The 45,178-nt window shown below is 67.2% G+C and carries 40 protein-coding genes and 2 other RNA genes; 21 read left to right on the plus strand and 21 right to left on the minus strand.

Translation table 11 applies throughout. From position 1 onward, the window contains the following. Nucleotides 1–183: 183 nt before the first annotated feature. Nucleotides 184–1,020, minus strand: coding sequence for a restriction endonuclease (locus tag QRM89_RS02800; protein WP_285447234.1), 837 nt, complete (start codon nucleotides 1,018–1,020; stop codon nucleotides 184–186). Between the two features lie 363 nt (nucleotides 1,021–1,383). Between QRM89_RS02800 and QRM89_RS02805 the strand changes: the two genes are divergently transcribed. The 3 genes from QRM89_RS02805 to QRM89_RS02815 all read left to right on the plus strand — a co-directional run bounded on the left by QRM89_RS02805 (nucleotide 1,384) and on the right by QRM89_RS02815 (nucleotide 3,521). Further along, on the plus strand, nucleotides 1,384–2,280 hold the full coding sequence (locus tag QRM89_RS02805; protein WP_285447235.1) for an RluA family pseudouridine synthase: 897 nt from the start codon (nucleotides 1,384–1,386) through the stop codon (nucleotides 2,278–2,280). A gap of 139 nt (nucleotides 2,281–2,419) precedes the next feature. Beyond that, nucleotides 2,420–2,728, plus strand: coding sequence for a hypothetical protein (locus tag QRM89_RS02810; RefSeq protein WP_285447236.1), 309 nt, complete (start codon nucleotides 2,420–2,422; stop codon nucleotides 2,726–2,728). 118 nt (nucleotides 2,729–2,846) lie between these two features. Continuing rightward, complete coding sequence (locus QRM89_RS02815) at nucleotides 2,847–3,521, plus strand: DUF2306 domain-containing protein (RefSeq protein WP_285447255.1); 675 nt, start codon at nucleotides 2,847–2,849, stop codon at nucleotides 3,519–3,521. A gap of 91 nt (nucleotides 3,522–3,612) precedes the next feature. Here the strand turns inward: QRM89_RS02815 and QRM89_RS02820 are convergent, their stop codons facing one another. The 4 genes from QRM89_RS02820 to QRM89_RS02835 form a co-directional block, all read right to left on the minus strand. Further along, complete coding sequence (locus tag QRM89_RS02820) at nucleotides 3,613–3,885, minus strand: hypothetical protein (protein ID WP_285447237.1); 273 nt, start codon at nucleotides 3,883–3,885, stop codon at nucleotides 3,613–3,615. 41 nt (nucleotides 3,886–3,926) lie between these two features. Beyond that, entirely contained in the window at nucleotides 3,927–5,252 is a 1,326-nt protein-coding gene (locus tag QRM89_RS02825) for an XVIPCD domain-containing protein (RefSeq protein WP_285447238.1), read from the minus strand. Nucleotides 5,253–5,280: 28 nt separating this feature from the next. Further along, nucleotides 5,281–6,132: a hypothetical protein gene (locus QRM89_RS02830; RefSeq protein WP_285447239.1), complete on the minus strand. Its 852-nt coding sequence runs from the start codon at nucleotides 6,130–6,132 to the stop codon at nucleotides 5,281–5,283. Nucleotides 6,133–6,240: 108 nt separating this feature from the next. Continuing rightward, the gene (locus tag QRM89_RS02835) at nucleotides 6,241–6,696 is read right to left on the minus strand and encodes a hypothetical protein (RefSeq protein WP_228945386.1); all 456 of its coding nucleotides are present in this window, start codon (nucleotides 6,694–6,696) and stop codon (nucleotides 6,241–6,243) included. A 315-nt stretch (nucleotides 6,697–7,011) separates the two neighbouring features. Between QRM89_RS02835 and QRM89_RS02840 the strand changes: the two genes are divergently transcribed. Next, complete coding sequence (locus tag QRM89_RS02840; RefSeq protein ID WP_161962890.1) at nucleotides 7,012–7,413, plus strand: antitoxin Xre/MbcA/ParS toxin-binding domain-containing protein; 402 nt, start codon at nucleotides 7,012–7,014, stop codon at nucleotides 7,411–7,413. Between the two features lie 555 nt (nucleotides 7,414–7,968). Here QRM89_RS02840 and QRM89_RS02845 read toward each other — a convergent pair. The 5 genes from QRM89_RS02845 to QRM89_RS02865 all read right to left on the minus strand — a co-directional run bounded on the left by QRM89_RS02845 (nucleotide 7,969) and on the right by QRM89_RS02865 (nucleotide 11,608). Then, nucleotides 7,969–9,588, minus strand: a complete 1,620-nt coding sequence (locus QRM89_RS02845) for an alpha/beta hydrolase-fold protein (protein WP_285447240.1) — start codon at nucleotides 9,586–9,588, stop codon at nucleotides 7,969–7,971. Nucleotides 9,589–9,661: 73 nt separating this feature from the next. Continuing rightward, entirely contained in the window at nucleotides 9,662–9,913 is a 252-nt protein-coding gene (locus QRM89_RS02850; RefSeq protein ID WP_285447241.1) for a PIN domain-containing protein, read from the minus strand. A gap of 38 nt (nucleotides 9,914–9,951) precedes the next feature. Further along, complete coding sequence (locus tag QRM89_RS02855) at nucleotides 9,952–10,164, minus strand: Arc family DNA-binding protein (RefSeq protein WP_228425617.1); 213 nt, start codon at nucleotides 10,162–10,164, stop codon at nucleotides 9,952–9,954. A 135-nt stretch (nucleotides 10,165–10,299) separates the two neighbouring features. After that, nucleotides 10,300–11,415 carry a type II toxin-antitoxin system RelE/ParE family toxin gene (locus QRM89_RS02860; RefSeq protein WP_285447242.1) on the minus strand — a complete coding sequence of 372 codons (1,116 nt, stop codon included), beginning with the start codon at nucleotides 11,413–11,415 and terminating at the stop codon, nucleotides 10,300–10,302. Beyond that, nucleotides 11,402–11,608: a hypothetical protein gene (locus QRM89_RS02865; protein ID WP_070694021.1), complete on the minus strand. Its 207-nt coding sequence runs from the start codon at nucleotides 11,606–11,608 to the stop codon at nucleotides 11,402–11,404. Before QRM89_RS02865 ends, QRM89_RS02860 begins: the two co-directional genes overlap by 14 nt. Before the next feature lie 257 nt (nucleotides 11,609–11,865). On the opposite strand from QRM89_RS02865, the gene QRM89_RS02870 reads away from it, so the two are divergent. After that, the gene (locus QRM89_RS02870; RefSeq protein WP_115576298.1) at nucleotides 11,866–12,381 is read left to right on the plus strand and encodes a hypothetical protein; all 516 of its coding nucleotides are present in this window, start codon (nucleotides 11,866–11,868) and stop codon (nucleotides 12,379–12,381) included. A gap of 31 nt (nucleotides 12,382–12,412) precedes the next feature. Here the strand turns inward: QRM89_RS02870 and QRM89_RS02875 are convergent, their stop codons facing one another. Together QRM89_RS02875 and QRM89_RS02880 are read right to left on the minus strand one after the other, a co-directional pair. Further along, nucleotides 12,413–13,678: a phospholipase D-like domain-containing protein gene (locus QRM89_RS02875; protein ID WP_186829424.1), complete on the minus strand. Its 1,266-nt coding sequence runs from the start codon at nucleotides 13,676–13,678 to the stop codon at nucleotides 12,413–12,415. 143 nt (nucleotides 13,679–13,821) lie between these two features. After that, nucleotides 13,822–14,661, minus strand: coding sequence for an SDR family oxidoreductase (locus QRM89_RS02880; protein WP_285447243.1), 840 nt, complete (start codon nucleotides 14,659–14,661; stop codon nucleotides 13,822–13,824). A 100-nt stretch (nucleotides 14,662–14,761) separates the two neighbouring features. On the opposite strand from QRM89_RS02880, the gene QRM89_RS02885 reads away from it, so the two are divergent. From QRM89_RS02885 to QRM89_RS02895, 3 genes are all read left to right on the plus strand, one after another. Next, the gene (locus QRM89_RS02885; protein WP_285447244.1) at nucleotides 14,762–15,664 is read left to right on the plus strand and encodes a LysR family transcriptional regulator; all 903 of its coding nucleotides are present in this window, start codon (nucleotides 14,762–14,764) and stop codon (nucleotides 15,662–15,664) included. A 110-nt stretch (nucleotides 15,665–15,774) separates the two neighbouring features. Next, nucleotides 15,775–16,320, plus strand: a complete 546-nt coding sequence (locus QRM89_RS02890) for a YdeI/OmpD-associated family protein (protein ID WP_228437192.1) — start codon at nucleotides 15,775–15,777, stop codon at nucleotides 16,318–16,320. Between the two features lie 193 nt (nucleotides 16,321–16,513). Then, nucleotides 16,514–17,875, plus strand: a complete 1,362-nt coding sequence (locus QRM89_RS02895) for an MFS transporter (protein ID WP_011039236.1) — start codon at nucleotides 16,514–16,516, stop codon at nucleotides 17,873–17,875. A 351-nt stretch (nucleotides 17,876–18,226) separates the two neighbouring features. Here the strand turns inward: QRM89_RS02895 and QRM89_RS02900 are convergent, their stop codons facing one another. The 5 genes from QRM89_RS02900 to QRM89_RS02920 all read right to left on the minus strand — a co-directional run bounded on the left by QRM89_RS02900 (nucleotide 18,227) and on the right by QRM89_RS02920 (nucleotide 23,627). Continuing rightward, nucleotides 18,227–20,527 (minus strand): FUSC family protein, encoded by a 2,301-nt coding sequence (locus tag QRM89_RS02900; protein ID WP_285447245.1) that lies wholly within the window; start codon nucleotides 20,525–20,527, stop codon nucleotides 18,227–18,229. Further along, nucleotides 20,524–21,975 (minus strand): efflux transporter outer membrane subunit, encoded by a 1,452-nt coding sequence (locus QRM89_RS02905; RefSeq protein WP_285447246.1) that lies wholly within the window; start codon nucleotides 21,973–21,975, stop codon nucleotides 20,524–20,526. Before QRM89_RS02905 ends, QRM89_RS02900 begins: the two co-directional genes overlap by 4 nt. Beyond that, nucleotides 21,972–22,895: an efflux RND transporter periplasmic adaptor subunit gene (locus QRM89_RS02910; protein ID WP_285447247.1), complete on the minus strand. Its 924-nt coding sequence runs from the start codon at nucleotides 22,893–22,895 to the stop codon at nucleotides 21,972–21,974. Before QRM89_RS02910 ends, QRM89_RS02905 begins: the two co-directional genes overlap by 4 nt. Beyond that, complete coding sequence (locus tag QRM89_RS02915; RefSeq protein WP_011039232.1) at nucleotides 22,892–23,110, minus strand: DUF1656 domain-containing protein; 219 nt, start codon at nucleotides 23,108–23,110, stop codon at nucleotides 22,892–22,894. Before QRM89_RS02915 ends, QRM89_RS02910 begins: the two co-directional genes overlap by 4 nt. A gap of 73 nt (nucleotides 23,111–23,183) precedes the next feature. Then, the gene (locus tag QRM89_RS02920; RefSeq protein WP_011039231.1) at nucleotides 23,184–23,627 is read right to left on the minus strand and encodes a MarR family transcriptional regulator; all 444 of its coding nucleotides are present in this window, start codon (nucleotides 23,625–23,627) and stop codon (nucleotides 23,184–23,186) included. 133 nt (nucleotides 23,628–23,760) lie between these two features. On the opposite strand from QRM89_RS02920, the gene folE reads away from it, so the two are divergent. The 6 genes from folE to QRM89_RS02950 all read left to right on the plus strand — a co-directional run bounded on the left by folE (nucleotide 23,761) and on the right by QRM89_RS02950 (nucleotide 34,019). Further along, entirely contained in the window at nucleotides 23,761–24,363 is a 603-nt protein-coding gene (gene folE / locus QRM89_RS02925) for a GTP cyclohydrolase I FolE (RefSeq protein ID WP_016945065.1), read from the plus strand. 19 nt (nucleotides 24,364–24,382) lie between these two features. After that, nucleotides 24,383–25,852 (plus strand): DUF3375 domain-containing protein, encoded by a 1,470-nt coding sequence (locus QRM89_RS02930; RefSeq protein ID WP_285447248.1) that lies wholly within the window; start codon nucleotides 24,383–24,385, stop codon nucleotides 25,850–25,852. Then, nucleotides 25,839–26,546, plus strand: coding sequence for a DUF4194 domain-containing protein (locus QRM89_RS02935; RefSeq protein ID WP_285447249.1), 708 nt, complete (start codon nucleotides 25,839–25,841; stop codon nucleotides 26,544–26,546). Before QRM89_RS02930 ends, QRM89_RS02935 begins: the two co-directional genes overlap by 14 nt. Before the next feature lie 367 nt (nucleotides 26,547–26,913). Continuing rightward, nucleotides 26,914–27,099, plus strand: a complete 186-nt coding sequence (locus QRM89_RS02940; RefSeq protein WP_285447256.1) for a hypothetical protein — start codon at nucleotides 26,914–26,916, stop codon at nucleotides 27,097–27,099. Nucleotides 27,100–27,495: 396 nt separating this feature from the next. After that, entirely contained in the window at nucleotides 27,496–31,509 is a 4,014-nt protein-coding gene (locus QRM89_RS02945; RefSeq protein WP_285447250.1) for an SbcC/MukB-like Walker B domain-containing protein, read from the plus strand. A 449-nt stretch (nucleotides 31,510–31,958) separates the two neighbouring features. Further along, on the plus strand, nucleotides 31,959–34,019 hold the full coding sequence (locus QRM89_RS02950; protein ID WP_285447251.1) for a TonB-dependent siderophore receptor: 2,061 nt from the start codon (nucleotides 31,959–31,961) through the stop codon (nucleotides 34,017–34,019). Nucleotides 34,020–34,062: 43 nt separating this feature from the next. On the opposite strand, the gene QRM89_RS02955 is transcribed toward QRM89_RS02950, so the two are convergent. The 3 genes from QRM89_RS02955 to QRM89_RS02965 all read right to left on the minus strand — a co-directional run bounded on the left by QRM89_RS02955 (nucleotide 34,063) and on the right by QRM89_RS02965 (nucleotide 35,486). Then, a complete protein-coding gene (locus QRM89_RS02955) occupies nucleotides 34,063–34,836 on the minus strand; it encodes a TSUP family transporter (protein ID WP_285447252.1) in 774 nt (257 codons plus the stop codon). 305 nt (nucleotides 34,837–35,141) lie between these two features. Further along, nucleotides 35,142–35,216: non-coding RNA, sX9 sRNA (locus QRM89_RS02960), on the minus strand. 99 nt (nucleotides 35,217–35,315) lie between these two features. Next, nucleotides 35,316–35,486 (minus strand): hypothetical protein, encoded by a 171-nt coding sequence (locus QRM89_RS02965; RefSeq protein ID WP_161960199.1) that lies wholly within the window; start codon nucleotides 35,484–35,486, stop codon nucleotides 35,316–35,318. Nucleotides 35,487–35,876: 390 nt separating this feature from the next. On the opposite strand from QRM89_RS02965, the gene QRM89_RS02970 reads away from it, so the two are divergent. From QRM89_RS02970 to QRM89_RS03000, 7 genes are all read left to right on the plus strand, one after another. Beyond that, nucleotides 35,877–36,266 (plus strand): YchJ family protein, encoded by a 390-nt coding sequence (locus QRM89_RS02970; protein WP_011039223.1) that lies wholly within the window; start codon nucleotides 35,877–35,879, stop codon nucleotides 36,264–36,266. 242 nt (nucleotides 36,267–36,508) lie between these two features. Further along, nucleotides 36,509–36,718, plus strand: coding sequence for a hypothetical protein (locus QRM89_RS02975; RefSeq protein ID WP_014509592.1), 210 nt, complete (start codon nucleotides 36,509–36,511; stop codon nucleotides 36,716–36,718). Nucleotides 36,719–36,904: 186 nt separating this feature from the next. Further along, a complete protein-coding gene (locus tag QRM89_RS02980; protein ID WP_285447253.1) occupies nucleotides 36,905–39,064 on the plus strand; it encodes a lytic murein transglycosylase in 2,160 nt (719 codons plus the stop codon). Nucleotides 39,065–39,445: 381 nt separating this feature from the next. Continuing rightward, nucleotides 39,446–40,708, plus strand: a complete 1,263-nt coding sequence (locus QRM89_RS02985; RefSeq protein ID WP_114996463.1) for a TCR/Tet family MFS transporter — start codon at nucleotides 39,446–39,448, stop codon at nucleotides 40,706–40,708. Nucleotides 40,709–40,803: 95 nt separating this feature from the next. After that, nucleotides 40,804–41,397 carry a biliverdin-producing heme oxygenase gene (locus QRM89_RS02990; protein ID WP_019238149.1) on the plus strand — a complete coding sequence of 198 codons (594 nt, stop codon included), beginning with the start codon at nucleotides 40,804–40,806 and terminating at the stop codon, nucleotides 41,395–41,397. Then, the gene (gene bphP / locus QRM89_RS02995) at nucleotides 41,394–43,298 is read left to right on the plus strand and encodes a bacteriophytochrome BphP (RefSeq protein ID WP_285447254.1); all 1,905 of its coding nucleotides are present in this window, start codon (nucleotides 41,394–41,396) and stop codon (nucleotides 43,296–43,298) included. Before QRM89_RS02990 ends, bphP begins: the two co-directional genes overlap by 4 nt. Before the next feature lie 61 nt (nucleotides 43,299–43,359). Then, nucleotides 43,360–43,423: non-coding RNA, sX9 sRNA (locus tag QRM89_RS03000), on the plus strand. 185 nt (nucleotides 43,424–43,608) lie between these two features. On the opposite strand, the gene QRM89_RS03005 is transcribed toward QRM89_RS03000, so the two are convergent. After that, nucleotides 43,609–44,793 (minus strand): benzoate/H(+) symporter BenE family transporter, encoded by a 1,185-nt coding sequence (locus QRM89_RS03005; RefSeq protein ID WP_103700487.1) that lies wholly within the window; start codon nucleotides 44,791–44,793, stop codon nucleotides 43,609–43,611. Nucleotides 44,794–45,178: the final 385 nt, after the last annotated feature.

Below are 45,178 nucleotides of genomic sequence, written 5' to 3' on the forward strand. Positions count from 1 at the left end.
CATCAACCGCAGACCTCTAGTTTTGGCTGGCACTGAATTACGGGGAGTCGACACCACCCCTTCGCTTCCGCCGTGCAATGGGATCCGAAAAGCGTCCCCAACGCGGAGATTGCGCCATGTCATTCTCTTCACGATGCCCGTCACCTAAATTTTTTCACGATCTGGAGGGGTTGATCAGGTTGATCAAATAATCTTCCTGCACTTCGGGAACTGGCTGCAACCTAGGAAGTTCTCGCTGGTGCGCCGATTTATTCTTTGCACAAGCGCGCTGCCGCAGCGGGGGCAGCTGGGGGCGATAATGGTCTCAGAGACAACGGATCCAGTCGAAGCAAAGACAGGTTCGACGCGTGTTGTTGGTGACGTCGGCTGCGCTGTCCCTTGTTGCTGCACCGTTCGTATCATTTCTAGCAGCTTTTCACCGCCAATCAGTTCAATTGACTTGCCTTGAGCGAAGCGCTCTGCGTCTTTTGTATAACTGCCGATACAGACAATCTTCACCGAGTGGGCTTGGTGATGGGTGAGTAGGCCAAACATTTCTCGCACGACGCTGACGCCGACCTGCTGGCGCTTCCATTGCTTGCATTGCACCAGCGTGCGGCGACCGTCCTTGCGCAGGATCAGGTCGATGCCGCCGTCGGCGCCGCCCAGGCCGGTTTCTTCGACGCTGTAGCCCTGGCGGCGAAACGCTTCGCCCACCAATAGTTCGAACTGGCGCCAGCCGCCGGCGGCCAGGCTCTCCAGGCTTGTGCGTGTTTTCAGAAAGCGCCGCCGGCTGCGTGTGCCCAGATAAGAGAACAGCGCAGCAAGCCAGCAGACGCCGAGCAGCGTCCACGCCAATGGCGCGAACATTCCACTCGATTGCTGGGCAATTCCCTGCAACAGCATTCCGCCGTGGTGCGAGAACCACCAGCCAAGGCCGTAGCGCACGCCAAGATACGCAACGATTCCCGCAACAACGCCCACCGGCCACGGCAACGTAGCCAACGCTTCAAACCCGCTCTGTTTCTTTCTGCGTCCCATGCAAGAACCCCCGTTCCAGCTTTGACCATAGCCGCTGCAACGGGTTTTGTCAGCAGACCATCGGTGCTGATGCGCGCAATGTCGCATCTGCTATCGGCGCGAGGTTTTGAGCGCACACGAGCCTGATTTCGGCGCTGCAGCTTGAGTTCGCTTGCACGTGCATCAGCTTACTCGCACGCGCATGAGCATCGATGCCCTCAACCAGGCCGCACCAGAGTGCTGTGTGGGTTGTCCAATCGCGTGTGTCATGGAAAGCGCTCGAACGTCACGTGACGTTGGCGAGGCGCGGCACAGTTGCAGATGGCGTCGTTGCGGCGAGGTACGATTCCCGCCTATTTGCTTGAGTGCGCTTTCGCCACTTCCATGTCCGTTCCACGCCCCATCCGCGATGGCATCTCCGCCAGCCAGTTCCAACTTCCCGCTGGCCCCTGGCAGACGGTGTTTGAGGCGCTATGCGCGTGCTTTCCGGGCGTGGCTGCTGCCACGTGGCGTGACCGCTTCGCGCGCGGGCGTGTGCTGGATGCGCAGCAGCAGGCACTGGAGGTTTCTGCGCCCTATCGGCTGGGTGCGGAGATCTACTATTTCCGCGAGGTGGCGGATGAGCCCACCATCTCGGCGGTAGAGACGGTGGTGCATGCCGACGGGCAGATTGTGGTTGCCTGCAAGCCGCACTTCCTGCCGGTCGTCCCCGCAGGTGCGTATGTGCGCGAGACGTTGCTGGCCCGGCTGGTGCGGCACCTTGATAATCCGTCGCTGGTGCCACTGCACCGCATCGACCGCGATACCGCTGGGCTGGTGCTGTTCTCAGCTAATCTGGCAACACGCGGGATTTACCAGGCGTTGTTTCGTGAGCGACGCATCCACAAGCACTACCTGGCGGTGGCGCCGCCACTACCGGGGCTGACGTTTCCGTACGTGCATCGCAGCCGGCTGGAGCCGGGGGAGCCGTTCTTCCGCATGCGCGAGGGAGTGGGCGAGCCGAATAGCGAGACGGTGATCGATGTGGTCGCGCACGGAGCAGACACGTGGACATATCGGCTGGAGCCGGTCACTGGCCGCAAGCATCAGCTGCGCGTGCACATGGCCGCGCTGGGCGCACCGATCCTGCATGACCGCTTTTATCCAGAGCTGGAAGATCAGCGGCCCGATGACCCGGAGCGGCCGCTGCAGTTGTTCGCGCATACGTTGGCGTTCGATGACCCAATCACTGGTGAGTCCCGACACTTCACGGCAACGGTCGAACCCATGAAGCCAGCTTGAGACGCGAGCCTCTGCTTCGCTAACAAATCCAGGCGAAATATCTGGTTTTCAGATATCCGAAAGAGCGCGCTACGGTGGCCTTGCGGACATCCCGTCCGCTCACGTCGAGGACGGACGCCATGACTGCTTCGAAAGCCCTTTGACTACCGCTCGGCGACGCGCCACGCGAGCGGCCAAGCTGCAAACGCACGAAGAGCCCTTCACCTTCGGCGTCACCCTGCAGCAAATCGACCAGTTCCATACGCTGCTGCGCACGATCACCGCGCAAAGCGACATGGCGGCGGTGTGCAGCGGCAAGCCGCTGGACGCCACCAGTCTGTCGGTTCTGGGCGAGAGCATCTTCAATGCCGCCCGCGCGGTACGCAGCGTGGTCGACGAGATTTACGAGCAGCGGCTCGGTAGCGACGGTGTTGATCCGGTGTCGCACGCAATGCAGCGTCAAGCTTAAGTCTTCCCGCCGCGCCGCGCCTACGGTCTGCGCGCCCACACTCCTGCCGCATGTCCATGCTAGCGTTCCGCTGCCGAGAGCAGGCTGGCCGAAGGAGCGGGGCATGCGAGTCGATCCGATGCGCGAAGGTGTCGAGATAGCAGGTAGCAGCCCGGTTGCCCGTGTGGCATGGGCGTTGTTGTGGCTTGCGCTCGCCGCGTTCGCGGCCGAGTTTGTGCGCCACGTGTACCTGAAGTACGCCGCGCTGGAGTCGCCGGCATACGCCATGTTCCTGACCCGGCGCGGCTGGCTGTGGTGCCACCTGGGTGGCGGTGCCGCTGGCATCGCACTCGGCACGCTGCAGTTCGCCACGCAAGGCTGGCGCAGGCACGCCTGGGTGCACCGCTGGGTCGGGCGTGCGTATTTCGTCGGCATGCTGGTGGCGATGCTTGGCGCCACCGGGTTGATCGCCACCTCGCCGGCGCCGATGGCGATCCGCGTAGCCTTCGCAGCGACGGAAGCGGCGTGGCTGGTGGTGGCGTCCGTGGGCCTGGTGGCCATCCGTCGCGGGCGGGTTGATCGGCACCGACGCTGGATGGTGCGGGCGTATGTGGTGACCCTGGCGCCGGTGGTATTTCGCATCGCGCTCTATGCGGCGGTGGGGGCCGGCATGGTGCCTTCGCCGGGCACCATTGCGGCGCTGCTGTGGGCCAGCTGGGCGGTGCCGTTGCTGATCCATGTGACGGGGAGCGCAATCGCCAACGCCACGCGCCGGAACGCGCGACTCGCCGGCCTCGGCATCAAAGCCGGCTGAAAAACAGTCCGGTGTGAAGCGCAGGCAGGGCTTAGAGCACCTTCACGTCGATGGCTAACGCGCCAGCGTGCACTCAGCAGTTGTCGAAGCATTAGATCTCATTGAAGACCGCGCAGCGGAACTGCTCCATGCGCTCTTTGCCAAGCGCTGGCTCCAGTTTCTGGAGCCCATCCAGCGCGCTTTCTACATCGAACGGTTGCCCTGCGAGCGTGGCAAGTGCCTGGTTATGCAGCCGGTACGCAATCCACGCAGCACTTCCCAACGTGGTTTGATCGTCAGGGTCGACGTAGCTGGACAGAAGCAAGCGCAGCTCGTAAAGCGCTGCGGCAAAGAGTCGTTTTTCCAAATCGATGTTGTCGCTCATGCGTGTTGGCTCGCTACGGCTATCCATTCCAATGGCTGGCATCAAACGCCCAGCGTGCGCGCACCGTGCGTTGGCGACTCTTGCTGTTGAGACAATGTTTGCGCGTTCTGCTGCTGCAATTGTTGGCGCTGATCAATCTGCGCCAACTCCCGGAACGAGGTTTCCACCGGCGTGTTGACTGCTTGATCCGTTGGCATATGCGCGCGCAGGTGTGCCGGGTTACTCGGATCGCCCTGAACAACGAACACATGTTGGCCGGCCCGTGCTTCGCTCCCAACGCTGCTTAGCAATACGTGGTCTACACGGTTGAGCCCATTGGCTGCCGCAAGCGTGGTCAGGCTCGCACTCATGCATGCGCTGCTTTGGTCGGGTTGCCGTCCAAGTTGGCGGTCCAGTGCGTCGACCCCGGTGCTGCACTGCTGATGCAGCGCAAACCGTGGGTGGCCGGGTTGATCGGGCGTAACAGCGGCCGCTAGCTGTGTTGCCTGCTCCTGGGCATTGGACGGCGTGCTTTCGGATAACAGGTAAGGGCTGCGAACGATCGGCAGGTTCCGGTACGGGTCATCGGGATGGAACTCGCTCCTCAACTCCTGCCGGTCCAACCTGAGTTGGCGCGTCTCGTTGAGCTCCTGCAATTGGTCGGCATCTCGAATTGGTTGATACGTTGGCGTCTCTCCTGCTGAGGTCACCTGGGTCCATTGTCTGGAGCGCGCGTCGTACAGCGCGTAGGAACTGACCGCCCCAATCCGGTCTGGATCCGTATTGGGCAGCGCCTGGGTCGCCAATGTCCTTGCCCCAGCCATGCGCCCCATGTACCCCGCCGCATCCAGCTCCTGGTCGTTGTAGGTGTGCATGGTGTCCCAACTGGTCGTGCGCATGCGCGACAAGCCAAGGGCCGTGTTGTCCAGCATCATCGTCCAGGCCTGTTCTGCCTCACCTTCGCCGCCATGGCGGCGTGCTGCTTGCAGAAACTCACGAGGCGTCCAGGCGTTGGGATCGATCTGGCGCGCTTGAAAGCTGCGGTCGTGCACATCCTGCACATCCCGGACAGGGAGGTTGAGTGCAAGATCCGGGCGCCCGGCGCGCATCTGGCTGACGCGCTCATCCAGATCGCGCCGCATGAGGTCCACACCGAACCCATTCCATTCGCGCTCACTCATCCGGACGCCGCCATCGCGTGCGCGGGTATCAGCGAAGATATTTGCGGTCGCTCCAGGGGCGTTGTCGTTGCGCACCACGCCCAGGGCAAGCAGGCCGTAGCCATCGTTGCCGTCCTTGTGGGCGAGATAGTTCCAGTAAAGCTCGCGATTCTCTTCCCGCGCATAGGAGGAAAGGATTCGGAGATCGTCTTGCGTGAGTCCTGGCATGTATCAATTCCTTGTGGCCAGCGATTGCTCAGGCGCCAACGGGGGCGGCCATGAACTCCTTCAGTGCGCTCCGCGCGCGGTCCTGGATCTTCTTCCAGTCCTTCAATGCAGCGCGCACATAGTCAATTTCCACTGCGACCTTCATTTCCGGAATGACGAAGACATGCGTGCAGGTGGGTAGTTCGTGTTCCTTGCTACGGGCAAGCTTGCCGTCGCGATATTCCACGCCCGATTGCTCAACCTCGCGTGAAGTGCACTTGATGATGGTCTCGATGTTTCCCTGGGCGTCGCGGCTGACATACCAGTCCTTGTAGTAGCTTGCAGCCATGATGGAGTTGGACGGTTTCAGCCCTTGTGCCAGGTAGTGTTCGCGGTAGGCCGCGACATTGGCGTAGTAAGGCGTTAGTCCGTCAATTTCCTCCCCCTTTGTGCGGGTGTTGATATCTGCTTCGGGCGTGTCCTGCGTTGAGCCGTCCGGTGTGTACTGCCGCCGAAGAAATGCATCGGGTTCCACGTGGTCAAGATAGCGATAGCCAATGTTGACGGTGCGGGTGGCCACATCCAGCTTCAGGTGGGCACGCTCGCCGGGAGCAAACGCGTTCAACTCCGGGTATTCCAGATACAGCCCGAAGCTGCCATCGAAGTTCGGCCCCATCTGGTCGTCGAAATAGTTGGCAGGAATCTGCAACTTGTACGGACCCAGGCACGCCTCCATGACGGGCGGTGGTCGAGTGCCGGGATCTTGCGGGCCGCCACGTTGCCTGACGCATCCTTGTTCGTTAGTCATGGTGCTGGTGCCTTTCTGTGGTGCGCTGCAGCCTGGGACGGAAAAGCCCAATGCCATGAGCGCAAGGCCTGCCAGGGCCAATGGGTGTCTCATGGATCCCTCCTTTGCTGCGTGCTCGAGTTGAGTATAGGTAGAGCTGGAAGCAGGTGAGGGAGTGTGTATCCGCCTGCAACGAGCGCGGTGCTGCGCCCGCGCGTCAGCTCAACGCACCTTGTACAACACCGCCGCACCCGGCCTGGGCTCGAACATCGGCACGGTCTGCTGGGTGAGCGCCTTGCCCTTGGCGTCCCACACCAGGGTCTCGACAGGGTAGTCCTCGCTGCGGGTCATGTTGCCGATCTGCTTGACGATGACCGCCGAGCTGGCGGCCACGTCCGGGTTCCAGGCGAACACGCCCAGGCGGCCGTAGAACACGGCCGGGGCTGCGGCATCCAGGCGGCGGTCCGGGCACATCACCAGGCCGCGTTCGAGCATCACGCGCAGCGCGCCGACGGGCACGGCCTTGACGGTGGGCGACGTGCGGTCGGTGCTGTGGCCGGGGCAGACATTGGCCGAGCGGGTGAGCATGTCTTCGACCACCTGGCGGTCGGGCTGGGCAAACGCCGGCAGGGCGGCGGCGGACAGGGCAAGTGCGGTGAGCGCGGGCTTCCAGGGCATCTGACAACTCCTCATGAGGTGACACTCCAATCCTGCAGCCCTGCAAGCGCGGGCTGCTGCCAGTAACGCGCCCGGATCCTAGCAATCCGTTCGTTAAGCGCCGGGAATGCGGCGCGCCGCGCCAGCGACGTAGTGGCCGTCACGCAGCGCACGCCGCACCTGGGCAGCGCCGCCACCGGGTGGTGCCCATGGCCGTGGCCGGCCGGCGCGAATGACAACGCAAGCTGACGCCTTCACCAGCTGTCGGGAGACTCCTGATTGAGCGGCGGCGGTGCGGCAGATAGCGTGCGCTCTATCACACTGGTGGACTGTCCCATGGAACGCGCCGACCTCATTGCAGCACTGCTCACTGGCATGCGGCGTGCCGAAGATTTTCGCGCGCAGGCGGCGTCGTACCGCACCGCGCACAGCGAGCAGATGGAGCACGACCACGGCAAGGCCGCCGATGCCGAGCTGGTGCTGTCGCTGTTCGCGTTCACGCCCGACCACCTCAAGCTGCTGGGCAGCGCCGGCATCGAGGCCCTGGGCGAGATCGTCTGCCACGCATGGGCCTTGAACGGCGGCAATAACGAGGCGCTGATCCGCTGGTTCCGTGAGCCGATGAACGCACTGGATGGCCAGACACCGGCATCCATGGTGCGCGCCGGGCGGCTGCAGGTCTTGCTGCTGGTGCTACGGCAACAGGCGCAGTGGGAGTTGCCGAGGCGCTCCGCGTGAGTCGCTGAGGTGTAACAGCGCCGCTGCAGGGCCGGCGCCTGGATGGTGCGCGTCACGACGTGCCGCTGCGGGCGGCTGATGTCACCCGGTGCGGGTTGATGGGCGTGGCGCGTTGTCACCCGTGCACGCGAGTGAGTGTGGGGCTAACGAAGAACTGTGCTGCACCGTGAGTGGTGCTGATGCTGGCGGTACGCGGTGCAGCAAGCCGCAATGCCGCGTTCGTTGCGCGTGTGGCTGCGCAGCGTGCTGTTATTGCTGGTTTGATGCGTGTTGTGCGTTGTTACCTGTGCACGCGAGTGAGTGTTGTCTAACGAAGAACTGCGCTGCACTGTAAGTGGTGCTGATGCTTGGCGGTACGCAGCGCAGCGAGCTGCAACGACGCGTCGTCGCGGGTGTGGCTGCGCCACGTGCTGCTATTCGCGATGCCAGTGCACGCAGCGATCGGGCGATCTGCTACGTGCGCTGCCACCGCGATCGCCATGTCCTACACGCCGGCCGCAGGTCGCACGCACGGCCGGAACACCCAACCGCTCAGGCATCAATGCAGCGGCACGCTTAGCGCTTCGGTCGCGCCACTGCGTACATCTCCCAGGCGATCTTCTTCATCAAGGCGTTGCTGTCCTCGCCCTCTTTGTACAGATCGAAGTGGGTGCGGCCTTCCAGATAGCGGAAGTCGCTCTTGGCGCCCAGGCCGTCCAGCACCGCCTGGAATTTACGCGCCGCGCCGTCCAGGTAGAACGTATCGGCGGTGCCCACGATCAGGTGGATCTTGCCGTCCAGGTCGGGCTTGAGCGTGGGCCACTGCGCGGCCACGCGTGCGGAAATGTCGTAGTGGGTGCGCCAGTAGGCCACCACGGCCGGGTCCACCTTGCCGCTGTCGCGGTCGAACATCGGCACCGGGCGCCCGTCGGCGCCGCGCGGCGAGAACACCCACTCGAACGAGGTGAGCTGGCCGCCGTAGGGGCCGAGCACGCGTTCGAGCTTGGCGAAGGTTTCCAGGTTAGCCAGCACCTTGCCCTGGTCACGCACCAGCGGGAACTGGCTGCCATCGGCGCGCCGGTAAACGTTGGCATTGGGTGCGTACAGATCCGGGCCGGTGAAGTCGTGGAAGTCGCTGGAATCCGGCGAAGTGGACCAGGTGCCGCCAAATAGCTTGGGGTAGCGCGTCTGCAACCACAGCGTGGCCCAGCCGCCGGACGAATGCCCGTTCAAGAACCGGCCGCTGGCCTTGCCATCCATCTTGTACTGCTTTTCCAACGCCGGAATCAGTTCCTCGGTGAGCGCGGTGCCCCAGGGCCCGTTGTTGACCGAATCGGCGAACTCGTGAGTGCCGGTGGGCGTGGCCTGGTCCAGAAACACCCAGATCATCGGCGGCATCTGCTTGGCCGCCATCGCGCTCCAGGTATAGGCGATGCTGCCGGCAAAACTGTTATAGCCGCCGCCGAAGCCGTGGGTGACATACACCGTGGGATAGCGCGCGGCGGCCTTGGCGTCGTAACCGGGCGGTGTCAGCACGCGCGCACGGATGGACGTGGGCCGGCCCCAGAACGCACTCAGCGCCGGGCTCACCATCGACGCATCGGTACTGTGCAACTTGGCCTCGGGCACGGCATCGCGCACTGCCTGCGGCGCCCGTGGCGACACCTGCCAGGGGTCGTCGGAGACCGGCACCTGCGTGCTCAGGGTCAGCGTGGGCAGCGCGGCGTTCTTGCCCAGCGTGGCCGGCATGACCGCGCTGAGCAGGTCACCGCCACTGCGGCCGCTGTAGCCGTAGTTGTGGTCCGCATCCAGCACCGCCTGCAGCAGATACTCGCCAGCCGGCAACGCGGAAAACGCGCTGGGGAAGGCGAGGTTATCCAGGTCGATCTGGACACTGCCGCCGGGCGCCAGGCCGGTGACTTCCTGCGCCGCCACTGCCACCGCGCTGGGGCGGAACGGGCTTGCGTCCACCTGCTCCACCTTGCCGTCCTTGCTGCGCTCCTTGGCCGCCGCCTGCGCGTCCTTGGCCAGGGTGGCGAACACCAGCAAGCGGCCAGACGCGGCCTGGTCGCTGGCGCCGCCCAGGGTGACGCGCAGCAAGCGATGGGCCGCCACCGGCGTGGCCGCCTGCGCGCAACAGGCACACAACAGGCCAAGGGCCAGGCCCACACGCGGGGCAAGACGATGCAGGAGCATGGAGATCCTTTGGTAGCGGGTGGATGGCGTGGGCGACACCGCCCTGGGCAAACTGTAGCCAGTTTCCTGCCGCTTACGTGCTCTGGGGGCGAGAGGACGTCGCTCGGGGCGACTTGCCGTTTGTGCGGACCTGTTCCAACCGCGAATGCAATGTGGACCGCTTGCGGCCCTCGGGCATGACGGCAATGCCGAAGCGTAATTCGGCCACGGTCACGACCGACAGGAACAGTGTCTCAACCGCCTGCGCATCGATCCAGCCGACAACGTGCGGATTGGGCTGAGGCCGCCAGAGCTCGGAGATGACACTGGTATCGAGCAGGATCACTTCAAACCGATCGGCTTGATCGCGGCCTTGTCGCGTAGCTAGGCGAAGGCGTCGGCTTCTTTTGCCGTCAGGCCAGCGTCGCGGCCGATGTCCACAAGCAACGCGCCCAGTTTGACCCGGGCGGCTGGCCTGGCTGCTGATTCAAGGATCGCGCGGATCTCCGCCTCGGTGCTGCGCCCGTGTTGGGCAGCACGTGCCCGGATGGCGCGATGCACCTCCTCCGGGATGTTGCGGGCGGTGAAAGAAGGCATGTCGCCCTCCCGGTGAAATCAGGTTGCTTGCACTTAGAAAAGTGCAAGCACTAGGCAGCGTCAACCTGCCCGGTATCGATGCAGCCATTCCAGCACGTGCAGGTAAGGGGAATCCGGGCCCACCAGTCCCACCGCTTACCGATACGGTCCAGGCCCGCGCCATACCGGTTCGCCCTGGCGGTAGACCTCCATCATGTTGATGACTTCGCGGGCGTCGCCAATGCTCTTGAGCTCCGGCGAATCCGGCGGCAGCAGGCGGCATTTGCTGGAGCCGCGTTTGAGCGCGACGTCCAGCGGGCAGACCATGCGTTGCTGGGTGCCGGGCAGGATGATGGCGATCTCCTGCATGCCTTGCTCCTTCCAGGCGCGCAGCTGGGTTTCGCTGCGCACTTCGTAATACACCTGGAAGCCGCCCACATCCATGCTGGGCTGGGCGTTGTTGCGGTCGTTGCGGCGGCCCTGGCTGATGGTGGAGGTGTTGGCGGTGCCGTCTTCGGCGCCGTCGGCCTCTTCCTCCAGCATGCCGGGCGGGCTGCCGGTCCAGGTCTCGGGGCGGCGCTGGGTGGAGGCGGCCGGCGGCGCAGGCGGTTGCGGCGGGGTGGGACGGGTCTGGCGCCGGGTCTGGCGGCGGCGTTCGGCCAGGCTGCCGGGCGCGGTGTCGCCCTGCGGCGGCACCGGGTTCTTGGCCTGCTGCACCAGCGTGGACTGCACCGGCGAGGCAGCCGGCGGTGGTTGCACGGGCGTGGGTGTGGGCGATGGCGGTACCGGGGTGGGCGAGGGCACCGGTTGATCGGGCTGGGAGGTGTCGCCGACGAAGTCCACCTTGGTGCGGCCACCGCTGGCCGAGCCCTGTGGCGGGGTCATGCTGGGCGTGGAGGCCGACAACAGGATCAGCAGCATCAGCACATGCAGCAGCGCGCTGATCAGCGCGGCAATCCACGGTTCGATGCGCTCGATCACCGGTTCGGTACGCGGCAGCCAGTCCTGGGTCTCCAGGCGCACATGCAGCAGCTGCAGGGCGTCGTCGCGCACGCGGTACACCAGCACGTACGGGGTGTGCTTCACCGTCCATTCGCGGGTACCTGCAACCCGGCCGGCACGGCCACGGCCGGGTTGCTCGGCCAGGGTGCGGGTGGCTTCGCGCACCTGCCGGGCCATCGCCGCGGCCGCGGTGGGGTTGAGCGCGTGGTAGTGATCCTGGGCGTGGGCGAGCTGCGTGGCGGCCGGGACGGTCCAGTCACGCCGCAACATCAACACCCCATCTGGCGAACATCGCCGTCACCTGTGCCGGGCTGGCGATCTGGCCCTGGTCGGCAGCAGCCATGCCTGCGTGCACCGCGGCCTCGAAACCGGCGCCGTCCACCGCGCGCGCAAGGTCGTCCCACCCGGCGGCCTCGGGCAGCGCGTCGATCAGCTGGTGCGCGTGTTGCTTGATGGGGGACATGGCACTGCGGTGGGGGAACACTGGCGGCAAGTCTACCGCCGCCGCCTGGATCCGCGTGTGGCAACGGCTGCCGCAGGCGGGCGTTGCGTTCACCGGCTGGCCGCGGTGTGTGCGGAGCCGCCCCGCGCGTTGCCGGGTAGCTGGGGGTACAGCGGCGCGGATGGCTGCAGAAAGTGACACTTGGCACCTTGTTCGTGCCCGGGCCGGGTTTCATTCTGCAGCTCTCGCTTTACCCACCTCACCTGCAAGGATGTTGCATGCCCGCCTTCGCCATTGCCCCGCTGACGCCCTATCTGTCGATGGCTGCGGTTGCCTTTTTCTACTACCGCCGCATCCGCCGCAGCTTCGGGCGCCAACCCTGGAAGCCGGTGGCCGCGACCTTGCGCACCGCCCTGTTGCTGGTGGCCGCTGCAGCCTTGGGCTATGCCGCCTACGGGTTGCCTGGGGTGGCGCCGGGTGTGGCGCTGGGCGCGGTGGTCGGCGCCGGGCTGGGTGCGGTGTCGTTGCGTTACACGCATGCCGAATGGGTGGACGGCCGCGGCTGGTACACGCCCAATCCGTGGATTGGCGGCGCGCTGATGCTGGTGTTGCTTGGCCGCCTGGCCTGGCGCTGGGCCGATGGCGCCTTCAGCGGCGGCGCGGCGGTGGCCGGGTCGCAGGCCAGCCCGCTCACGCTCGGCATCGCCGCGGCGCTAGTGCTGTACTCGCTGGTGCACGTGGGCGGGGTGTGGTGGCGCTTGCGTCAGCTGCGGCTGCAGGCCTCGGCGTACTGAAAAAGCCGGCGTTGGTCGGCGTGCCGCTAGTTCACACCTGCGAGCGGATCGGAATCACCAGCTTTTCGGCCAGCTTCTCGCGCAGCGGGCGCGCGCGCCAGCGTTCCAGGCTGTAGGCCTGCGCCTGCTGCAGGTCGCGCTCGAACACCGTGGTCATGCGCGCGGCCAGCGTGCGGTCGTACACGTTGAGGCTGGCCTCGTCGTTGAGCCGGAACGAGCGGATGTCGAAGTTGGTCGAGCCCACCGACACCAGCAGCCCGTCCACGATCAGCAACTTGGTGTGCAGCATGGTGGTCTGGTATTCGTGGATCTCGATACCGGCTTGCAGCAACGGCTCCCAGCTGGCCTTGGACGCCAGCCGCACCGAAATCGCATCGATGTGCGGGCCGGGCAGCAGCACGCGGATGCGCACCCCGCGCGTGCGCGCTTCCAGCAGCGCGCGGGTGATCAAGGCATCGGGCACGAAGTACGCCGCCGCCAGGTCGATGGAGGTGGACGCCGCGGCAATGGCCACCAGGTACATCAGGTGCATGCTCTCGCTGCCACCGGAGGGCGAAGCCACGAACAGCTGCGCGTCGCTGTCACCGGCAGGTGTGAGCGCCGGGTAATAGTCCGCGCCGTTGACCACGCGGCCGGTGCTCTTGATCCAGTTGTCGTTGAAGGCGGTCTGCACCTGCGCCACGACTGGCCCTTCGATGCGGTAATGCGTATCGCGCCAGTGCTCCGGGTCCTGCGCATCGCCCATCCACTGATCGGCCACACCCACGCCGCCGGTGAAGCCGATGCGGCCATCGATCACCAGCAACTTGCGATGGGTGCGGTTGTTGATGCGGTGCAGGTTGTACCAGGCCAGCGGGCGGTAGCGGTGCACTTCCACACCGGCCTCGGTCATGGTGTCCACCAGCGCGTGATCCATCTTCAGGCTGCCGCCCCAGTCGATGGTGACGCGCACCTCCACCCCGGCACGCGCGCGCTCGGACAACGCTTCGCTGAACTCGCGGCCGATCTCGCCCGACCAATAGATATAGGTTTCGAAGGTGATGGTGCGCTTTGCTGCGCGAATGGCGGCCAGCATCGCGGGGAAAATCTCGTGGCCGTTCTGCAGCACGTCGACCTTGTTGCCGGGCAGGATCGCCGGGCCCAGCAACACCGACATCTCGCGCTTGAACTGCGGGTCGGCCACGTCGTACAGATGCTTGGGGATGTGCTGGAGCTTCTTTTCCGGCGTGGCGAAGTTCAGCGCCAGCAACCCACCCACCAGCGTGGCAATGACCGAAGCCACGATGATCCATGTCATGCATCCACTCCCGTTTCCCGCGCCGTCGCGGCCTCAAGCGGCCGGCATTCTGGCAAGCCGGCGCGGTGGAGGTTGTGAAGGGGAGCGGCAACTGCGTGCTGGTGGAGAGATGCGAGCGGCCCTTATCAGCGCTGCGGCTTGCGCTAGTGCGCCGTCGCCGGTGCATCGGTGGAAAACGCGATCGCGCGTTGGGCTTCGAGCGCGGCCAGGCGCGTGCTGAGGGCGGCGTGGATGGCGTGATACGCCGCGGTGCCCATGACCAGGCGTAGTGGCGGTGGGGTCTGTTCGGTGCAGGCGATCATGGCGTCCACCATGCGCTGCGGGTCGCCGGTGATGACCCAGCTGCCGTCGTCCAGCGCGCGGAGCAGTGCGTCGACCGGGGTGTTGGCATAGTCGGGCGGCAGTGCGGTGCGTTCCAGCGCGGCGCCGAAGTTGGTGCGCGCCGGGCCGGGTTCGGCCAGGGTGAACTGGATGCCGAAGCCGGCCACTTCCTGGCGCACCGCTTCGACATAGCCTTCGATTCCCCACTTGCTGGCGTGGTACAGGCTGAAGCCGGGATAGGCGATCTGCCCGCCCTCGGAGGACACCTGCACCACGTGCCCGCCGCCTTGCCGGCGCAGGTGCGGCAGCGCGGCCTGGATCACGCTGATGGAGCCGATGAGGTTGGTGTCGATCAACGCGCGCACCTGCGTCTCGGTGGCGGCCTCGGCCGCGCCCAGCGTGCCGTAGCCGGCGTTGCTGACCACCACATCGATGCGGCCCAGCGCCGCGAATGCCTGTGCCACGACCGCCTGCACCGCGGCGGTGTCGCGCACGTCCAGCTGCAGTACGGTCAATGCGTTGCCGTGCGCTGCCTGCAGATCGGCCAGGGCGTCCGCCCGCCGCACGGTGGCGGCGACGCGATCGCCGCGCGCCAGCAGGGTCTGGGTCAGACCGCGGCCGAAGCCGGAGGAGGCGCCAGTGATGAGCCAGGTCTTGGACATGGGAATGGCCTGTGGTTCGGAGAGGAACCCCACTCTAGGAAGCGCGGATTGCTGGGTCTATGGCATAGAATTCGAATGAGTTGATGCGGTTTTGCCACCAATGCCCAAGCCCTCGTTCAACGACCTTGCCGCGTTCACTGCCGTGGCCACGCACCGCAGCTTCCGGCGCGCGGCTAGCGAGGTCGGGTTGGCGCCGTCGTCGCTCAGCCATGTGATCAGCGCGCTGGAGCGCAACCTCGGCGTGCGCCTGCTGCACCGGACCACGCGCAGCGTGTCGCTCACCGAAGCCGGCGCGCGCCTGTACGCAAAGCTGGTCCCGGCGCTGCAGGACGTGGACCAGGCGTTGCTGGAGCTGGACGATTTCCGCGGCGGGCCCACCGGCACCGTGCGGATCAACGCGCCGGAAGTGGTGGTGCAGTTGCTGCTGCAGCAGGTGGTGCCGCACGTGCTGGCGCGCTACCCGGCGCTGTCGGTGGATCTGGTGAGCGAAGGCCGGCTGGTGGATATCGTGGCGGCCGGGTTCGATGCTGGCATCCGCTTCAGCGAGTCGGTGCCGCAGGACATGGTGGCGGTGCCGTTCGGTGGGCCGGCGCGTTTCGTGGCAGTTGCCGCACCGGACTATCTCGCACGCGCCGGGACACCCGACACGCCTTATGCCCTGCAGCGGCACGCCTGCATCCGCCACCGCATGCCCAGCGGCAAGCTGTACCGCTGGGAGTTCGAACGGCGGGGCGAGGACGTGGTGATCGATGTGCCCGGGCGGCTCACCCTGGACCAGATCCCGCTGATGTGCGAAGCCGCCGAAGGCGGGCTGGGCATTGCCTATGTGCCCGAATACGCGGTGCGCGCAGCGCTGCAGCGCGGCACGCTGGTGCAGGTGTTGGAGGCGTGGTGCCCGGCGTTTCCGGGCCTGGTGCTGTATTACCCGGGGCGACGCCAGGTGCCGCCGGGCTTGCGCGCGTTGATCGATACGCTCAAGGAACTGCTGCCGCAGGAGGCGTGAGCGCGCGCATACGGCCTCGAGCGTGTGGCTGTTTGCATGCCTGCGCACGCGTCAGCACCGCACCGCGCAGGCAGCAGATGCCAGCCATTTGCGGTGCTATCGTCCGCGCCATGGGCACCGCCGCCATCCGCTTCACCGCCACCTTGCTGCAACCGGCAATGCCGGCCGATGCCGCGTGGGTGTTTCTAGTGCTGCCTGCCAACGCAAGCGGCGCATTGCCGACGCGCAGCATGGTCAGCGTGCGCGGCCGCCTGGCCGGGCATCCATTGCAGGCCACGCTGCAACCGGACGGGCAGGGCGGGCATTGGCTGAAGCTGGACGCCGCGCTGCAGCGCGCCGCCGGGGTGGCCGCCGGCGACACGGTGACGCTGGAGATCGCACCGGTGGAAGTGGAGCCCGAGCCGGTGGTGCCCGACGATCTGCACGCCGCACTTGCCGCGCACCCCGCCGCGCAGGCGACCTGGAACGACATCACTGCGGTGGCGCGGCGCGACTGGATTTTCTGGGTCACCTCGGGGAAAAAGGCCGAGACGCGAAGCAAGCGCATTGCCACCGCCTGCGACATGCTGGCGTCCGGCAAGCGGCGCGCGTGTTGCTTTGATCGCTCGGGCATGTACAGCAAATCGCTGAGCGCGCCGACGCCGAAAGCGAGCTGAAGCGTCACGCCTCATGCAGTGGCGCGTGGCGATGGAACAGGCGCAGCGCCACCTGCAACGTAGCGGTTTCCAGCCGCACACACCGGCGGACTAGCCGCTTGCGCGGCGCCTGCCTATGCGCCGAAATGCTTACATGCGTCACACAAGCGCGCACCTATACTCCGGGGCTGTCCCACCAAGAGGTTCTGACCGCATGAGCGCACCCCCATCGTCTCCGATTGCCGCCGGTTCTGGCGCAGCGCCCGGCAGCCTTCGCCGCTCGGTGTCCAACACGCTCAAGGGATCGGCCGGCAATCTCGTCGAGTGGTATGACGTCTACGTCTACTCGGTGTTCGCGACCTATTTCGAATCGCAGTTCTTCTCCAAGGAAGACAAGAACGCCACCATGTTCGTGTGGGCGATCTTCGCGATGACCTTCCTGATGCGGCCGATCGGCGCGTGGTACTTCGGCCGCTTTGCCGACCGCTATGGCCGCCGGTTGGCGCTGACCATTTCGGTGTCGATGATGGCGCTGTGCTCGTTCGTCATCGCGATCACGCCGACGGTGTCCACCATTGGCATTGCCGCACCGATCATCCTGTTGCTGGCGCGCCTGTTGCAGGGCTTTGCGACCGGTGGCGAATACGGCACCAGCGCCACCTACATGTCCGAAGCGGCCATTCCCGGCCGGCGCGGATTCTTGTCATCGTTCCATTACGTCACCCTGGTAGGCGGCCACGTGCTGGCGCAGACCACGTTGTTGGTGATGCTGCATTTCTTCGATGCACCGCAGGTGTCGGAGTGGGGCTGGCGCGTGGCGTTCGGCCTGGGCGGTATTGGCGCGTTGGTGGTGTTCTGGCTGCGCCAGACCATGGACGAGTCGCTGAGCTCTGAGTCGATTGCCGATTCGCGCACCGGCAAGGCCAAGGCGTCCGGCTCGATGCGCGAGTTGTTCGTCAACCAGTGGCGCCCGCTGCTGCTGTGCTTCTTGATCACCGCCGGCGGCACGATCGCGTTCTACACCTACTCGGTGACCGGCCCGAAGATGATCCAGACCGCGTTCGCCGGTGGCGACGTGATGGCCGGCACCATCATCAACCTGGTTGCGCTGACGGTGCTGATGCTGATGCAGCCGGTGGGTGGCTGGTTGTCGGACATCGTGGGCCGCAAGAGCCTGCTGGTGTTCTTCGGTATCGGCGGCGTGCTCTACACCTGGTTCCTGGTGATGGAGCTGCCCAAGCAGACCGACTGGCTCACCGCGTTTGCGATCCTCACCGTGGGCTTTGTGATCCTGACCGGCTACACCTCGATCAACGCGGTGGTGAAGGCCGAGCTGTTCCCCACCCATGTGCGCGCGCTGGGCGTCGGCCTGGGCTATGCGCTGGCCAACTCGGCCTTCGGCGGTACCGCGCCGCTGCTGTACCAGGCCTCGTTGAAGACCGGCCACGTGAGCGAGTTCGTGATTTACGCCACGGCGGTGATCGCGGTGTCGCTGGTGGTCTACATCTTCTTCCTGACCAACAAGGGCAGCAATTGGCTGGACCACGAAGACGTGATGCATACGCGCAAGCGCTGAGGCGCTGGCGTGCTTTGGGATCCTTCTCCCATCGGGAGAAGGTGCCCGAAGGGCGGATGAGGGTGCGCGCCTCAACACATCGCTAGGTTGCGGCGACGGTCACTGGGTCGCCACACGTCGTTGAAGATGAGGCACCTGCTGCGTCAGATGGCGTCTTGAGATAGTGGTGAGCGCGCTGTCTGGTCCATGAGCCGCGCGGTGGTTGATGACGATCTGCACCGCACGTGTCGGTGCTGTCTCTTGCGTACTCATGACTCGCCACACGCGGCTCCGTGTCGCAACACCGGCACGCACGGCAACGCGCGCCAGTGGCATGCAAGCACTGCTTGATCGCTTTGAAAAAAGCCAGCCTCACGCCAACTGCGGATGCCCTGTCGCGTGGTCCGGCACGGTTGCGTCAACGAACAGGCTGGAACGCAGGCCGATCAAGCCGAGCAAGGCTTCATCTCGGTGCGTGCCGGCCGGCACTTGGCCAACGCGCGCCAGCGAGGCGTCCAGGCGTGTGCGCAAGGTATCGGGGCCGGGCAGCGGGCGCTTGTGCGCCACCTGCTGCCGGTAATGCGCAGCGACATCGGCCAGGATCGCGTCCACCGCGGCGATGCTCGCTGGCGGCAGGCCATGCCGGGCGCGGCGCAGCTGCAGGATGTTCAAGCCCACGCGGATTTCGGTGAGCATGTCCACCGACGCCAGGTCGCTACCGGGCGGTGCCACCGCCAGGCGTGGCGCGAGCAGGCCGAGCAAATCGAGCATGCGTGCGGCGAACTGGTGGCGGTCCTGCGCACCACGGCCATCGGCGGCGGCGGCCAGCGTGCGCCAGCCCTGCCGCACCAGCCGGCGCGCGCTCCATTCGGCACCCACCGAGCGGAACAGCCGCGTCAGCACCACGGCAAATCCAATGCCCAGCACCATCGCCACCGCAGCGTTGACGAAGCTCTGGATGTTGGCGTTGTAGGTGTTCTGCAGGCTCAGCAGCGCGGTGAGATTCACCACCAGCGGCAGCGCGATCAACATGGTCTTGGGCCGATGCAGCAACGCGCCCAGTGGCAAAAACACCGCGGCCAGTACCAGCACCAGCATCGGGAAATCGTGGATGGCCGGGAAGATGCCGAACAAGTAGATGCCTGCCACCACGCTGGCCACCACCGCCCAGGTGAGAAAGGACACCATGCTGGGCGCGGGGTCGTCCTGCGCGGCAAAGAAGGCGGCCGTGACCGCCGCCATCATCGCGCCATTGCCGCCGCCTTCCCAGCCGATGCCGATCCACAGCACGCAGTACGCCATCAGCGCGAAGCCGGCGCTCAACGCAGAAAACGCCGCCATGCCGTAGTCGATATGCCGTGCGTCTCCTGCCGTGGCCGGTGCATCTGCGGTGGGGCGGCCGGAGGAGCGGGTGAGGCGTTGCAGCAGCGATGCGGGCTGGTCATAGGCTGCGCTGGGTGCGGTGTCCGCGTGTGCGGGAGCACTTGCCGATGCGTTGCCGCCAGACCCGTCTACGCGTTGCGGCAGTATCGATCGCAGGCGCACCTCGGCGCCGGCCCCGGCTTCGGCTTCCGGCACAGCGCGATCGCGTGCTGCAGCCGCCAACGCAGGCAGCGCCGTGCCCTGCAGCAAGGCGGATTCCAGCGCGCGGCAGTCCTGCCACAGATCCAGCAGTTCCTCCAGGCGCAGCAGCAGGCTGGCCAGCAGCAGATGCTGCAGGTCGTCATCCACCGCCGGGCGCAGTGCAGCGATGCGGGCACGCAGGCTGGCCACCGCCGCGTCGGCATCGGCGTCGCCTGCAGAGATCATTTCGGGCTGCTCAGCCGCGGTCTGTGCGGCATCGGGCCCAGCGCGCTCCACCCAGGCGCCGATGTCCTCCAGCAGCGCGATCAGCTCGCCCGGCAGCGCGCGTGAGGCTGCGTGCAAGGCATCCAGCCGGTCGGCGATCGAGGACAGCACCGGCAGCAGCAGCAACATGCGCGCGCGCAAGTGTTCCAGCGCGGGGGCGGCCCCGGCGTGGCGCGGGTCGTCATGCCGCACGAAGGCGATCAAGGCCTCGAACTGCACCAGGTCGGCGGCCAGCCGGTTGCGCGGCGCCTGTGCCGGGCCGCGCTGCAGCACCTGCCGGCACCATTGCGCCGCGTCCTGCATCCAGTTGCCGATGCGTGCGGTGAGCATCGGCCGCACCGAGGCCGGGAACACCAGCGCGGCGAACAGCACCGCCATCACCGTGCCCAGAATGATCTCTTCGCTGCGCGCCACCACGGTGTCGAAGATGCCTTCCGGCGCGGTCACCGCCGGAAAGCCGATAAAGGCGGTGGTGTAGCCGGCCAGCAGGAAGGCATACCCGCGCGGGCCACGATTGAGCAGCGCCAGGAACAGGCAGGCCGACAACCACAGCGCCATCGCCGCGCTGAGCAGCAGCGGCGTTTCCACCAGGTTGGGCAGCATGACCAGCGTGGCCGCGCCGGCCAGCAGGGTACCTAGCACGCGGTATACGCCCTTGGCGCGGGTGGGGCCGAGCAGGGGCTGGGAGACGATGTACACCGTGGCCATCGCCCAGTACGGGCGCGACAGATTGCCGGCCAGGCCCACGTACAACGCCGCGATCGCCGCGGCGAAGGTCTTGGCCGAAAACAGCCACGCCTGGCGGTCGCGCAGCAAGGCGTTCATCGCGCAGCGGTCGCGTCGGTGGCCGGTTCCCAGCCACCGCCCAGGGCCAGGAACAACTGGATCTGGTCCTTGGACACCTGCGCCTGCGCATCGGCCAGGGTCATGTCGGCGGTGGCCAGGGTGCGCTCGGCATCCAGGCTGGATAGGTAGGGCGTGCGCCCGCCCTGGTACAGCCGGCGGTTCTGCGACGAGGCCAGTTCGGCCTGTTGCTGCGCCTGTTCGAGCAGGCGCAGCCGGTCCAGGTCCTGCGCATAGCGCGAGAGCGTGGTCTGCACTTCGCGCAGCGCCTGCAGCACGGTGTGGTCGAACTGCGCCACCGCTGCGTCGGCGCCCGCCTCGGTGGCGCGCACGCGGGCATGCGCGCCGCTGGACGGCAGCGTCCAGGAAATCAGCGGGCCGATCGACCAGGCGTGGGTAGCCGGCTCGCCGATATCGGCCAGCAGGCCGGTGGCGCCGATCGAGCCGCCCAGGCGGATGTCCGGATACAGCTCGGCGGTGGCCACGCCGATGCGCGCGGTGGCCGCGGCCAGCCGGCGTTCGGCCTGGCGGACGTCCGGGCGGCGCGCCAGCAGGGTGCGGCCGTCGCCGATCGGGATCGGCTGTTGCAGCGCCGGTGCGTGCGCGCAGCTGTCCACCCCGGCCGGCAGTTCGCCGGGGGTCTTGCCCAGCAGCGCGGCCAGCGCGTAGCCGGCGGCCTGGCGGCGTGCACGCAGCGGCGGCAATGCGGCTTCCAGCATCGCCACCTGCGCGGTGGCGCGGGCCAGATCCGGCGGGGTGCCGCGGCCGGCGGTGATCAGGCGCTGGGTCACCGTGCGGCTGCGCTGTTGCAGCTGCAGCGAGTGCTCGGCCACATGCAGCTCGTGGTTGGCGTTGCAGATCTCCACATAGCTGCCGGCCACCTGCGCGGCCACGCTGACGCGGGCCAGGTCGATCGCCGCCTGCGCGGCCTGGGTGTCGGCGTGCGCGGCTTCGGCGCCGCGTTGCAGCTTGCCGAACAGATCGAACTGGTAGGACACGCCGAACTTGCCGTCGGCCAGGTTGAACACGGGCAGTTTTTCTTCCTGCAGGAAGGCTTCGGCCGACACCTGCGCGCGGCTGACGCCGGCTTCCACTTCATAGTCGAACCCGCCGGCGTCCAGCGCCTGCTCGTACACGGCGGCGGCGCGGCGCAGGTTGGCGCTGGCCACCTTGAGCTCGACGTTGTCGCGCAAGGCCTGTTCGACCAGGCCATTGAGCATCGGGTCCTGATACAGCGCCCACCAGCGTGCCGGGAGTGGCGCCCCGGGGCGCACCTGCGCGTTGCCGGTGTCCAGGAACGGCGCGTTGGCGGCCGGCCGGTTGTAGACCGCCTCGCGCGGCAGCGTGTAGTCGGGGCCGACGGTGCTGCAGGCACTCAGTGCGGTCAACGCCGCGGCCAGACCCAGGTGACGCAACGCGGCGCGGCTCATGGCGCGGACTTCGCCTGCACGCGGGCAGGCGCACTGGCCGCTGCCGGGCGCGCGGCATCCGGCAGGATGGTGACGGTGGCGGTGCGCCCGGCGATCAGCTGCACCTGCGCCGGTACCGCATCCAGCGCAATGCGCACCGGGATGCGCTGCGCCAGCCGCACCCAGTCGAAGGCGGGAGTGACGTTGGGCAGGGCGCCGGCGCTGCCGGTGCGGTAGCGGTCTTCGATGCCGGCGGCGATGCTCTGCACGTGGCCGTGCAGCGTCACCGGCTCGCCCATCAGGTGCACGTCCACGCGCTGGCCCGGGTGCACGCCCTGCAGGCGGGTCTCCTCGAAATAGCCATCGACGCGGAACGAGCCGGTGTCCAGCACTGCCACCACCGGGCGCCCGGCGCTGACGTAGTCGCCCACGCGCACAGTGCGGTCGCTGACATGGCCATCGGCCGGGCTGCGCACTTCGGTACGGTCCAGGTTGAGCTGGGCCAGGTCCACCGCCGATTGCGCGGTGGCCACGGCCGCCTGCGCCTTCTGCACGTTGGAGCGGCGCACTTCGGCGTCTTCGGCGGCCACCAGGTCCTGCAGGCTGCGGTCGCGCGCGATCTCGCGGCGGAGCTGGGTCAGGGTGGCCTGGCGTTCGGCCAGTGCGGCGCGGGCCTGTTCCAGCGCAATCGCATAACGCGCGCGGTCCACTACGAACAGCAACTGCCCGCGCGTGACCGCCTGGTTATCGGCCACCGCCACCTGCTCCACCAGCCCGGACACATCCGGCGCCACCTGCACCACATCGGCGCCCACATGCGCATCGCGCGTCCACGGTGCATCCATGTAGTACCGCCACAGGTGCTGCAGCACCAATGCGGCCACCACCACCATTGCCAGGGTCAGCAGCGCCGGCCCCGCCGTCTTGATCAGCTTCTTCACGATTGCATCCAACGCATGAGGGAAAACAGGCCGCCCAGCAGGGCGATGTACAGCGCCAGGTTGAACAACGCCGGGTGCCAGATGTGGCGATACGCCCCGGCCCGCGTCAGCAGCGCGCCAACCGCGCTGTTGAGCAGGTAGGCCAGCGTCATCAACGCCAGCAGGGTGGGTACGAACACACCGTAGAGACTGAATTCTCCGTACATCGGCCACATATCCTGGGGAAGGGGAACAACGACGCCCGGCGCGGCCAGGCCACGCGGCAACCACGGCGGGTCGTCGGCACAACTAGGGCAGGCGCGCGTTCGCCTCGGCGATCAGGCCCCACAGCTTCAACACCACCTCCACCTCGGCATCGCTGAGCGCGCCGAACACCTCGGCCCGCAGCGCCACCAGGCGCGCCTCGATCTGCCCGACCAACGCCTGGCCGGCCTCGGTCAGCCACAACTGGTTGGCACGGCGGTCGCTGCTGTCGGCTTCGCGGCGCACCAGCGCCTGCGCGCACAACTTGTCCAGCAGCCGTACCAGCGAAGGGCCTTCCATGCCCAGCTGCTGGGCCAGGGCCACCTGGCGGATGCCGCCGCCGGAGCGGCCAATCATCAGCAACGGCCCGGTGCAGGCGCTGGACAGGCCGAACTCGCCAAATGCCTGGTCGGCCAGGCGCTGCCATTGGCGGCTGGCAACCAGCAGGCCGGCACTGAGCTGGGCGCGGGGAGGAAGATAGGTAGTCATCACAATAGATAGGATGCTATCAATTCAAGAATGAATCAACTGTCAACTAAACCCCCGGCAGGCGGCGCGGGCCACTGCTGGGGCCGCCGCCCCGTCCTCGGGTACCATGCACGCCCCCTTTGGGTGCATGCGCATGAGCCAGTCCGACCAGCCCGATTCATCCGTTACCCAGGCCCAGGCCGAAGAGGCCGTGCGCACCCTGCTGCGCTGGGCCGGTGAGGATCCCGCCCGCGAAGGCCTGCTGGACACCCCGCGCCGGGTGGCCGAAGCCTATGGCGACTGGTTCAGCGGCTACCGCGAAGAACCGCGCGCCTACCTGGAGCGCACCTTCGAAGAAGTGGCCGGCTACGACGAGCTGATCGTGCTGCGCGACATCTCCTATGAAAGCCATTGCGAGCACCACATGGCGCCGATCATCGGCAAGGTGCACGTGGGTTATCTGCCGCGCGGCAAGGTGGTGGGCATCAGCAAGCTGGCTCGCGTGGTGGAAAGCTACGCGCGCCGCTTCCAGGTGCAGGAAAAGATGACCGCACAGATCGCCCAGTGCATCCAGGACGTGCTGCAACCGCGCGGTGTGGGCGTGGTGGTGGAAGGCGCGCACGAATGCATGACCACCCGCGGCATCCACAAGCGCGGCGTCAGCATGGTGACCTCCAAGATGCTCGGCAGCTTCCGCGAGGACGCGCGCACCCGCGCCGAATTCCTGCAGTTCATCGAAGTGGGCGGCAAGCGTTGAGGCAGCTCCGGCGGGCGTCATGAAGCATCAGGCACGGATTGCCGGCTACCGCCACTTGCGCGACCAGCCGGCGTGGAAATTGCTCGCCGCCGATCACGCACCGGAGCTGATCGGCCTGCTGCAGACCCTGTTGATGGACGGCGAACGCCGGCTGCCATCGGCGGTGCTGCATGCGCGCCTGCAGCGCCAGCTGGATGCCTTGCGCGGCGACGAACTCTCCCGCGAGCTGCCGCGCACCGCGCAGGCCTACCTGGCGCACTGGCTGGCGCAGGGCTGGCTGGAACGCCGGCTGCCCGAAGGCGCGGCCGAAGAAGAATACGAACTCTCGCGTGCCGCCACCCAGGCCATCCGTTTCATCGCCGGCCTGCGCGAGAGCGGCAGCAGCGCCACCGAAAGCCGGCTGTCGCTGGTGATCCAGCAGCTGGTGCAACTGGCCGGCCAGACCGAAGCCGACCCGGACGCGCGCCTGGCTGCACTGCGCGCAGAGCGCGAGCGCATCGATGCCGAAATCGAGCGGGTGGCCGCCGGCCGCGTCGGTGCGCTGGACGGCAAGCGCGCGCTGGAACGCACCCGCGACCTGATCCATCTCTCCGATGAACTGGCCGAAGATTTCCATCGCGTGCGCGATGACTTCGAACAACTCAACCGGCAATTTCGCGAACGCATCATCGACGACGAAGGCGCGCGCGGCGATGTGCTGGAGCAGTTGTTCAACGGTGTGGACGTGATTGCCGACAGCGAGGCCGGACGCACCTTCGAGGCGTTCTGGAGCCTGCTCAACGACACCCAGCAGAGCAGCCAGCTGGACCAGGCGCTGGACGCACTGCTGGCGCGCGGCTTCGCGCGCAAGCTTGACCGCCGCGAACGCGCCTTCCTGCGTGGGCTCACCGGCACCTTGCTGGAGCGCGGCGGCGAAGTGCACACGGTGATGCAGCACTTCGCGCGCAGCCTGCGCGGGTTCGTGCAGAGCCGCGGGTATCTGGAACAGCGCCGGCTCAACCAATTGCTCAAGCAGGCACAGGGCGAAGCCTTGCACCTGCGCGAGAGCCTGCACGCCACCACCGCCACCGGCTACACGCAGGCATTGAGCGGCAGCCGCCTGCGCTCGTTGTCGCAGTGGCGCCTGCACGACCCACGCCTCACCCAGGTCGATGGCCGCGTGTACGCAGCTGACGCGGCAGAGATCTCGCTGGACAGCGTGGGCGATTTGGTCGCGCAATCGGAGATCGACGTGCGCAGCCTGCGCCGCGATCTGTACGCGCTGCTGGGCGAGCGCCCGCGGCTCACCATCGGCGATGCGTTGCAGCAGCGGCCGGCGGCGCAGGGGCTGGGCAGCGTGATCGGCTATCTGTCGCTGGGCACGCGCCACGGCCTGGTGATCGATGGCCACATGGAAACGGTGCAATGGGAAGGCGGCGACGGCACGTTGCGGCGCGCGCGCATTCCTTTGGTGTGGTTTACCCGGGAGAAACGCAATGAACTGGTCTGAGCAGGCCGCGCTGGACACATACGACGACGATGACGCCGACGCACACGCCAGCGCGCTGAGGCTGCCGGCCAGCGATGCCGCCAGCGCCGCGCAGGGTGGCGCGTTGTTCCTCGGCGACACCGGCACGCTGCCATTCGATGCGCGCCGCGCGCTGTGCCAGCTGTTGGCCGGCCCCAGCATCGACGCGCAGCGGCACGGCGGTTTGTGGCCTGCGCTGCTACGCAACGAGGTGGCAGTGCGCCAGGTGCTGTGCGAGCTGTTCCTGGAGCTGGTGCTGGACCGCGAAGGCGGAGTGGCATTCACCCGCCAGGCCGACACCGCCGAGCTGGAATCGCCCACCTTGCTGCGCAGCGCGCCGCTGACCTTCATCGAGTCGGTGCTGCTGCTGTTCCTGCGTCAGCAACTGGCCGAGGCCGATACGCGCGGCGAGCGCGCGGTGGTGGACGAGACGCAGTTGGTGGAGGCGTTGTCGGTGTACGAAAAGAACGTGTCCACCGACAGGGCCGGGTTTACGCGGCGGGTGATGACGGCCATCGGCAAGATGCGCGAGAACCAGTTGCTGTCGCGGTTGCGCGGCAGCGAGGAGCGTTACGAGGTGTCGCCGGTGTTGAAGTTGTTGTTCTCGGCCGAGGATGTGCAGGCGTTGGTGGAGGCGTATCGGGAGTTGCGCGAGGGGGAGGTTGCGGCGGAGTGATGTCGTCTGCGCCTGGGCCGGGATTTTCCTTCTCCCTCCGGGAGAAGGTGCCCGGAGGGCGGATGAGGGTACGGCGTCGGGCGATGGTTGGTTTGTTGTGGGTTGTGGGTTGTGGGTTTGCTTGAGGTTGGGTGGAGTAGAGCGAAGCAAGGCTTTCACGCCCTTGCGGGCGCGAGTCACTTTCTTTGCTTGTGCAAAGAAAGTAACCAAAGAAACACACCCCGTCCTCGCGCCTTCCGCGCTGCGCGCTCCAGGTGCGCAAGGCCGGCAGAAATTTTTGTAAGGGACATCCCTGTCCCTTACAAAAACGTCGCGCATCCCTGCGCGCCGCCCTGCGGGTTGTATCTGCCGGCCTTGCCGCTGCGGTATGGGGGCCCGGAAAGCAAACTGCGTAAGCAACGGCAACGGCAACGGCAACGGCAATGGCAATGGCAATGGCAATGGCAAGAACAGCAGCAACGGCAGCAACGGCAGCAGTAGCAGCAGTAGCAGCAGTAGCAGTAGCGGCAAGGACGCCAACAACAGCAACAGCGGCGAGAAGAAGAACACGTGAGGTTTTGTAAGGAACGCAGTGGCGTTCGCAGCAGACGTCAATGCAGTCGCAAAGAGCGATGTAGTAACGAAAGACGGTGCAGTGGGCGAGAGGGAGCAGTGGTGGTCGGTTCATGCCAAGCGTGTTGATGGTGCAGGCATTCGAAGAAAAACCTGCTGCCGCGCGTTTCTTACCGTCGCCTGAAAGACTAGGGCACCCGCTCTTGTAGGAGCGACCTTGGTCGCGAAGCCGTCCACGCACCCCATCCGCCGTTCTGCCACGCTCGTCCCGCAACACGCAACACGCAACACGCAACACGCAACACGCAACACGCAACACCGCACCACAAGAAATGCATCACCGGTCGTATTGGTCTGTCCTTGGTGTCTCTGTCGTTCCGTTTTTGGTGAGTGAGCAATGAATTCCCAGTCCAACCTGTCGCCGGCGTCGCCGGGTGCTTCCTTGTTTGCCGAGACGCTGGCCGAGCAGCGTGCGCAGCAGTTTCGTATGCGGCGGTTGCAGGTGCACAACTGGGGGACGTTCAACGGGTTGACCGAGGTGCCGATCGCGGAAAAGGGCTTCCTGTTCGTGGGGCGGTCCGGGTCGGGCAAGTCGACGTTGCTGGATGCGATGTCGGCATTGTTGACGCCACCGAGCATCGTGGACTTCAACGCAGCCGCGCGCGAGGCCGAGCGCAGTGGGCGCGACCGTAGCCTGGTGTCGTATGTGCGCGGTGCCTGGGCCGATCAGCAGGACAGCGCGTCTGGTGAGATCGCCACGCAGTACCTGCGCAAGGGCGCGACCTGGACTGCGTTGGTATTGGAGTATCGCAACGCGCAAGGCGAGGCAGTGAGCCTGGTGCGGCTGTTCTGGATCGCCGGCAGCGGCAATGCTGCGGCGGATGTGCGGCGGCATTACATGGTGGTGCCGCGCGCGTTCGATGTGGCCAGCGAGCTGGAGGGTTTCGATCTGGATCTGCGCAAGCTCAAGGCGCGGCTGGGCGAGGACGTGGCGCATTTCGACGGGTTCGCCGGCTATGCAGAGCGCTTCCGGCATGCGCTGGGCATCGGCAACGACATGGCGCTGCGGCTGCTGCACAAGACCCAGTCGGCCAAGAACCTCGGCGATCTCAACGCCTTCCTGCGTGGCTTCATGCTCGATGAGCCGCGCACCTTCGAAGCGGCCGACCGGCTGGTCGAAGACTTCGCCGAGCTCGACGGTGCGCACCATGCGGTGGTCACCGCGCGGCGGCAGGTGGAGACGCTCAGCCCGGCGCGCGAGCACCATGCCGCGCTGATGGCCTTGCGCCGCAGCGTTGGCGAGTTGCGCGAGTTGCAGCTGGGCGTGGACAGCTACCGCGAACAGCAACGGCTGGCCTTGCTGGAGGCGCGCCTGCAGGAGGTCGACAGCCAGGATCGCGGCCTGGCCGGCGAAGAAGGCCAACGCCGTGAGTCGTTGGACAACCACGAACAGAAACTGGCCGGGCTGGAGCGCGAGCAGCGCGCCGCCGGCGGTGAACAGATCGAAGAACTCGAACGCGAGCGTGTGCGGGTGGAACGCGAGCGCGATGAGCGCCTGCGTCGCCGTGCGCAGATCGAGCAGGCCTGCCGCCAGCTTGGCACCGCCTTGGCGGCCGGTGCCAGTGGGTTCGCCGCCCAGGTGGCGCATGCGCAGGGCGTGCTCGATGGCGGCAAGCAGCACGCCAGCGCACTGGACGAGGCGATCGCCGAGCGCATGGGTGAACGCCGCGACGATGAGCGCCGCTTTGCGGAGATTCGCGCCGAACTCGACGCGTTGAAAAAAGCACCGTCGAGCATGCCCGCACCGATGCAGGCGCTGCGCGCGCGGCTGTGCGACGACACCGGCATTGCCGAATCGGCGCTGCCTTTTGTCGGCGAGCTGTTGCAAGTGCGCGAGGACCAGGTGGCCTGGCGTGGCGCGATTGAGCGCGTGCTGCACGGCTTTGCGCAGTCGCTGCTGGTGGACGAGCGGCATTACGCGCAGGTCAGCGAATGGGTCAACCGCACCCACATCGGCACGCGGCTGGTGTACTTCCGCGTGCGCCGCAATGACGAGCTGCATTCGCGCCGTGTCGATCCCAACGCGCTGCCCGGCAAGCTGCAACTGCGCGAGCATGCCTTCACCGAGTGGCTGCGCAACGAGCTCACCCGTCGCTTCGATTACGCCTGCGTGGACAACGCCGCAGCGCTGCGCAATGCCGACCGCGCCATCACCCGGGAAGGGCAGGTCAAGCATCCCGGCGACCGCTACGAAAAGGACGACCGCCACGCCGTCAACGACCGCAAGCGCTGGCTGCTCGGTCACGACAATCGCGACAAGCTCAAGGTCTTCGAGCGCGAAGCGCAGGCCCTGGCCCAGCGCATTGCCAGTTGCGACGCCGACGTGGCCGCGCTGCGCAAGCAACGCGAGCAGGACCAGGAAAAACAGCTGGCCGCGCACACCCTGGTGGAGCGCGACTGGGACGAGATCGACGTCGGCCCCAAGCTGCAACGCCTGAGCGATATAGACGAACAGCTGCAACAGCTGCGCGAAGGCGATAGCGGCCTGCGTGCACTGGGCCAGGCGATCGACACCGCGCGCACGCTGCGCGATCAGGCCAAGCGCACGTATGAAGACGTACGGCTTGAGCGCGCGCAGTTGGCACGCGAGCGCGTGCGGCTGGAACAGCAGCAGGCCGCCTGCGCCGGCCGTGCCGGCACCGCTGCGCTTACACCCACGCAGTTGCAGGGCCTGCAGGAGCGCCTGGCCGCGTTGGCACCGCTGTCGCTGGACACTCTGGAAGCGCATTTCCGTGTGGTCGAACGTGGGCTGGCCGAGCAACTGGCCGAAAGCCAGGGCCGCGACAGCCGGCTCAGCGCGCAGCTGCTCGAATGCTTCCGCCGATATTGCCAGCAATGGCCGGAAGACAGCGGCGACTTCACCGTGAGCCTGGCCAGCGCCGATGATTTCCTCGCGCGGCTGGACCGGCTGGAAAGCGATGGCTTGCCGCGTCACGAGCACCGCTTCTTCGACCTGCTGCAGACCCAGAGCAAGAACAATCTGCTTGCCTTGCAACGCCACACCGCCGAAGCCCACAAGGGCATCAAGCAGCGCATGGACGAGGTCAACGCCAGCCTGGAGCAGGTGCCGTTCAATCGCGACACCATCCTGACCATCGAGGTCAGCGACCGCCGTCTGGCCGAGGTGCAGGAATTCCAGCAGCAGCTACGCGCCGTGTTGTCGCATCAGCAGACCGAAGACCGCGCGCTGGCCGAAGCGCAGTTCGCCACCTTGCGCACGCTGGTGGCGCGGCTTGGCGCGCAGGAGCCGGAGGCGCGGCGCTGGCGCGAGCAGGTGCTGGATGTGCGCCTGCATGTGGAATTCATCGGCGTGGAGCTGGATGCACAGACCCGCGCGCAGGTGGAGATCTACCGCAGTGGCGCCGGCAAGTCCGGCGGCCAGCGCCAGAAGCTGGCCACCACCTGCCTGGCGGCCGCGCTGCGGTATCAGTTGGGCGGCGAAGACGGCGAATTGCCGCGCTATTGCGCCGTGGTGCTGGACGAAGCCTTCGACAAGGCCGACAACGAATTCACCGCGCTGGCGATGAACATCTTCGAAAATTTCGGCTTCCAGATGGTGGTGGCCACGCCGCTGAAGTCGGTGATGACGCTGGAGCCCTTCATCGGCGGTGCGTGTTTCGTGGAAATCAGCGGCCGCCACAATTCCGGCGTGTTGTTGATCGAGTACGACGAACAGGCGCAGCGCTTGAAACTGCCGGAGCGCTCGCGTGGGGAAGACGCGGCGGTGCCGGCCGAACAGGGTGGCGCTGTGGCACCAGGCGAGCGCGCAGAACGTGCTCCGGTGATCGCTGTGGAGTCTGACCACCCGGCAAGCGTGCACCTAGCGGAGACCACTGCAGTGCTTGCGCAGGGCAATGCCGCCGTGGACGGACACTCGCGCGGCAACAAGAGCACACGCGCGGCGGCCACCGCATCGACCGCAGCGCCAGTGCCTGCGCCCGCTGGCAAGCGCAGCACGTCTGCAGCTGCAACATCAGCGCCGGCCGCGCCAGCCACGCGCACGGCGGACGCGTCGAACGCACAGCGCAAACAGGCTGCAACGCCTGTCACGCCGCCGAAGCCAACCAAGCCGGCGAGCACGCGGCCTGGGTCCTCCGGCAAGCCCGCTGCCAAGCGCACAACCACCGCGAAAGCGGCGGCCGTGCCGAAGGCCTCCAACGCCACGCCGGCCGTCGCGGCCAAGCGCACGGGCAAGGCGCCGAAACGCGTGAGCAAGCCAGCATCCGCTCAGCAGGTGGCCAAGCCGGTATCGAAACCAAAGCCCACGGCCAAGCCCGCGACGGCGGCTTCCGCGAAGGGCCGCGCCGCGTCCACGCGCAGCTCTGCTCCCAAGGCACGCAGCAAACGCTGAGCGCGGGCCCCGCGACCGCACCAGCGGGGCGGTCGCGAGGGCGCGGTGTCTACGCGATGCGGCCGCACACCTGCAGTCGCGTCGCGCCTGCAACGGCGACAGGGATGGACGCGCGCACGCGGGCGTTGCAGCGTCGCCAATGACCCCCGCTGACTGGATGGCACGCCTGCGTCGCACGTCGTGTGCCGCGCCGGCTTCAAGCGAGAGCCGGCCCACGGATCCGCCGCCGCTCCAGGCAGGCCACGCCCGCAGCGATACCTGCATGCTGTGTTGAAGCCTGCAGACACGCACACACGTGATGCCTCACGCGGAAGACATCAACGCACCCATCAAGCCAACCGGCACCGCCAGCCGAACCCAAACTCCCCCGACATTCGCGGATAAGAATCGTTATCATTGATGGCCGGATGTGTCCGCTCTGCGGCGTATCGCCCCAGCAGAAGAGCCCGATGACCCCACTCCCTACGCGTCGCCACCTGTTGTTCGTGTCCCTGGTGGCTGCATTCCCGGCCGCCGCCCAGGACGCCAGCCTGCTCGACGCCATCGTGGTCAGCGAAAAGCGCGCCCTGTATCGGCCCGAAAAAGCCGCCGGCGCCACCCGCACGCAGACACCGGTGGAGCGCATTCCGCAGGCCATCCAGGTGGTGCCGCGTTCGGTGATCGACGAGCAGCAGCTCACCCGTTTGGTCGATGTGGTGGCCAATGTCTCCAACGTGCAGCCCGGCGGCACGCAGGGCAATCGCTCGGAAACATTCGTGATCCGTGGCTTCGAAGCGTCCTCGTACGCGGTCGACGGCATCCTGCTCAATCCGGCGCAGAACTTCACCGAAACCGTGCGCGATCTGGCCAATGTCGCGCAGGTGGAAGTGCTCAAAGGCCCGGCGGCAGTGCTGTATGGGCGTGGCGAACCGGGCGGGGTGATCAACCTGGTCACGCTGCGGCCGGATGCGGTGTTCGGCGGCACTGCGTCGGTGCAGGTGGCCGAGCACGGCCTGCGCCGCGTGCAATCCAGCATCACCGGGCCGCTGAGCCCCACGCTGTCGGCGCGCCTGAGCGCGGCGGCGCAGCAGACCGGCAGTTTCCGTGACGCCCAGGCCGATGGCGACCGCGTGTTCGTGTCGCCGTCGCTGGCGTGGCGGCCGAATGAGCGCGTGCGCGCGGATCTGGATATCGAATACACCCGCCAGACCAGCCCGGGCGATCGTGGTCTGGTGGCCATCGACGGAGTGGTGCGTGGCCCGGCGCAGCGCAGCTTCGGCGAGCCGTGGTCGCGCAATCACGGCATCTCGCGCACGGCCCGCGGGCGTATCGAAGTCGACGCCACCGATTGGCTCACGCTGCGCCAGATCGTCAATCACCAGGACGGCGACAGCGGCCGCGACGTGGCCGACTTCACCGGCTTCAGTGCCGACCGCGCGTTCCTGCAACGCCGCGCCGTGCGCCAGGACCAGCAGGTGCGCGCCACCACCTCGCAGACCGAAGCGCTGGCGCGTTTCGACACCGGCCCGTTGCGTCATCAGGTCCTGGCCGGTGCCGAATATGTCGATGCGCATCGCCACACCGACGAGGCCCGTGCGCCGCTGGCGCGCATCAGCGTGCGCGCGCCGGTGCAGGGCGCTTTGCCGGGCACCTATGTGCCGGCACGCGAGATCGCAGTCGATGCGCGCTACGCCGCACTGTATGTGCAGGACCAGATCAGCCTGGGCGAGCGCTGGGATGTGCTGGCCGGCGTGCGCTGGGACGATGTGCAACAGACCACCGTCGACAACGGTGCGCGCACCCGCGAAGACGGCCGGCGCGCCTCGCCGCGCCTGGGCGTGGTGTGGAAGGCCGCACCGCAGTTGTCCCTGTATGCCAATACTTCAACCTCGTTTCGCCCACGCAGCGCCAGCGTGTTTGCCGGTGGCAGCGCGCCGCCGGAAACCGGCCGCCAGTACGAGCTCGGCATGAAGAGTGCGCTGCTCGACAACCGCGTGCTCGCCACCGTCGCCGCATTCCAGATCACCAAGGACAACGTCGCCACCGCCGACCCGAACAACGATGGCTTCGTGCTGGTCACCGGGCAGCAGCGCGTGCGCGGACTGGAGCTGGATGTCACCGGCGAACTCACCCCGAACTGGCGCCTGATCCTGGGCGCCGGTTATCTGGACGCGCAGGTCACCCGCGACACCGTCATCGCCAGCGGCAACCGCCTGCGTGGCGTGCCGCGCGTCAGCGCCAGCCTGTGGAGCACCTACCACGTCGCCAGCGGCCCGCTGTACGGGCTGACGCTGGGCGCGGGCGCCGTGCATGTGGGCGAGCGCGAAGGCGATCTCGCCAACAGCTACCGCATCCCCGGCTACACACGCTTCGATGTGTCGGCGGCGTACCGCTTCGGCGGCCGCTACCAACTAGCGCTGCTGCTGCGCAACCTCGGCAACCGCTTCTACATCGAACAACCGGTGACGCAAACCACCAACTACCCCGGCGCGCCCCGCACGCTGTCGGCAACGCTGAGCATGGAATTCTAGGCATCGGATTGGCTCACGGCGTCACGCCGCCGCGGCGTGCGTCTCAGTGCAGCAGGTCCCAGCCCATCTTCCCGATCAATACCACTACCAGCACCAGGAACAACTGCCGGATCAACGGCGTGCCGCCGCGCAATGCCAGCCGCGTGCCGGCCACCGCACCGGCCACGTTGGCCGCCGCCATCGGCACGCCAATCGCCAGCATCACCTGGCCGGTGGGCAGGAAGAACGACAGTGCGGCCAAATTGGTCGCCAGGTTCACCACCTTGGCCGCAGCCGAGGCGCGCAAAAAATCCAGCCCGAAGAAGCGGATGAACAGGAAGATCAGAAAGCTGCCCGTGCCCGGGCCGAAGAAGCCATCGTAGAAGCCGATTGCCGCGCCCATCGCCAAGGCGGTGACCAACTCGCGGCGGCCGATGGCGCGCGGGCGGTGCAGGGCGCCGAAGTCCTCCTTGATCAGCGTGTAGCCCAGCATTGCGATCAGCAACACCAGGATCAGCGGCCGCACCGCCTGCTTGGGCAGCAGGCTCACCGCCGTCGCACCCAGAAACGAAAACGTAAACGCCGCCGCAGTGGCGTAGAGCACCGGCCGCCACGGAAACCGCACGTTGCGCGCATAGCGCCACGCCGATGCACCGGTGCCGAACATCGCGCTGAACTTGTTGGTGCCCAGAATCAGTGACGGCGCCTGCTGCGGCAGCGTGGCAAACAGCCCCGGCAACTGAATCAACCCGCCGCCGCCCACCGCCGCATCCACCAGCCCGGCCACGAAGGCGATGCACAGCAGCCACGGCAACTCGGTGGGAATCAGTTCCAGCAAGGCGGTGCTCCGCACGATGGGGGCGACAGCATAGCCGCCGCACTGACAGCGCTCCACGCCGGGTTGCACGGATATGTCGCGGTGTTCTCCGCGCGCCGGTCGCGGCCAATCACAAGGACAACAACGCCGCTGTTCTGCGTGGCAACAAGGCAAGGCGCGCAGCTGCGTACGCCCGTGCTCGGCGATCTACGCTGGCGACTCCCCGCCGCGGTTCAAAAAGCCGTGCGAGGTTGCCGCGGAGCGATTACGGCGCAGGCCGCTGTCCACCGCAAGAATGCGGCGGCGCGCACGCGCGCTGTAAGAGCGGCTAACCAAACGTAGCGAGCAGTCGTCAGGTGGGTGCGGACGGCGCGGAGGAACCGGAATGTACGTGGGTACATGCGGATTCCGAGCACCGGCCGCGCCCGCCTGACGGCTGCGCAGTCGTTTTGATAGCTGCTCTAAGCCGGCCAAGGCGTACTCGGCACAAGCCTGCGTCTTCATCCCAATGGTCGTCGATGCAGTTCCAGTAGTCGCGGTGTTCGCGCACCAGGGGTGGCCTTGAGCTCCTTGGCCGACTGCGGCCTGCCATCGGCCTCCACGCGGGTGATCTCGAAGCGCGCGTTGCTGTTGGCATCGGCGCCGTCGGTGTCGTCGAACAAGGGACGCACGCCGACCAGCGCTTTGGTGTTGCGCGCCTGCGCAGCTGTGCAGCAAGCGCGGCCCGGATTAAGAAGTAAGCGGTGGTTTTACTGAAGCCCGCCTGCGGGGGAGAGCTAGGCGTGAGAGTAATGCGCGCAGCCTCGCTGATTGCCACGCACAAAGCTGCGGGCACTGCCGAGAACACCACTACGCAACTTTGCGCGTACAGAAGCGACGAAGACGCGCACGCAAGGAGCATCACTACAACGTGCATATCAGTGCCCACTCACGCTCCCGCACACTTCAACTACCAAGTAGAAGCCCGCATTCCGCATTCCGCATTCCGCATTCCGCATCCCGCATCCCCAATTCCCAATTCCCAATTCCCAATTCCCAACCGCAGCCCGCACAATCCCACCATGTCACCGTCCACACCCACCGATCCCTGTCCCTGCGGCCGCGCCGCCGGCTACGCCCAGTGCTGCGGCCAGTACCATGCCGGCGCTGCGGCGCCCGATGCGGAAACGTTGATGCGCGCGCGCTACAGCGCTTATGTCCGCCGCAACGTCGATTACCTGCTAGCAAGCTGGCATCCGTCCACGCGGCCGGCCGAGCTGGCGCTGGACGAAGGCGGCCGCACCACATGGCTGGGCTTGAACGTGCAGCGCGCCATCGCCACCGGCGCGGACACCGCCGAGGTGGTGTTCCTGGCCCGTTACCGCATCGGCGGTGGCAGCGCGGTACGCATGACCGAACACAGCCGGTTCGTGCGCGAGGACGGCCACTGGTACTACCTGGACGCCCGGTAAGGTCGCGCTGACGCACCGACGTCATCGCCCAACGCCGCACCTGCGATCACAGTGCAAGGCCGGCGCGCCACACGGTCCGCCGGGTCGCCGGTCATTCCGGCAGTCGCGCCCACGTGCCACCCCAGCCAGCCCAAACCGCCCGACGAACGGCGCCATCCCGCCCGGTTTGTCGACGCCACGTTCGCAGCCGATCCCGGAAGCTTGCCGCGCCGGCGGACTGCGCCGCGGGGCGGGACGGGATCATGGCAACCTTCAATCTCTGGCAATGGCTGCTGCTGGCACTGGTGGTGTTCGCGATCGTGCTGCCGACGCTGGTGGCCGCCGCGATGATCTGGTTCGGCCCCCGTCACGACGCCCCGCGCCTGCCACGCAGCGTCCGCCGCAGTGGCGACGCCACCGGCGCCACCCCAGCGCTGTCGCTGCTGTCGGGCATCACTGGCGACGGCAGCTAAACCAGCGCCGCCGCACCATCACGGCGGCGCAGCCAGCATCACGGCCCCAGCAATACGCCAGACGCCCGCCTGATTGCTGCGCCCCTGCACGCGCCCCGGCCGTCAGGTTGGCTATGCTCCCCGGCTCGACCCGCCGCGCAGGAGCCTTCACCGCATGCCGTTCGTTTTTCTGCCGGCCCTGAGTCCATGACGCCGCTAAGGCGTGCGTTGCCGCTGCTGCTGGGCCTGGCGCCGTTCGCCGCCTGGGCCGACCCCGCGTTCGACCGCTGCCTGGCCGGGCTGCAGACCCAGGCCGCCGCCAAGGGTGTGGATGCCGCCAGCTTCCAGCGCTTCACCGCCGGTCTGGCCGCCGATCCCAGCGTGTTGCCGCTGCTGGACGCGCAACCGGAATTCACCACCCCGATCTGGGACTACCTGGCCAGCCTGGTCGATAGCCAGCGCGTGAGCGATGGCCAGGCCATGTTGGCGACCCACCGCGAGCTGCTCACCCGCCTGTCCGAACAAACCGGCGTGGACCCGGCCACCATCGTGGCGGTGTGGGGCGTGGAGAGCGACTACGGCCGCATCACCGGCAAGCGCCCGTTGCTGGTGTCGCTGGCCACGCTGTCGTGCGCCGGCCGCCGCCAACCGTTCTTCCGCGGCGAATTCCTGGCCCTGCTCGGCTTGTTGCAGCAGGGCGACCTGGCGCCCGAGGGGCTGACCGGCTCCTGGGCCGGCGCGTTCGGGCAGACCCAGTTCATGCCGTCCACCTATGCGCGCATCGCCGTCGACGGCGATGGCGATGGCCGCCGCGACCTGGTCGCCAGCATTCCCGACGCGCTGGCCTCCACCGCCAACTATCTGGTCAAGGCCGGCTGGGAACGCGCCCGCCCCTGGGGCATGGAAGTGCGCCTGCCGGCCGGCTTCGACGCCAACAAGGCCGGCCGCACCCGCCGCCAACCGCTGCAGGCTTGGCAGGCCGCCGGCCTGCTCGGCACCGACGGCAAGCCGCTCGCCCCGACCGGGCTGCCGGCCGAGACCGCCGCCGCCCTGTTGCTGCCGGCCGGCCCCACCGGCCCCGCGTTCCTGGTGTTCCGCAACTACGACGCGATCTACGCCTACAACGCGGCCGAAAGCTACGCGCTCTCGATCGCGCTGCTGGCCGATCGCCTGCGCAGTGGCCCCGGCCTGGTCGCCGCCTGGCCCACCGACGACCCTGGCCTGGGCCGGCCCGAACGCCGGCAACTGCAGCAATTGCTGCTGGCGCGCGGCCACCAGATCGGCGAAGCCGATGGCATGGTCGGCACCGCCACCCGCCGCGCCATCCAGGTCGAGCAGACCCGCCTGGGCCTGCAGCCGGCCGATGGCCGTGCCGGCCAACGCATCCTCACCGCCTTGCGCACCGCCCCGCCGGTGACCGGCGCCGCCGTTCGCGGCACCGCGTTCACGCTGCCGGCCGCCTATCCCGCATTCGTCCAATCTCCCATCGTCCAGAAGGCATCCCCCATGTCCGACGTCACCGGCCTGCGCACAGGCGACTTCCACGGTTTTCCCTCGCTGCTGATCGATACCCCATATTCCACCGCGGCCATCAGCCTGTTCGGCGGCCAACTGCTGTCGTTCGTGCCCAAGGGCGGGCAGGACGTGATGTGGCTGTCGCCCACCGCCAAGCAGCCGCCCACGCCCATCCGCGGCGGCGCGCCGGTGTGCTGGCCGTATTTCGGCCGCCAGGATCAGACCGGCGACGTGCCGGCGCACGGCTTCGTCCGCACGGTGCCGTGGCAGCTCACCGAAAGCCGCCGCGAAGACGACGGCACCCTGGTGCTCACGCTGACGCCTCCCACCTTCGATGACCTGGCGCTACGCCTGCACATGACCCTGCGCATCGGCCGCACGCTAGAACAACGCCTGGTCACCGAAAACGTCAGCAAGGCGCCGGTGCGCTTCACCCAGGCCCTGCACAACTACTTCCGCGTCGGCGACGCGCTCAAGGTGAGCGTGCAGGGCCTGGACGGGCTGGACTATCTCGACAAGTACGAGAACTACGCCACCGCGCACCGCCAGCAGGGCGACTGGAGCCTGCGCGACCCGCGCGACCCCGGCCGCAGCGACCGCATCTACACCAACGCCGGCGGCCACTACACCCTCATCGACCCGGTGCTGGGCCGCCGCATCGACATCCGCACCGAAGGCAGCCGCTCGCTGGTGGCCTGGAATCCGGGCGAAGAGGCCGCCGCTAAGATGGCCGACGTGGGCACCGGCTGGCGCGACTACGTCTGCCTGGAAGCCGCCAACGCCGGCCCGGACGTGATCGAACTGGCGCCCGGCGCCAGCCACACGCTGGGCCAGACCATCAGCGTGGAATAACCGCAAGAATTGCCTAAGCCACTCTCACAACCCGCGCTGCTTCCCAAGACAGTAAAGAGGCAGCAACGACTCCCTTCTCCCATCGGGAGAAGGTGCCCCAGGGGCGACTGAGGGGACGTGCGAAGCCTGGTGAAGTTTGAGTGGACCTGTGGCTTCGCCCCGTACCCTCACCCCAACCCCTCTCCCGGCGGGAGAGGGGCTCTAACTCCATCACGCTGATCTTGCGCCAGACACAGGCCAGGCGCTTCCCTTTCCCCAGCGGGAAAAGGTGCCCCGCTGGGGCGGATGAGGGGATGGGGCGTATCAGGCAGCGGACCCTCCCCATAACCCCACTACCCACTCCACCGCTACACTCGCCGCTTCGCCCCTGCGTGCCGCGCGATGTCCATCTCTCCTGATTCCGCATCCGCTCCCGCCCCGGGCCGGCGCCGCGCCGCACTGATCTTCATCTTCATCACCGTGCTGATCGACGTGCTGTCCTTCGGCGTCATCATTCCGGTGCTGCCCGATCTGGTCAGGCAATTCACCGGCGGCGACTACGCGGCCGCAGCCGGATGGATCGGCTGGTTCGGGTTCCTGTTCGCCGCCATCCAGTTCGTGTGCTCGCCGCTGCAGGGCACCTTGTCCGACCGCTACGGCCGCCGCCCGGTGATCCTGCTGTCGTGCCTGGGGCTGGGCCTGGATTTCATCCTGATGGCACTCGCCCACACCCTGCCGATGCTGCTGCTGGCGCGGGTGATTTCAGGCGTGTGCTCGGCCAGCTTTTCCACCGCCAATGCCTACATCGCCGATGTCACCCCGGCCGACAAGCGCGCCGGCGCGTTCGGCATGCTCGGCGCCGCATTCGGCATTGGCTTTGTCGCCGGCCCGTTGATCGGTGGCTGGCTGGGCAGCATCGGCCTGCGCTGGCCGTTCTGGTTCGCCGCTGGCCTGGCGCTGTTGAACGTGCTGTACGGCTGGTTCGTGCTGCCCGAATCGCTGCCGCCGGAGCGCCGCACCGCGCGGTTGGACTGGTCGCATGCCAACCCGTTCGGTGCGTTGAAGCTGCTGCGCCGCTACCCGCAGGTGTTCGGCCTGGCCTCGGTGGTGTTCCTGGCCAACCTGGCCCATTACGTCTACCCCAGCATCTTCGTGCTGTTTGCCAGCTACCAGTACCACTGGGGCCCGCGCGAGGTGAGCTGGGTGCTGGCCGGTGTCGGGGTGTGCAGCATCATCGTCAACGCCGTGCTGGTCGGCCGCATCGTGCGCTGGCTGGGTGAGCGGCGCGCGCTGTTGCTCGGGCTGGGCTGCGGCGTGATCGGCTTTGTGATCTACGGCCTGGCCGACAGCGGCCGCACCTTTCTGCTGGGCGTGCCGATCAGTGCCTTCTGGGCGGTGGCCGCCCCGGCTGCGCAAGCCTTGATTACCCGCGAAGTCGGTGCCGACGCCCAGGGCCGCGTGCAGGGCGCGCTCACCAGCCTGGTCAGCCTGGGCGGCATCGCCGGCCCGCTGTTGTTCGCCAATGTCTTTGCCTGGTTTATCGGCAGCGGCGCGCCGCTGCACCTGCCCGGCGCCCCCTGGTTGCTGGCCGGCCTGCTGCTGGCCGCGGGCTGGTTCATGGCCTGGAAGCGGGCAGGGCGCAGCCCGGCACTGGCGCAGGGCTGAAGCCAACCGGTTCATGCAGCGGACGCGCCCGCTTTTTGCCTAGCTCGCATGCCCTGCTAGGCTGAGCAGCTTGGCTTTTGACTGTCTTCCTACGCATGCGTTCTGACACCCCGGTTGCCCCGCTTTCGGCTGCGCTCGCGCTGCGGCATGCCACGCAGGAGGCGCATACCCGGGTTGAGTCGGTGCCGCTGATGCAGGCGCTGGGGCAGGGCCACATCGACGCCGATACCTACGCGCAGGTGCTGCGCCGGCATCACCGGCTGCTGGCCGGTTTCGAAGAACAGCTGAGCGACTGGCTGGTGACGCTGGTGGGCAGCGGCTGGCAGTACCGCCGCCGGGTGCCGGCCTTGCGGGAGGATCTGCGCGTGCTCGGCCAACCCGTCGATGCCGCCGTGCCGCCGCCGCCGGCCAGCAGCGAGGCGGCGCGCTGGGGCATGCTGTATGTCATCGAAGGCTCTCAGCTGGGTGGCCGGGTGATTGCACGCATGCTGCGCAAACGTCAGCCGGGCCTGGCGCATGCATTGCACTATTTCGAGCTGGCCGACGAAGACCCGGCCGGCTGGCGGCGCTTTCAGGCGGTGCTCGAGCAACGCCTGCAGAGCGCAGCGGCGCGTGCCGACGCCATCGCCGGCGCGCAGGCCATGTTTGCCCATTTCCACACCTGCCTGGCAGCGGAGGCACGTCCTTGAGCACTGCAACCAACCCGTTGGACCTGGACGTCTGCGCGCGCGAACCCATCCATATTCCCGGGCTGATCCAGCCCTACGGCGTGTTGCTGGTGATCGACCCCGCCGACGGCCGCATCGTGCAGGCCAGCACCACCGCCGCCGATCTACTCGGCGTGCCAATGGCCGCACTGCTTGGCATGCCCTACACCCAGGTGCTGACGCTGCCCGAAGCACAGCCGTTCGCCGTCGATGACCAGCCACAGCACCTGATGCATGCCGAGGTGCGGTTCCCGCAACGCGCCACGCCGCCAGCCAGCGCCTGGGTGGCGGCCTGGCATCTGTATCCGCAGCAGTGGCTGGTGGAAATGGAGCCGCGCGATGCGCGCCTGCTCGATGTCACCCTGCGCGAGGCGATGCCGCTGCTGCGCAGTGTCGAACGCGATCCGGGCATCGCCGAGGCAGCGGTGCGCGTGGCCAAGGGCCTGCGTAGCCTGATCGGCTTCGACCGCGTGATGATCTACCGCTTCGATGAGGAGTGGAACGGCGACATCATCGCCGAGGCGCGCAAGCCGGAGCTGGAGGCCTATCTCGGCCTGCATTACCCCGCCAGCGACATCCCGGCGCAGGCGCGCGCGCTGTACCTGCGCAACCGCGTCCGTCAGATCGCCGATGTCGGCTACCAGCCGTCGCCGATCCAGTCCACCGTGCACCCGCGGTTGGGCACGCCGGTGGATTTGAGCGATGTGAGCCTGCGCAGCGTCTCGCCGGTGCACCTGGAGTACCTGGCCAACATGGGCGTCACTGCCACCTTGGTGGCCTCCATCGTGGTCAACGATGCGCTGTGGGGGCTGATCTCCTGCCATCACTACAGCCCGCATTTCACCAACCACGCCATGCGCGATGTCACCGATGCGGTGGCGCGCACCCTGGCCGGGCGGATCGGCGCGCTGCAGGCGGTGGCCCGTGCGCGCCTGGAATCGGTGCTGCTCACCGTGCGCGAAAAACTCATCACCGACTTCAACGATGCCGAGCACATGACCGTCGAGCTGCTCGACGACATGGCCCCGGACCTGATGGATGTGGTGGACGCCGACGGTGTGGCGATCTTCCACGGCAACGACATCAGCCGCCACGGCACCACCCCGGACGTGGCGGCGCTGCGGCGCATCCGCGATCACATCGAGTCCGAACACCACGAGGCCCTGCGCGAAGATGCGGTCGGCGCGCTGCATGTGGACGCCATCGGCGAGGTCTTCCCCGAGCTCGCCGACCTGGCGCCATTGGCGGCCGGCTTCATCTTCGTGCCGCTGATGCCGCAATCGCGCAGCGCCCTGCTATGGACCCGCCGCGAGCAGATCCAGCAGATCAAATGGGCCGGCAATCCGCAGCTGGCCAAGCTGGAAGACATTCCCAACTCGCGCTTGTCGCCACGCAAGAGTTTCGATCTGTGGCAGCAAACGGTGCGCGGCCGTGCGCGGCGCTGGTCGCCGCTGCATCTGGAATCGGCCCGCAGCCTGCGCGTGCTGATCGAACTGATGGAGCGCAAGCGCTTCCAGCAGGACTTCACCCTGCTGGAAGCCTCGCTCTCACGCCTGCGCGATGGCGTAGCCATCATCGAGCGCGGCACGGCCAACGCCGCGCACCGCCTGCTGTTCGTCAACACCGCCTTTGCCGATGTCTGTGGCAGCGACGTCGCCGAGCTCATCGGGCGTGACCTGCAGACGCTGTACGCCAGCGATGCACCACGCGCCAACGTGGAACTGTTGCAGGATGCGCTGCGCAACGGCCGGGCCGCCTACGTCACCTTGCCGTTGCAGGTGAGCGACGGCGCACCGGTCTATCGCCAGTTCCACCTTGAACCTCTCCCCAGCCCCAGCGGGGTGACCGCGCACTGGTTGTTGCAGCTGCGCGATCCGGAATAAGAGCAGCGATCAAAACGACTGCGCAGCCACCAGGCGGGCGCGGCCGGTGCTCGGGATTGGCATGACTCCGGCTCCTCGGCGCCGTCCGCACCCACCTGACGGCTGCTCGCTACGTGTTATCAGCCGCTCTAAGCCATCGCGCGCAGTGCGCGGGCGCACCCCGAGGCAACGCGGTGGCGAATACGCGCGCAGTCTTCTCGGCATCAAGCGTGGCGGCTTGATGCTGCAGGACCACCGCCGGCCATATGCGGTGGCGGCAGCGACCTGAGGCACAGGCGCATCGTCCATGGTGCTGCGCCTGTGCCTTGTCTCAGTGCTGCGGTCGGCGCGGCCGCAAGGCGACCAACGTGATCGCACCAGCCAGCAAGCCCCAGAACGAGGCCCCGATCCCGCCCAAGGTGAGTCCGGAGGCGGTCACCAGGAAGGTGATCAGCGCCGCCTCGCGCTCCGGCTCCTCGCGCAACGCCGCCGCCAGGCTGTTGCCGATCGTGCCCAGCAACGCAATGCCGGCGATCGCCATCACCAGTTCGCGCGGGAAGGCCGCAAACACCGCCGCCACCGTCGCCCCGAACAAGCCGATCACGATGTAGAACACCCCTGCGGCCACCGCAGCGGGATAACGGCGTGCCGGATCCTCGTGCGCCTCGCGGCCCATGCAGATCGCCGCGGTGATCGCCGCCAAGTTCAAGGCATAACCACCGAACGGCGCCAGGACGGTATTGACCACGCCGATCCACCCAATCGTCGGCGAGATCGGCACCGTATAGCCGGAGGCCCGCATCACCGCCACGCCGGGCACGTTCTGCGAAGCCATCGTCACCACAAATAGTGGAATCGCCAGCCCGAACAGGGCCGCCCACGAGAGGCCAGGCACCATCAGCACCGGCCGGGCCAGTTCCAGCCGCACCGTGTTCCAGTGCATCAGCCCGCCACCAGCGGCAATCGCAATCCCGACCAGCAAGGTCGCGATGACCGCATAGCGCGCAAACCAGCGCCGCCCGATCAGATAAGTCGCCAGCATCGACAACGCCATGGCCGCCTGGCTCTGCATCGCCACGAACAGGTCCAACCCGAAGCGCAGCAGCACCCCAGCCAGCATGCCCGACGCCAGCGAGAGCGGAATCCGCCGGATCGCCCTTTCGAACAATCCGGTGAACCCGGCGACCGCACCCAGCACGGCGGCCACCACGAATGCACCGATCGCCTCCCGCAGCGGCACCCCGGCGGCAGTGCCAATCAACATCGCCGCACCAGGCGTGGACCACGCCGTGACCACCGGCACCCGGTACCGCAGCGACAGGCCGATGCAGGTCACGCCCATCCCAATGCCCAGCGCCCACATCCATGAGGCAATCTCGGCCTGATCGGCCCCCAGATGCCGGGCCGCTTCGAACACGATCACCGCCGAGCTGGCGAAGCCCACCAATACAGTGACGAACCCTGCCGCGATGGCAGGCAGGGACAGATCGCGGAACAGGCTGCGTGCGGAGGACATCGTCATCCTTGCGGGAGGGCAGTGCATTCTTACCGAGCACGTCGGCGTCTTGCATCTCTCTAGAGGGTGCATCTCTCTCTATGGTGCGCACTCCCAAGAACAATGTTGCACGACAGAAGGGCGCTGCCAGTTACCTGCCCAGCTGCAGTCACCAGTTCGTACAGCGCGTGGCAACACGCTATCGACGGCCATGCGGCCCGTCAGATAAAGCGGGCGTCAAAAAATGCTTGCACTTCTGCGCAGGCTCGATAAACTGCGCGACCTCGCTCAGGACGGCGGCGCTTCTCGAAGCACTGCAGCAACGAACGGGGCGAATCGGAGACACCACAAGGTGTTGACGAAACGGAAAAGCCGGCTATGATGGGCGGCTCGCTACACGGAAAGA

The sequence above is a fragment of the Xanthomonas sp. LMC-A-07 genome (genome assembly GCF_030208825.1).
Classification (GTDB): domain Bacteria; phylum Pseudomonadota; class Gammaproteobacteria; order Xanthomonadales; family Xanthomonadaceae; genus Xanthomonas; species Xanthomonas campestris.

What these genes read in the sequence shown, in the direction of transcription:
- QRM89_RS02930 (WP_285447248.1), top strand. Translation starts at nt 24,383, where the DNA reads ATGAAGCATCAGGCACGGATTGCCGGCTACCGCCACTTGCGCGACCAG.
- QRM89_RS02895 (WP_011039236.1), top strand. Translation starts at nt 16,514, where the DNA reads ATGAGCGCACCCCCATCGTCTCCGATTGCCGCCGGTTCTGGCGCAGCG.
- QRM89_RS02875 (WP_186829424.1), bottom strand. Translation starts at nt 13,678, where the DNA reads ATGACATGGATCATCGTGGCTTCGGTCATTGCCACGCTGGTGGGTGGG.
- QRM89_RS02890 (WP_228437192.1), top strand. Translation starts at nt 15,775, where the DNA reads ATGGGCACCGCCGCCATCCGCTTCACCGCCACCTTGCTGCAACCGGCA.
- QRM89_RS02855 (WP_228425617.1), bottom strand. Translation starts at nt 10,164, where the DNA reads ATGCCTTCTTTCACCGCCCGCAACATCCCGGAGGAGGTGCATCGCGCC.
- QRM89_RS02915 (WP_011039232.1), bottom strand. Translation starts at nt 23,110, where the DNA reads ATGTGGCCGATGTACGGAGAATTCAGTCTCTACGGTGTGTTCGTACCC.
- QRM89_RS02820 (WP_285447237.1), bottom strand. Translation starts at nt 3,885, where the DNA reads ATGAGCGACAACATCGATTTGGAAAAACGACTCTTTGCCGCAGCGCTT.
- QRM89_RS02815 (WP_285447255.1), top strand. Translation starts at nt 2,847, where the DNA reads ATGCGCGAAGGTGTCGAGATAGCAGGTAGCAGCCCGGTTGCCCGTGTG.
- QRM89_RS02970 (WP_011039223.1), top strand. Translation starts at nt 35,877, where the DNA reads ATGTCACCGTCCACACCCACCGATCCCTGTCCCTGCGGCCGCGCCGCC.
- QRM89_RS02835 (WP_228945386.1), bottom strand. Translation starts at nt 6,696, where the DNA reads ATGCCCTGGAAGCCCGCGCTCACCGCACTTGCCCTGTCCGCCGCCGCC.
- QRM89_RS02975 (WP_014509592.1), top strand. Translation starts at nt 36,509, where the DNA reads ATGGCAACCTTCAATCTCTGGCAATGGCTGCTGCTGGCACTGGTGGTG.
- QRM89_RS02940 (WP_285447256.1), top strand. Translation starts at nt 26,914, where the DNA reads ATGGGGGCCCGGAAAGCAAACTGCGTAAGCAACGGCAACGGCAACGGC.
- QRM89_RS02885 (WP_285447244.1), top strand. Translation starts at nt 14,762, where the DNA reads ATGCCCAAGCCCTCGTTCAACGACCTTGCCGCGTTCACTGCCGTGGCC.
- QRM89_RS02825 (WP_285447238.1), bottom strand. Translation starts at nt 5,252, where the DNA reads ATGCCAGGACTCACGCAAGACGATCTCCGAATCCTTTCCTCCTATGCG.
- QRM89_RS02990 (WP_019238149.1), top strand. Translation starts at nt 40,804, where the DNA reads ATGCGTTCTGACACCCCGGTTGCCCCGCTTTCGGCTGCGCTCGCGCTG.
- QRM89_RS02920 (WP_011039231.1), bottom strand. Translation starts at nt 23,627, where the DNA reads ATGACTACCTATCTTCCTCCCCGCGCCCAGCTCAGTGCCGGCCTGCTG.
- QRM89_RS02845 (WP_285447240.1), bottom strand. Translation starts at nt 9,588, where the DNA reads ATGCTCCTGCATCGTCTTGCCCCGCGTGTGGGCCTGGCCCTTGGCCTG.
- QRM89_RS02840 (WP_161962890.1), top strand. Translation starts at nt 7,012, where the DNA reads ATGGAACGCGCCGACCTCATTGCAGCACTGCTCACTGGCATGCGGCGT.
- QRM89_RS02905 (WP_285447246.1), bottom strand. Translation starts at nt 21,975, where the DNA reads ATGAGCCGCGCCGCGTTGCGTCACCTGGGTCTGGCCGCGGCGTTGACC.
- QRM89_RS02935 (WP_285447249.1), top strand. Translation starts at nt 25,839, where the DNA reads ATGAACTGGTCTGAGCAGGCCGCGCTGGACACATACGACGACGATGAC.
- QRM89_RS03005 (WP_103700487.1), bottom strand. Translation starts at nt 44,793, where the DNA reads ATGTCCTCCGCACGCAGCCTGTTCCGCGATCTGTCCCTGCCTGCCATC.
- QRM89_RS02945 (WP_285447250.1), top strand. Translation starts at nt 27,496, where the DNA reads ATGAATTCCCAGTCCAACCTGTCGCCGGCGTCGCCGGGTGCTTCCTTG.
- QRM89_RS02830 (WP_285447239.1), bottom strand. Translation starts at nt 6,132, where the DNA reads ATGAGACACCCATTGGCCCTGGCAGGCCTTGCGCTCATGGCATTGGGC.
- QRM89_RS02805 (WP_285447235.1), top strand. Translation starts at nt 1,384, where the DNA reads ATGTCCGTTCCACGCCCCATCCGCGATGGCATCTCCGCCAGCCAGTTC.
- folE (WP_016945065.1), top strand. Translation starts at nt 23,761, where the DNA reads ATGAGCCAGTCCGACCAGCCCGATTCATCCGTTACCCAGGCCCAGGCC.
- QRM89_RS02985 (WP_114996463.1), top strand. Translation starts at nt 39,446, where the DNA reads ATGTCCATCTCTCCTGATTCCGCATCCGCTCCCGCCCCGGGCCGGCGC.
- QRM89_RS02980 (WP_285447253.1), top strand. Translation starts at nt 36,905, where the DNA reads ATGACGCCGCTAAGGCGTGCGTTGCCGCTGCTGCTGGGCCTGGCGCCG.
- QRM89_RS02865 (WP_070694021.1), bottom strand. Translation starts at nt 11,608, where the DNA reads ATGTCCCCCATCAAGCAACACGCGCACCAGCTGATCGACGCGCTGCCC.
- QRM89_RS02870 (WP_115576298.1), top strand. Translation starts at nt 11,866, where the DNA reads ATGCCCGCCTTCGCCATTGCCCCGCTGACGCCCTATCTGTCGATGGCT.
- QRM89_RS02950 (WP_285447251.1), top strand. Translation starts at nt 31,959, where the DNA reads ATGACCCCACTCCCTACGCGTCGCCACCTGTTGTTCGTGTCCCTGGTG.
- QRM89_RS02880 (WP_285447243.1), bottom strand. Translation starts at nt 14,661, where the DNA reads ATGTCCAAGACCTGGCTCATCACTGGCGCCTCCTCCGGCTTCGGCCGC.
- QRM89_RS02800 (WP_285447234.1), bottom strand. Translation starts at nt 1,020, where the DNA reads ATGGGACGCAGAAAGAAACAGAGCGGGTTTGAAGCGTTGGCTACGTTG.
- QRM89_RS02860 (WP_285447242.1), bottom strand. Translation starts at nt 11,415, where the DNA reads ATGTTGCGGCGTGACTGGACCGTCCCGGCCGCCACGCAGCTCGCCCAC.
- QRM89_RS02900 (WP_285447245.1), bottom strand. Translation starts at nt 20,527, where the DNA reads ATGAACGCCTTGCTGCGCGACCGCCAGGCGTGGCTGTTTTCGGCCAAG.